This window comes from Nonomuraea fuscirosea (assembly GCF_035917475.1).
In the GTDB taxonomy this organism is placed as follows: Bacteria; Actinomycetota; Actinomycetes; order Streptosporangiales; family Streptosporangiaceae; genus Nonomuraea; species Nonomuraea fuscirosea.
This window is the reverse complement of the sequence record NZ_CP109074.1, coordinates 9,117,398-9,173,941: the sequence shown is the minus strand read 5'-3', so window position 1 is coordinate 9,173,941 and position 56,544 is coordinate 9,117,398. Positions and strand designations below refer to the sequence as shown.

Genomic DNA, 56,544 nt, shown 5'->3' with positions numbered 1-56,544 from the left:
GGCGCGCCAGCGGGCCCTCGGCGGCGCGGCGGCCGATCACGTGCCGCTGGTAGCGCGGATGCCGGACGTAGCGGAACGGGACGGCGGCCGGTTGCAGGCCGATGACGTGCACCTCGTGCCCGCGCAGCGCCAGGCCCTGGGCCAGGGTGTGGGTGACCTGCTGGGTGCCGCCGAGCGTGTCGGCGTCCAGGCAGGTGAAGACGACCGTCACTGCGTGCTCTCCCTCGTGTCGGCGAAGAAGTCGGCCACGATCCTGGCGGCGGCGTCGCCGCGCTCGTCGGCGCACCAGAGCTCGCGGAAGGCCGCGTACCGCTCGGCGTAGGAGGCGTGCACGGCGGGCAGGTCGCGCAGGGCGGCCACCAGGTCCTCGGTCGTCGAGACGCACGGGCCTGGGGCGATGGCCGGCAGGTCGTGGTAGACGCCGCGCTCGGCGAGCCGGTAGTCGTCCCAGTCGTCGATGTAGAACAGCATCGGCTTGCCGGTCAGCGCGTAGTCGCACATGACGGAGGAGTAGTCGGTCAGCAGCGCGTCCGAGGCCAGCATCAGATCGTTGATGTCCGGATACGATCCGGCCGAGCGGACGAAGTGCTTGAGGTGCTCGGGCGGCCGGTAACGCTCGACCGGATGCGTACGCAGCAGCACCACCCAGTCCTCGGCCAGCTCTTCGGCCATGAGCTCCAGGTCGGCCCGTACGGACCGGCCGCTGCCGATGCCCAGGTCCCGGTAGGTGGGCGCGTAGAGCAGCACCCGGCGCCCCGGCGGCACCTCCAGCCGCCGCAGCACCTCGGCCGCCGGGCCTTCCAGAGCCGGCTCGGCCTGGACGAGGGCGTCACAGCGGGGTGTGCCGCACCGGTACACCTTGCCGGAGTAGCCGTTCGACGGCAGGAAGACCCGCGAGAACTCGGCGCTCGGCGACACCAGCGCGTCCCACCGCGCGACCGCCGCCCGCCACCGCGCCCGCGGTTTGTCGAAGTCGCCGCGCAGGTCGGGCGCGTCGAACCCGATCGACTTGATCCCCTGCCCGTGCCACGTCTGCAGATAGCGGGTGCCCCTGGGCTTCGGGTAGTCGAGCGGGAAGCCGTGGCTGTCCACCCAGACGCCGGCCCTGGCCATGGTGTAGATGTAGCGCCAGCTCCCGCGGCGGACGAGCCGCGCGTCCGCGGGGAAGTTCCGGCGCCCCTTGGCCACCGACCAGACCACCTCGATCGGCAGGCCGCGCCGGCGCAGCTCCTCGTAGATGGCCCTGGGGCTGCCGCTGTAACCCTTGCCGACGTCGGACTCGAACAGGGCGAGGTCGTGCCGGCGCGGCAGCACCCTGATCATCAGCTTGTACGCCCGCAGCTTGTTCGCCGGCGTGTTGAACCGCTTCATCAGCTGCCGCTTGATCCGCCGCCACACCGACCGGGCGATGGAGTCGGGCCGCACGCACAGGTAGGCGGCGTACCCTTCGACCTTGAGCGTGCAGCCGGGCAGCTCGATCGGCTCGGTGTGCGGGTCGGCGATGATCCGGTCGGTCGTGGTGTGCCCGTCGGAGGTCCTGGTGAAGCCGATGCGCGGGTCGCACCGGCCCTTGGGCGTGAACGTGACCCGGCTGACGTACCCGCCGGCGCTCGACGGCTCCGGCGTGATGGGCACCCGTTCCCGGCCGAGCTGCAGGAACGCCGTCCAGGCCGGCGGCAGCACGCCGAACGGGTCGTAGGTCCGCACGGTCATCCGCACCCGGTCCCCGTCGGAGGACAGGTCCGCCACCTCATGCCGCAGCCGGGAGGAGGTGTAGGGCAGCTCGGCCAGCCGCAGCCGGGTGATGTCCATGCCGGGGGAGGGCGTGGTGCCCCAGTACGTCCGCCCGTCGAGCTGCACCGCCGCCCGCGGGGCGGCCCTGGGCCCGGTCAGCGAGCCGGCCGCGATGCGCAGGTCCTCGATCCGGTCGTCCAGGATGAGCCGGCAGCAGACCCGGTCGAGCGGGGCGATCCGCTCGAACACCTCGTCCGCCACCTCCTCCAGGTACGGCCGCACCACCGAGGCGAACTCCTTGACCCAGACCAGGTCGCGCCGTGGCAGCGGGTTGAGGTAGACGCGCAGGTCCTGCCGGACGAACCGGTACTGCCGGTGCGGCACCAGGTCCGCGGCCCCGTGCTCGCGCAGGATGTCGTCGCTCAGCCGGGCCGCGATCACCCGCTGCCGCACGTTGTCCAGGTCGTCGATGCTGAGCGAGATGGAGTCGTTCGCGGGCGCGCGGTGCCAGTGGTAGACCACCCACGGCACGACGGCGAACCTGCGGCTGGTCGCGTACAGCTCGGCGGCGAAGACGTGGTCCTCGTAGTGGATGTCCTCGGGGAAGCGCAGCACGTTGTCGCGCAGGTGGCCGACGTCGTACAGCTTGTTGGTGCTGAAGCTGTCCAGGAACAGCTCGGGCTCCTCGCGGATGCCCTCGACCACCCGCCTTCTGGCGAACAGCGACGGATAGTATGGCTGCAGCCGCCCGCTCGGCTCGTACAGGCGCGAGATCTGCCCGGAGACGAAGTCGGCCCCCGTGCGTTCGATCTCGGCCAGCAGGCTCTTGCACGCGTGCCTGGGCAGCTCGTCGTCGCTGTCGAGGAACATGACGTAGGGGGAGGCGGCGGCGTCGATCCCGTCGTTGCGCGGCGCCCCGCAGCCGCCGCTGTTGACCGGCCTGCGCAGGTAACGCACCCGTGGATCGGCCTGTTCGAGCCGCCGCGCCACCTCCGGCGTGCCGTCCGTGCTGGCGTCGTCGGCGATGATCACCTCAAGGTCGCGCAGCGACTGCCCGAGCACGGAATGTACGGCCCTGGGCAGGCGGGCCGCGTCGTTGTACGTGATGACGACGACCGTGCAGTCCGGCATCCCAAGTCCCCCGTAGCTAGTTCTACCTGCGGGAATGGCACTTCCCTCAGTCGCAGGGAAGTGTCCGGACTTGATGGACTATTTGCCGAAAATCACCGCATAAGGCGACGAATGATCCAGACGAGGGCGAGCAGCGCCACGAGCGCTCCGGCGACCGGCGCCAGCCGCTTCAGCAGCGGCTGCCCGGCGATACTGAGCAGGTCGAGCGCCTCCTCGTCGGGCGTGCGCGAGGTGCGCAGCGGCGCCGCGGGCCGCACTTCCTGCTCGGGAGCCGGCGGCACCGCGCTCAGGTGCCGCTCCTCCTCCTGGCCCTGCTCCTGGGGCACCGGCTCGACCGTGGGCTCGGAGATCAGCGCGGCCAGGTTGTCGGCGAACCGCTCGATGAGCTTGCCGCCGACCTCGGCCATGACGCCCCGCCCGAACTGCGCGGGCCGGCCCGTCACGTTGAACGACGTCTCCACCGTGACCAGCGTGGCCTCGTCACGCTCCTGCAAGCGGGCCTTGACCGTGGCGGAGGCGGTGCCCGAACCCCTGGCCTCCTTGCCCGACGCCTGGATGGTGAGCGTATAAGAGTCTTTGTCCACGTCCTGGAACTTGGCCGTGCCCCGGTAGGTGACCGTGATCGGGCCGACCTTGACCTTCATCCTGCCGGTGAACTCGTCGCCCTCGAAGATGTCGAGAGTCGCCCCCGGCAGGCACGGCGCGACCCGTTCGACGTCGAGCAGCACCGCCCAGGCCTGCTCGATCGGAACGGGAACAGTGAACTCGTGCTCGAACCGCATCGCCATCGATCCGCTCCTTCTCCCAGTGCCTGTGACGATATGCCGCAGCGGGGGCGCCCCGGAAGAGGCGCCCCCGTCACATAGCGCGCCAGATAGCGCGTCAGATCGCGCGTCGGCTCACGGTGAGGCCGTCGCCGTCCGCACCGCGCGATGGGTCAGCACCCTGGCCAGATGCCGCCGGTAGTCGGGCTGGGCGTGCAGATCGGCGGGCGGAGAGGTGTCGGCCGCCGCCTCCTCGCACGCCTGCCGTACCTGGTCGCCCAGTTCCACGCCCTGGAGGGCGGCCTCGGTGGCACGGGCGCGCACCGGGGTCGCCCCCATGTTGGTCAGCCCGATCCTGGCCTCGGCGATGGAACCGTTGGAGCGCCTGACCGCCGCCGCCACGCCGACGATGGCCCACGCCTGCGCGGTCCGGTGGAACTTCTCGTAGTGGAAGCCCCAGCCCGCGCCCAGTTTCGGCACCTTCACCCCGGTGAGGATCTCGCCCTGCCGCAGCGCCGACTCCCAGTAGTCGACGAAGAACGCGGCCGCCGGGATCTCCCGCTCGCCCTGCGCCGAGGCGGCCACAAACACCGCCTCCAGCGCCAGCGCCACCGCCGGCAGGTCGCCGGCCGGATCCGCGTGCGCCAGCGAGCCGCCGAACGTGCCCCGGTGCCTGATCGCCGGATCGGCCACCTGGGCCGCGGCCAGCGCCACCAGCGGGCAGCCGTCCCGCACCACGGGCGAGCGCAGCACCTCGTCGTGGGTGGCCATCGCGCCGATGAAGACGTGGTCGCCGCGGTCGTGCACGCCCTTCAGCTCCGCGATCCGGCCGACGTCCACCAGCTTCGACGGGTAGGCCAGCCGCAGCCGCAGCAGCGGCAGCAGCGACTGGCCACCGGCCAGCACCTTGGCGTCCTCGTCCGAGGCGAGCGCCTGGCACGCCTGCTCCAGCGAGCTCGGACGCTCGTAGTCGAACTGAGCGGGAATCATCGCCGCACTCCTTCCAGGGCCCGCCAGACGCGCTCGGGCGTGCACGGCATCCGCACGTCCTCGATCCCGTACGGGCGCAGCGCGTCCACGACCGCGTTCACCACGGCCGGGGTCGAGGCGATCGTGCCCGCCTCGCCGACGCCCTTGGCGCCCAGCGGGTTGCTGGTCGCCGGGGTCTCGGTCCGGTCGAGGGTGAACATCGGCAGGTCGGCGGCCGACGGCAGCAGGTAGTCGGCCATCGTGGTGGTGAGCAGGTTGCCCTCGGCGTCGTACGTGGCCTCCTCGAAGAGCGCCTGCGCGATGCCCTGGGCGATCCCGCCGTGTACCTGGCCCTCCACGATCAGTGGGTTGACGACCTTGCCGATGTCGTCCACCGCCACGTACGAGCGCAGCTTCACCATGCCCGTCTCCGTGTCGACCTCCACCGCGCACAGGTGGGTGCCGTGCGGGAAGGAGTAGTTGTCCGGGTCGAACGTGGCGTCGGAGTCGAGGTTCGGCTCGACCCCTTCCGGCAGGTCGTGCGCGGTGAAGGTGGCGTAGGCCAGCTCCTGGATCGTCTTGCTCGAATCCGTGCCGCGCACCTTGAACGCCCCGGCCTCGAACTCCAGGTCGTCCGGCGAGCACTCCAGCACGTACGCGGCCAGCTTGCGCGCCTTCTCCTTCACCTTCTCGCACGCCTTGAGCACCGCGACCCCGCCGATGACCAGCGAGCGCGAGCCGTAGGTGTCCATGCCCTTGTGCGCGATCGCCGTGTCGCCGTGCAGCACCGTGACGTCCTCGAACGGCACGCCGAGCGCGTCGGCCACGATCTGGCTCCACGACGTCACGTGGCCCTGCCCGTGCGGCGAGGTGCCGGTGATGACCTCGACCTTGCCCGTGGGCAGCATCCGCACCGAGCCGTGCTCCCAGCCGCCCGCGCCGAAGTTCGCGTCCGCGAGCCACCGCGACGGGGCCAGCCCGCACATCTCCGTGTACGTGCTGACGCCGATCCCGAGCTGCACCGGGTCGCCCCGGTCCCGCCGGTCGGCCTGTTCGGCGCGCAGCTTGTCGTAGCCGAACAGCGACAGCGCCCGGTCGGTGGCCGCCTCGTAGTTGCCCGAGTCGTAGGTCAGGCCCGAGATCGTGGCGTACGGGAACTCCTCGTGCCTGATCCAGTTGCGCCTGCGCACCTCGATCGGGTCCACGTTCACCGCGGCCGCGAGCTCGTCCATCATCCGCTCGATGAGGAACGTGGCCTCCGGCCGGCCCGCCCCGCGGTAGGCGTCCGTGGGCATCTTCGTGGTGAACACGCCCGTGCAGTTGAACTGGTAGGCGTCCATCTTGTAGATCGCGTTGCACATCGACGCGCCCAGCAGCGGGATGCCCGGCGTGAGCAGCATCAGGTACGCGCCCATGTCGGCCAGCAGGCTGACCTGCAGCCCTCTGATGCGCCCGTCGGCCTCGGCGGCCAGCCGTACATGCTGGATCTGGTCGCGGCCGTGGTGCACGGTCAGGTTGCCCTCGGAGCGCGACTCCGTCCACTTGACCGGCCGGCCCAGCTTGCGGGCCAGCAGCAGGCAGAGCACCTCCTCCGCGGTGACCTGCAGCTTCGAGCCGAACCCGCCGCCCACGTCGGGCGCGATCACCCGCAGCTTGTGCTCGGGGATGCCGGTGACCACGGCCAGCATGACCCGCAGCACGTGCGGGATCTGCGTGGACGACCACAGCGTGAACGACTCGCCGTCGGTGTCGGCCAGGATCGCCCGCGGCTCCATCGCGGTCGGGATGAGCCGCTGCTGGACGAAGGTCCGGTCGACGACGACGGGCGCGTCCCTGAACGCGGCCTCGATGTCGCCGAAGTCGGCCGTCATCTCGTACGCCTTGTTGCCCGTCTCGTGCACCTTCGGGCTGTCCGCCGACAGCGCCTGGGTCATGTCGACCACCGCGGGCAACGGCTCGTAGTCGACCTCGATCGCCTCCAGCGCGTCGGCCGCCCGGTAGCGGTCTACCGCGATCACGCAGGCCACGGCCTCGCCCACGTACCGGACCTCGGAGACCGCCATCGGCGGGTGATCGGGGATCACGATGTCCTCGGTGACCGGCCACGCGCACGGCAGGCTGCCCTGCTCGGCGGCGAGGTCCTGGCCGCTGAAGGCCGCCACGACCCCGGGAAGGCCGCGCGCCCCCGACACGTCCACCCCGGTGATCCTGGCGTGCGCCATCGGGCTGCGCAGGAACGTCACGTGCAGCATCCCAGGACGCGACAGGTTGTCCGTCCACTGCGTGCGCCCGGTCAGCAGCTTGGCGTCCTCTTTGCGCCTACGCGGCTGTCCCACCTCCTGAACGGTCACGGCGTGCTCACCGCCTGACCCATCTCCTGCGCGCCCTTGCGGACGGCGCGCACGATGTTGCAGTAGCCGGTGCAGCGGCAGAGGTTGCCCTCCAGCCCCTGTCTGATCGTCTCTTCAGAAGGCTCAGGGTCCTCCCTGAGCAGGTCTATCGCGGCCATGACCATGCCGGGCGTGCAGTAGCCGCACTGCAGCGCGTGCTCCTCGTGGAAGGCCCGCTGCATCGGGTGCATCTCACCGGCCGCGCCCAGGCCCTCGATCGTGACGACGTCGCCGCCGTCGGCCTGCACGGCCAGCACCGAGCAGCTCTTGACGCTCTTGCCGTCGAGCATCACCGTGCAGGCGCCGCAGTTACTGGTGTCGCATCCGACCGGGGTTCCGGTCTTGCCCAGTCGTTCTCGTAGGAGATGAACGAGCAGGAGTCGCGGCTCGACTTCCTCCTCGTACGCGATCCCGTCGACAGTGACGGTGATTCGGGGCATACGTCCTCCCTCATTGAGCAGGGGGGGAAAGGCGGACACTCCGAACCTACGCCGGTGTTCTTACCGGTCAAGGGTCACTTACCGCGGACCACCCGCGCGACGATCGCGACCAGCCCCGCGAAGGCCAGTCCCAGCACCATCACCCCGACCAGAATCAGCGGATCACGGATCGTGCGTGTCACCGTCAGAATGCCCAGAACGATGAAGAGCACACCGCTGAGCAGGGCCATCCAGTCCGTCCTGTGCACCCGCCTGGGCCGCTCGACCTCACGCCGCACGCCGCACCTCCATGTCGCCGACGCCGCCCTTCAGGTTCAGCACAATGGTGGAGACCTTGCCCTCCGGCTTCGTCTCCGGCTCCAGCACCTTGTCCGAGCGCACCTGCACCCCGCCCTTGAGCGACTGGTCGATGACGATGTCGCCGATCTTGTTGGTGGCGTGCACCTCGACCCTGGCCGTCGGCGGCACGATCACCACCAGCTCGCCCGCCGACACCGCGGCGTTGAACGTCACGTGCGTCCCCGGCGGCAGCCGCAGCTCCGACAGGTCCAGCCGGCCGTCTCCCAGGCCCACGTCGTAGAGCTGGTTCGCCTCGGCGACGCTGGTCGGCGTCCACTCCGCCGGGCCGATGTTGCGCGGCAGGCCGCCGAGCACCAGCCCCATCGCCATGATCAGCGCGATCGCGGTGCCCGCGGCCACCAGACCGGCGCCCCGGCCCCACCAGGCGGCGATGAGCAGACCCGCGCCGACCGTGATGAGCATGGCGCCACCGACGACGGTCGGGCTCACTCCGCCGGCCGAGTTGGCTTGGACCGCCACGACGATCCCTCCAATGATGATTGCCAGCAGGATGGTGATGGCGCCGATGTACGAGGTGGGCCTGCGCTCCCGCTGTTTGGGCGGGATCGGGCGGCCGTACAGGGCGGGGTCGTAGGGGGAGTAGCCGCCGGCCCGCTTGGCCGGGTCGAGCGGCTGGTAGGGGCCGTTCGGCGCGAACGGCTCGCCGTAGCTGGAGTAGTCGCGCGCGGTCGGAGGGCCGGGGCGGTAGGCGGGGCGGTGCCGCTCCGGTGCGGCGTCGGGGCGCGGCGGCCCAGGCACGGCATGCTCGGCGGTCACCGCCTCCGGCGACACGTCCCGGTCCTCGCGGGCGGCCTGGCGGGCCTGGTAGGCCGCCTCCCTGGCGCTGTCGGCCGCCGCCCGCAACTCCTGGACGGCCTCCCGCTCCTGCCCGGCCGGTGCCGTGCTCCTGGTCGGTACGTCGCTCGCCGCCGCGCTCTCGTTCGGCTCGTTCGCCGCCGCCGCGCTCTCGTTGGACGCGTCCGCCGCCGCCGCGCTCTCGTTGGACGCGTCCGCCGCCGCCGCGCTCTCGTTGGACGCGTCCGCCGCCGCCGCGCTCTCGTTCGGCGCGTCCGCCGGTGCCGCGCTCTCGGAGGCGCTCATCGCCGCCGCCGCGGCGGCGGTCTCGGCCGGAGCCGCGGTCGTGGCCGGGGGCCGCTCCTGGCCGGCCGCCGGCTCCCGTCCCGCACGCGCCGGCGTGACGGCCTCGTCCACGCCTTCGCCCGCCGGGTACGGGCGCGGGGCGCGGGGGACCGGCGTGGTCGGCGGGGCCGGGGAGAAGTGCGCGGCGGGCCGCTCGCCCTGCCGCCTGAGCAGCCGTTCCGGCATCGACCTGGCCAGTCCGAGCAGATCCACCCCGCTGGAGTGGGCGGCCAGCAGCGACACGGCCAGGAACACCCCGACGACCAGCGTCCCCGTGTCGAGCCAGACCGTCGCCAGGTTGAGCGCCACCCCGAACGCCAGCACCGCCGTCAGCAACGCCATCACGGCCTCGGCGTCGAAGTCGCGCCGCGTCCACTGCTCGATGAACCCGGGCCGGCCGTTCGGCTCCTTCATCAGCAGGAACGCCGCCAGATAGAGGAACAGCCCGACCCCGGAGCCCAGCAGCAGCACGGCGACGCCCACCCGGAACACCACGGGGTCGATGCCGGTGTAGCGCCCCAGGCCGGCGCAGACTCCCATGAGGAAGCGCCCCTCGCTGCTGCGTCGCAGCTCACGGGGGGGAGCGGCCGGTTGCCTGGGCGGAGCTTCTGTCATGCCTACCATCGTGGACCCACGCGCGGGCCGCTCGCATCCGGGAGACCCCTGACCCGACCCGGGGGTTGTTCCCTGATGCTCGAATGTCCCCGGCATGTGACTATGGCCATGTTATGGCTGACCAGAAGATTCTCGCCGAGCAGAGCGGCGACACGCCCTACCGCCGGATGATGCGCCCCATGGAGGGGCGCCTGCTCGGCGGCGTCGCCCAGGGGCTGGCGTCCCAGCTCAAGCTTGATCCGGTGGTGATCAGGCTGATGTTCGTGCTGCTCACCGTGATCCACGGCGTCGGCGCGGTGGCGTACGCCGTGTTGTGGATGATCACGCCGCGGCAGCCGCACCAGGGGCAGCAGCCGCAGCGGGACTGGAGCCAGCTGGCCGCGTTCAGCGCGATCGGGGTGGCGCTGCTGGCGTTCGGCTGGCTGACGGGGGCCTCGCAGGGCGGCATCGGCATGCTGCCGTTCGCCGCCGGCGGAATCGGCGCGCTGATCCTCTGGCAGCAGGCCGACCCGGAACGCCGCAAGGGCTGGGTCAGCGGCGCCACGCTCAGCATGCGCAAGAACCGGGTGCGCACGCTGCTGGGCGTCGGCCTGGTCGTGGTCGGCGCGACCGGATTCCTGGCCGCGGAGGGCGAGCTGCCGCAGATCAGGGACAGCCTGCTGTTCACCGTGGTCGTGGTCGGCGGTCTGGCGGTCATCGCCGCCCCCTGGCTGGCGGGCCTGTGGAAAGAGCTGCAGCTGGAGCGGCGCGAGCGCATCAGGCAGGAGGAGCGGGCCGAGGTCGCGGCCATGGTGCACGACTCCGTGCTGCACACGCTCACGCTGATCCAGCGGGTCGCGCACGACCCGCGCGAGGTGTCGCGGCTGGCCCGGTCGCAGGAGCGCGAGCTGCGCAACTGGCTCTACCAGCCGGCGCAGGACGCCGACGCCACGGTGGCGGCGGCCGTCCGCAGGATCGCGGCCGAGGAGGAGGACTCGCACGGGGTGCCGATCGAGGTCGTCTGCGTGGGGGACATCGCCCTCGACGCGGCGGGCAAGCTGGCGGCCACGCTCAAGGCGGCCCGGCAGGCGATGGTGAACGCGGCCAAATACTCTGGGAGCCCCTCTATTTCCGTTTATGCGGAAGTAGAGGGTGAAGAGGTCACGATTTTCGTGAAGGATCGGGGCAAGGGGTTCGACCTTGAGGCGGTGCCGCTCGACAGGATGGGGATCAGGGAGTCCATCATCGGGAGAATGGAACGTCACGGAGGTGCGGCCCGCGTTCGCACGGAGCCCGGTGAGGGCACGGAAGTGATGTTGACGATGAAGGTGGAGAAGGCATGACGCGCGTACTGATCGTCGACGATCACCGGCTGTTCCGATCGGGCGTGCGCGCCGAGCTCGGCGACTCCATCGAGGTGGTCGGCGAGGCCGAGGACGTCGACAGCGCGGTCAAGGCGATCGCCGAGCACCAGCCCGACGTGGTGCTGCTCGACGTGCACATGCCCGGTGGCGGCGGCCAGGAGGTGCTGCGCCGGGTGCTGGGCGCCGGCTCCCAGGTGCGCTTCCTGGCGCTGTCGGTCTCCGACGCCGCCGAGGACGTCATCGGGGTGATCAGGGGCGGGGCCCGCGGCTACGTGACCAAGAACATCAGCGGCAAGGAGCTGACCGACGCCATCCGCCGGGTGGCCGACGGCGACGCGGTGTTCTCGCCGCGGCTGGCCGGGTTCGTGCTGGACGCGTTCGCCTCGTCGGAGGCGCCGTCCATCGATCCCGAGCTCGACTCGCTGACGCAGCGCGAGCGGGAGGTGCTGCGGCTGATCGCGCGGGGTTACGCGTACAAGGAGATCGCCAAGGAACTGTTCATCTCGGTCAAGACCGTGGAGACCCACGTGTCGTCCGTCCTGCGCAAACTCCAGCTCTCCAACCGCCACGAGCTGTCCCGCTGGGCCACCGCGCGACGCCTCGTCTGATTCATCCCTTACGCCGGTCCCGCCAAGTTTTGGGGGGACTTGGACCGTTACAGGATAGTTATCGGGATTTCGCCCACGAAACTCCCGTCTCCGTTGTCACACAAGGAGGTAGTCGAAGCACTTAAGTCCAGGAGTAACCCCTTTGAAGCGCGTCACCCGGATGCTTCCGGCTCTGCTCGCTCTGGCCGCCGCCACGGCATGTGCGGCGGAGAGCGTCCCCGCTCCACAGCCCGGCCCCCGAGCCGTATCAGTGGCCCAGAGCACCACTGGCCCCACCGGTGGCCCCACCATCGCTGCGACCGGGGCCCCCGCCGCCGGTGCTGTCGCCGCGCCGGCGAAGAAGGCGAAGCTGGAGATCGCCGACATCACCCCCATGGGGGAGAAGACGGAGAAGGTGGGGATCGGGTTCCCGATCATCGTCACCTTCGACCGTGACGTCAAAGACAAGGCCGCGGTCGAGGGCCTGCTCGACGTCGAACCGGACAAGCCGGTCGAGGGCGCCTGGCGCTGGGTGTCCCCGCGCAAGGTCATCTACCGGACGAAGACGTACTGGAAGCCGTACCAGAAGGTGCTCTTCACCGCGCGGCTGTCCGAGTTGCCGGGCAACGAGAAGACCAAGGACGTCTCACGGCGCTTCGCGGTCGGCTCCAAGCACATCTCCGTGGTCAACACGCGGAACCACACGATGAAGGTCTACCGCAACGGCAAGCTGGCCAAGAAGATCGCGATCAGCGCCGGCAAGGGCGGCTTCGTCCGCAACGGCGTCGACGTGTACCTCACCACCAGCGGCACCCATCTCACGATGGGCAAGAAGGAGGTCGAGACCATGACCTCCTCCTGGATGGGCGTGACGGATCCCAAGGATCCGCGCTACTACAAGGAGGAGATCCCGTGGGCGGTGCGCATCTCCGACAGCGGCGAGTACGTGCACCAGAGCGCCGGCTACTACCAGTTCCTCGGGCGCTCGAACCAGAGCCACGGCTGCGTGCGCGCCACTCCGGCCGGCGCCAAGTGGTTCTACACGATCGCCCAGCGCGGTGACGTCGTGAAGATCACCGGCACCAAGCGCAAGCTGCAGTGGAACAACGGCTGGAGCTACTGGCAGCTCAACTGGACCCAGTGGAAGAAGGGCAGTGCCCTCAAGCCCTGACCCTGGCAGCACATGACGAGGGGCCGCTCATCCCGCAAGGGAAAGCGGCCCCTTCGTCATGCTGCACCCTTTCAGGGTCAGAGCTTCTCCAGGGGGGCGTAGGCCAGCAGGAGGGTCTTCTCCCCGCCGCTGCCGAAGTCGATCTTCACCTTGGTCTTCTCCGCGACCCCGTCCACGGACACCACCGTGCCCAGGCCGAACGCGTCGTGCGTGACCCGGTCGCCGGGCGTCAGGGAGGGGATCTTGCGCCCGCCGCTCTTGGCCGGGGTCGGGCGCGCGGCCGGCTCGCGCTTCGTGGCGGCGCTCCAGGCGGACTTCTCCGGGTCGGTACGCCAGTCGATCAGCGTGCCCGGCACCTCGCTGACGAACCGCGAGGCCGGGTTGAACGACGGTGCCCCCCACGAGCTGCGCACGGCCGCCCGGGTCAGGTAGAGCCGCTTCTGCGCCCTGGTGATGCCGACGTAGGCCAGCCGCCGCTCCTCCTCCAGCTCCTTGGGCTCGCCCAGGGACCGGATGTGCGGGAACACGCCGTCCTCCATGGCCGTCAGGAACACGACGGGGAACTCCAGCCCCTTGGCGGTGTGCAGGGTCATCAGGGTGACCACCCCCTGCCCGCCGTCGGCTTCGGGGATCTGGTCGGCGTCGGCCACCAGCGACACCTGCTCCAGGAACTCCACCAGCGTCCCCTCCGGATTGGCCTGCTCGAACTCGGAGGCCACGGAGACGAGCTCGTTGAGGTTTTCCAGGCGCGACTCGTCCTGCGGGTCCTCCGACGCCTCAAGCTCGGCGCGGTAGCCGGTGGCCACCAGGATCTCCTCGGCCAGCGCGGACGGCGGCATGCCCTCGGCCTTGACGATCAGCTCCTCGAGCATCGAGACGAACTCGCGGATGGCGTTGAGCGAGCGGGTGGCCATCCCGTACGCCTCGTCGGCCCGGCGCAGCGCGTCCCAGAACGGGATCTGCTCGCGTGAGGACAGCGCCTCGACCATCGCCTCGGCCCGGTCGCCGATGCCGCGCTTGGGCACGTTGAGGATGCGCCGCAGCGACACCACGTCGGCCGGGTTGGCCAGCACCCGCAGGTAGGCCAGCAGGTCCTTGACCTCCTTGCGCTCGTAGAAGCGCACCCCGCCGACGACCTTGTAGGGCAGGCCGGTGCGGATGAAGATCTCCTCGAACACGCGGGAGGCGGCGTTGGTGCGGTAGAAGACCGCGACCTCGCCCGGCTTGACGTCCTCCTCGTCGCTGAGCCGGTCGACCTCCTGAGCCACGAACATGGCCTCGTCGTGCTCGTTGTCGGCCACGTAACCCACGATCTTGGGCCCGTCGCCCTGGTCGGACCAGAGGTTCTTGGGCTTGCGCGACTCGTTGCGCGAGATCACCGCGTTGGCCGCGGCCAGGATGTTCTGGGTGGAGCGGTAGTTCTGCTCCAGCAGGATGGTGCGGGCGTCGGGATAGTCGCGCTCGAACTCCAGGATGTTGCGGATCGTCGCGCCGCGGAAGGCGTAGATCGACTGGTCGGCGTCGCCCACCACGCACAGCTGCGACATGTCGGCGCCGGAGCGCACCAGCTCTCCGTCGCCGGTGTGCAGCTCGGGATGGCCGACCAGCTCCCTGATCAGGATGTATTGGGCGTGGTTGGTGTCCTGGTACTCGTCGACCAGCACGTGCCTGAACCGCATCCGGTAGTGCTCGGCCACCTCGGGGAAGAGCTGGAACAACGTCACCGTGTTCATGATGATGTCGTCGAAGTCCATCGCGCCGGCCTCGGTCAGCTTGAGCTGATAGGCCTTGTACGCCTGCGCGAGCGTCTTCTCCAGGTGCGAGCCGGCCCGGTCGATCGCGGTCTCGTAGTCGACCAGCTCGTTCTTGAAGTTGCTGACCTGGGCCGAGAACGAGCGCGGCGGATAACGCTTGGGGTCGAGCTCCATCTCCCTGCAGACCATGGCCATGAGCCGCTGGGAGTCGGCCTGGTCGTAGATCGAGAAGCTGGACGGGAAGCCCAGCCGCTTGGCCTCCCTGCGCAGGATGCGCATGCAGGCGCTGTGGAACGTCATCACCCACATCGCCTTGGACCGCGGCCCGACGAGCTTGTCGATGCGCTCCTTCATCTCCCTGGCGGCCTTGTTGGTGAAGGTGATCGCCAGGATCTCGCCCGGATGCACCTCGCGTTCGGCCAGGAGATAGGCGATGCGGTGCGTGAGCACCCGCGTCTTTCCCGAGCCCGCCCCGGCCACGATGAGCAGTGGACTGCCGTGATGGATCACGGCCTCGCGCTGTTGCGGGTTGAGGCCGTCGAGCAAGGGGTGGTCAACAGAGACTTGGGTCGGCACCTACCTAGGTTAAGACGCTCCACCGACATTCGGCGCCCGGAATGCCTCCGGCAGGGTGCCGGTTGTCTCCCATGGAAGGTCCAGAGAGGGGAATCATGCTGCCGGAGAGCGAGATCAATCGGGTGCTCGTCGTGACCGCCCACCCGGACGACGCCGATTTCGGCTCGGCGGGCAGCGTGGCGCTGTTCGTGGACCGGGGCGTCGAGGTCACCTACCTGCTGGTCACGGACGGTGACGCGGGCGGCAACGAACGCGAGCTGGACAACTCCGGCATGGCGGAGCTGCGCAGGACCGAGCAACTGGCCGCGGCCAAGGCGGTCGGGGTCACCGACGTGCGCTTCCTCGGCCGCTCCGACGGCCAGGTGGTGCCCTCGCTGGACCTGCGGCGCTCGATCGCCAGGGTCATCCGCCAGGTCAGGCCCGACCTGGTCATCACCCATCATCCCGACCGCAACTATCAGTTCATCGCCCCCAGCCATCCGGACCACCGCGCCGTGGGCGGCGCCACCCTGGACGCGGTCTATCCGGACGCGCGCAACCCGTACGCGTTCCCTGAGCTGATCAAGGAGGAGGGGCTGGAGGCGTGGACCGTCCGTGAGGTGTGGCTGACCGGGGGCTCCACCCCCAACCACTTCGTGGACATCACCGAGGCCGTGGACCGCAAGCTCGCGGCCTTGCAGTCACACGTCAGCCAGGTCGCCCACGTCGACGGCTTCGCCGACTTCGTCAAGAGCCGCTTCGCCGCGTGGGCGAAGCAGGCCGGCTTCGGCGACGACCGCTACGCGGAGGGTTTCCAGGTCGTCCCCACGGCCTGACCCCCGCGACCCCCGTCACCTGGGGACGGTCAGGGGACGGAGCCGGGCGGCACCACCCAGAGCGACGGCTGCCCCGTCACCTCCGAGATGATGTCGAAGGCGTGCCCGTAGTGCAGGATCGTCGCCCCGTGCACCTCGGCGCAGGCGGCGATCAGCAGCTCGTCGGGGCCGATGCCGCGGTGCTGGGAGATCTCGACGAGCTGCCGCTGCACGACCATGGCCCGGGTCTGCACCTCCTGGTCGACCGGTAGCAGGATGCACTGCCGCTGGGCGTGCACCATGCGCTGGTAGTGGCCGTAGTCGCGGGCGCTGTAGAACACCTCGAGATCCACGACGCTGCAGGTCGCCACGGCCCTGGCCGCGTAGAGCGGCTGGAGGGCCTTGGCGATCACCTCGCTGGCCCTGATGCGCGCCAGCGCGCTCTTGTCGAGCAGGTACATCAGTCCCGTCGTCGCCACACCTGCTTCGTGATCTCCGGATCCAGCAGGTCCGGGCTCCCCTCCGTGCGCCAGAACTCGAACGCTCTGATCGCACACTCCTTGTCCGCGTCCTTGTCGACCACTCCGCGCAGCGCGGCGTGGACCGTTTCTCTCATGGTCGGCGTACCAAGCTTCTGCTGAGCCGCTTCCAGCAGTTCCTGGTCGATGTCGATGACCGTACGCATGCAACAGCACCTCCGTACCTCCGGCGTATCCGAGTTTCCGTGTTCATCCGTGCATTTCGGGCATGCGGCCAGCCCGAACCGGGGCGGGTTCGAACTAGGCGCCTCGGAGACCGTAAAGCCTGGACAAGCGCAGGTCACAGCGGCACCGGGTGAGCGGTGGAGAAAATCCTGCCGTTAGGTGAAAGCCCTTATCCCGCACGAGACAGATGATCCACCGTGACCCGTTTTGTCGATCATCTTCCGCGATCACCATTTACTGCGAAAAGGTGTCAACCCGTCTTCTCGGATATGTCGCCCTCGCGCTTGGCGGCGATCCTGGCGAAAAGGTAGCCGAGCGAGTTGGTGGCGAGATGCAGCATGGCCGGGGTGAGCAGGCCGCGGCGGCGGCGCAACTCGCAGAACAGCACCCCGGCCGCCGCCGTGGACACGACGCTGCCCGCGACCACCCTCGCGGTGTCGAGACGCCCGGGGGCCTCCCCGGCCGTCAGGGCGCCGAGCGCGGGGTTGGCGCGCGCCATGTCGATCGCGGGCAGGATGTGCCAGAGCCCGAACAGCGTGGAGGAGACCGCCGTCGCGGCGGCCGTGCCCCGGCGGCGCCGCACCATGCCGTACAGGGCGCCGCGGAACCCGACCTCCTCCAGCAGAACCGTGCCCAGCGGCACCTGGACCAGCGCCTCCTCCAGAACACGGGCACTCGACAGCGACAGGGCGCGCTCGTCGCGGAAGAACGGCCTGGTGCGAGGCGTGAGGATGCCGACGGTGTAGACGGCGGCCACGCCCGCCGCCAGCGCACCGCCGGCCACGGCGCCCCGGCGTCCGTGCTCGAACCCGATCTCCTGCCAGGACAGGCCGGAACGGCGGGCCATCGCGACGAGCGCGGCCGTGGCCACGGTGGAGGTCAGCGGGCCCAGGCGCGGGGCGATCTTGTTGTTCATCACGTTGGCGGCGGTGAGCACGACGATCGAACGAAGCAGCACCCTTGCAGGCTACGCAATCCCCCGAAACCGTCGGTGCCACCACCCGATCCACCCCAAGCCACCAAGCAACCGCCCTCAACCCGCCCAGACATCCCACGCGACGCTCCCAGGACCGTCCGTCCAGGCCACGCGACGCTCCCAGGACCGTCCGTCCAGGCCACGCGACGGCCCCAGGACCGTCCGTCCAGGCCACGCGACGATCCCGAGACCGTCCAGGCTGGGCATGTGATGGTCCTGAGGCCGCCCGGACGGTCTGTGCGATGGGGTCGGGGCCGCTCGGGCAGGCTGCGCGATCGTCCCCGACCATCCGGAGAGCCGCTTGGGCGGGGTCAGGAGGCTGCGGGGCGGCGGTAGGTTTCGGGGGAGCGGGCGCGGCGGCGTTCTTCCGGGGTGAGGCCGCCCCAGATGCCGTCCGACTCTCCGGCTCGTAAGGCGTAGGAACGGCACTCCTGGATGACCTGGCAGCCGGCGCAGACCGCCTTCGCTCTGGTCACCTGCAACGGCGTGGGGGCGAGGGGGAAGAAGAGGTCAGGGTCGCTGGATCTGCACGCCCCCCTGCGCAGCCAGCCGATCTCCTCCAGTTGCATGGGTCAAAGGTAGAGCGTGATCATGATCCACCACATCATTCTCCGGGTTGACTCTCATGTACGTCCTACGGTTTGATCCCGCGCCCGCCACGTAGACCCTGCGCAGGCGTCAGTACATATCCGGGCATGTCACCGCATGCATTTCGGCGGACCAGTCGCCCACCTCGGCACCAGTGCACTTGCGGCGGTAATCCACCTAAGCAGGCGTTCATCCTCTAGAGGCGTGCGCATTTCGGCGGGCGTGCACCCCTCAGCGGGCGTCCACCCTCAGTGGGCGTGCACTTCCAACAGTCGTCCGCGGTCAGCAGGCGTCCACGCCGTCCCGGTAGCCCGTCGCGAAGGACGACTGGCGTTGCTCGGCCGTCCCGTGGGCCGCCGGGTCGAGCCAGTTGTCGGTCGGGTCGCCCGCCGCCTCCAGGCTCAGCAGCAGCTCGTCCTCGTCGCCCGCCTCAGCCGTCAGCGCCCCCGAGCCGACCAGGGCGGACAGCGTGCCGCCCGCGTAGCAGTCGGCCTGCAGCTCCATCTGCACGTTGAGCCGGAAGCTCGTCTGCAGCTGGGCCTGGACGGCGTGCCCGAACTCGTGCGGGATGATCACGTAGACCGAGCCGTCGCCCATCTCGCTCCACAGCGACTCCATCCAGTCCTGGTCATAGGCGATGAAGTGGCCGATCGGGCAGTAGAAGGCATTGTTCGGTACGGACTGCTCCTGTCCGCAGGACGGCCCGGACGTCCCCGAATAGGGGATGAAGTCGGCGATGGGGCGGTAGGTCTCGCCGAGCTGCTGGAAGTGCTGCGTCCAGAACTGCTCCGTGAGCGTACGCGCCGTGCGGATGTCGTCCTCGAACGAGTCGGCCCCCTGGCGGTCCATCGACCGCGGGGCGACGATGCCGCAGCCGGCGACCAGCAGCACCAGTACGGCCGCGAGCCGGGCGAGGGCGGCGCGGGAGGTCGGAGCGGGGGAGGTCCGGTCACGCGTCACGGGTTTCACGCATTCCAGGTGTACGGGGTGGTCGGTCGGCATCCGGCTTCATGTCCCAGCCGTGCGGGGTCGGGGTGGGCACAGCTTCACGCATCCCAGGTGCCGGGTTGGTGCTGTGCATCCCGTTTCACGTATCCCATGGGTGAAGGGGTGGTTCGTGGGCACTGGCCTCATCTGTCCAGCCGGGCGGGGGATGGTCGGTGTGCGTGGTTCTCACATGTCCCAAGTGTGCACGGGGTCGTTGGTGTGCATGCGTTCGATGTACTCCAGTGTCATGCCGCGCAGCGCCTCGTGTCGATCACCCCTCCGCGCCCGTACCTGCTCCACCTGCCACGTGGCCCCCGTGCGCCCGGTCAGGCACCGTCCCTCGATGACCGACAGCAGCCGGTCCGCCACGTGGCCGTGCACGCCCCACCTGACCAGGCCCTCGTGGGCCAGGGGCAGCAGCCGCCGCAGGATCAGCTCGGCGGCCGGCACCTCGCCCAGCCCGGGCCAGTACAGCCGCGCGTCCAGCCCGTGCCGGGCCGCCGCGGCCAGATTGTCCTCGGCCGCGCGGAACGACATCTGGCTCCAGATCGGACGCTCGTCGTACGGCAGCATGCGCATCAACCCGTAGTAGAAGGCCGCGTTGGCCGAGATGTCGGCCACGGACGGCCCGGCGGGCAGCACCCGGTTCTCCACCCGCAGGTGCGGTACCCCGTCGACCACCGCGTACACCGGCCGGTTCCACCGGTAGATGGTGCCGTTGTGCAGGGTGAGCTCGTGGAGTTGGGGGATGCGGCCCAGGCCGAGTTCGGCGCGCGGGTCCTCCTCCTCGCACAGAGGCAGCAGCGCCGGGTAGTAGTTGACGTTCTCCTCGAACAGGTCGAAGACGCTGGTGATCCACCGCTCCCCGAACCACACCCTCGGCCGCACGCCCTGCGCCTTCAGCTCGGCCGGACGCGTGTCCGTGGCCTGCTCGAACAGCGCGATCCTGGTCTCCCTGCGCAGTTCCTTGCCGAACAGGAACGGCGAGTTCGCCGCCACCGCGACCTGGGGCCCGGCGATGGCCTGGGCGGCGTTCCAGTGCGCGGCGAACATCTCGGGGCTGACCTGCAGATGGAGCTGCACACTCGTGCAGGCGGCCTCGGGCGCGAGGCTGTCGGCGCGCGTGTCGAGGCGTTCGACGCCCTCGATGGAGATGTGCAGGTCCTCGCCCCTGGCCGCGAAGATCTGCTCGTTCAGCAGGCGGTAGCGCGGGTTCGCCGACAGGATGCCCTCGCTGACGTCCTGCTCGCGCAGCGTGGGCAGGATGCCGATCAGGACCAGGTGGGCGTCCTCGGAACGGGCGCGCTCGTTGGCGTGGTTGAGCCGGGCCCTGACGTCGTTCTCCAGGCGCAGGGCTCCGTCACCGGCCAGGTCCTGGGGCTGGACGTTGATCTCGACGTTGAACTGGCCCAGCTCCGTGGCCCAGTCGGGCTCCGCGATGGCGGTGAGCACCTGGGCGTTGCGCATGGCGGCCTTACCGAGGGCGTCCACGATGTTGAGCTCGATCTCCAGGCCGGCCAGCGGGTGGTCGAACTCGAAACGTGATTCCCGCAGCATCTGGGCGAAGACGTCGAGACACTGATGGACCTTTTCGCGATATTTCCGGCGGTCGTCCCTGCTGAACACGACGACTGGTACATCTCTGCCCATAACTCGAAATGTCGCACGTCAAAGCCGACAAGACCAGTGCCCGAATGTGAAAGACCGGGTCCAGCCCGCATGACGGAGCCGGCGCCGTCCCTTCACGTGCGGAGGTTGTCCACAGGCCGTCCGCGAGCCGGGTCCGGGATGGTTAGGGTTCAGGCATGCGCGTTTTGATAACTGGCGGGGCGGGATATATCGGCAGCACGATCGCATCGGCGTGCCTCGACGCCGGGATCGAGCCGGTCATCCTCGACAGTCTCGTGACGGGGCGGCGGGAGTTCACCGAGGGCCGGGTGTTCTATGAGGGGGAGATCAGCGACGGGCCACTGATTGACCGGATATTTACCGAAAATCCGGATATCGAGGCTGTCATCCATTGCGCGGCGCTCATCGTGGTCCCCGACTCCGTGGCCGACCCCATCGGCTACTACCGCGCCAACGTCGCCGAGAGCCTGGAGCTCGTCGACCACCTGATCCGCAACGGGTGCACCCGCATGATCTTCAGCTCCTCCGCGTCGATCTACCGCGCCGGCGACGACCACACGGTCACCGAGGAGTCCGCGCTCGACCCGCAGAGCCCGTACGCGCGGACGAAGGCCGTCTGCGAGGGCATGTTCGCCGACATCGCGGCCGGCGCGCCGATCCGGATCCTGTCCCTGCGCTACTTCAACCCGATCGGCGCCGACCCCAAGATGCGCACGGGTCTGCAGTTGCGCCGCCCGAGCCACGCCCTGGGCAAGATGATCGAGGCGTACGAGGACGGCGTCCCGTTCCGGATCACCGGCACCGGCTGGCCGACCGCCGACGGCACCGGCATCCGCGACTACATCCACGTCTGGGACCTGGCCACCGCCCACGTCGCCGCGCTGGAACGCTTCGACGGGCTGGAAGCCGACGTGATCAACCTGGGCACCGGCGCGGGCACCACCGTCCGCGAGCTGGTCGACGCCTTCAACCGGGTCGTGGACCGTCCGGTCGAGGTCGTCGAGGCCCCGGCCAGGCCCGGCGACGTCGTCGGCGCCTACACCCGCAGCGACCTGGCCCACCGCCTGCTCGGCTGGCGGGCCCGCCACTCGATCGAGGAGGGGATCCGGCATTCGCTCGAATGGGCCACTCTGCGCGACTCCCGCCTGACCTGACCCGCCCCGGCACCCCACTGGCCTCCGGGGCGCCGGGAGTGGTGCTCTTATGTGGCTGGGGCCGGAGTCAGCCGGTGATGGCGCCGATGGAGCTCTCCGCGAGCTGGTCCGGCACCTCGCTGTCCTCGCCGAGGTCCTTGGCGTCGATCCACAGGTCCTCGGCCGGCGCCTTGATGGTGACCTTGGAGCCCCAGCCGATGTACTGGGTGGAGGTGCTGGAGCGGTACTTGCCGAGGACGCCGAAGTCCATGGTCCAGTTCGAGCGCAGCTCCCTGACCAGCCCCTTGGAGTTGACCGACAGCGCGTACTCAATCTTGATCTTGCCCAGCTTGCCGCCGAGCTTCTGGCCGTGCGAGGCCGCGGCGAGCTGGTCCTGGGTCAGCGCGCCCTTGTACGTGCCGCCCTTGACGCTCTTGGCCTTCGCCACCAGCACCTTGAGCACGCCCGGCTGGAACACGTCGATCATCTGGCTGTACGTGGCCCCCGCGGCCACGCCCGGGTAGCGCACCCACTTCTTGCCCTCGGGCAGGTCCTGGCTGAAGGCGCCGCCCTGGACGTAACTGTGGCCGCCGATCGTGATGACGCGCGGCGGCGCAACCTGGGCGGCGGCCTTGGGCGCCTGGTTCTTCAGGTCGGAGGCCACGACTCCGGACTTGCCGAAGAGGAAGGTCCCGCTGCTCTTGCTGGTCGAGGACTTCTTGCCGTCCACGGCCAGCCGCGCCGTCTCGACGATGCGCACGCCCTTGCCCGCGACGAACTGCTTCTTCAGCGCCTTCACGGGGTCCGCGGGAGCGGCGTGGGCCGGCGCCGCGGTCACGAGCGCGGCGGCCGTCGTCAACGCGAGGCCCGCGAGAATTCGCTTCATGGGTTTTCCTTCGCTTCAAAGAAGAGGGAAGCAGCAGCCTGCCAATGGAAGATCACGACCCTATATCGAGAAACTGGCCATATGCCCCCGAATCGGTGCACTTCCGGTGCACGTCCCCCCTGAAGAAGTGAGATCACCGTCACATAGTGGAAGAACCACGACCCGATGACCTGGTCAGGTCAAGCTTCGGGCTAGGCTTCACTGGCGGAAACGCCCGGCACGCATCCCCGAGCGTAGGAGCTCGCCGTGAAAGGGCAGGCACGATGCCAGCGAACGGCGAAGCGGACGCGACCGTCAGTGCCGTTGCCCGGGCCGCCGAACATCAGTCGCAATGGAAGAGGACGGACCCTCGTGGACCTGTTCGAACATCAAGCGAAGGAGCTCTTCGCTGACTACGGCATCCCGGTGCCACGTGGCATCGTCGCCCACACCGTGGAGGAGGTGCGGTCGGCGGCCACGGAGCTGACCGGCCGCGTCGTCGTCAAGGCCCAGGTCAAGACCGGCGGCCGCGGCAAGGCCGGCGGCGTGAAGGTGGCCGACGACGCCGCCGACGCCGTCACCAAGGCCGAGGCCATCCTCGGCATGGACATCAAGGGCCACACGGTCCACAAGGTCCTCGTGGAGGAGGCCAGCGCGATCGCGGAGGAGTACTACTTCTCCTTCCTGCTCGACCGCGCGAACCGTACCTTCCTCGCCATCTGCTCCGCCGCGGGTGGCATGGACATCGAAGAGGTCGCCCACACCTCGCCCGAGCAGGTCGCCAAGGTGCCGGTCTCGGCGCTGACCGGCGTCGACCGCGCGAAGGCCCGCGAGATCGCGGCGGCCGGCGGCCTGCCGGAGAAGTCGCTCGACGGCGCCGCCGAGCTCATCGAGAAGCTCTGGTGCTGCTTCGTCGACGAGGACGCCACGCTGGTCGAGGTCAACCCGATGATCCTGTCGGCCGACGGCCAGGTGAAGGCCCTCGACGGCAAGGTCACGCTGGACGAGAACGCCGCGTTCCGCCAGACCGACCACGAGGCGCTGGCCGACAAGGCCGCCGAGGACCCGCTCGAGGCCAAGGCCAAGGAGAAGGACCTCAACTACGTCAAGCTCGACGGCGACGTCGGCATCATCGGCAACGGCGCGGGCCTGGTCATGTCCACCCTCGACGTGGTGGCCTACGCCGGTGAGGCGTTCCCCGGCAAGCCGTCCCCCGCCAACTTCCTCGACATCGGCGGCGGCGCCTCGGCCGAGGTCATGGCCGCGGGCCTGGAGATCATCCTCTCCGACCCGAGCGTCAAGTCGATCTTCGTGAACGTCTTCGGCGGCATCACCGCCTGCGACGCCGTCGCCAACGGCATCGTCTCGGCGTTCAAGCTGCTGGAAAGCCGCGGCGAGGCCGTCACCCACCCGTTGGTGGTCCGCCTCGACGGCAACAACGCCCAGCTCGGGCGGCAGATCCTGGCCGACGCCGCGCTCCCGCGCGTCGAGCTGGTTGACACGATGGACGAGGCGGCCAAGCGTGCCGCCGAGCTCGCTGCGGTAGGTGCGTGACCCATGGCCATCTGGTTGACTGAGAACAGCAAGATCATCGTTCAGGGCATGACCGGCGGCGAGGGCACCAAGCACACCCGCCGCATGCTCGCCTCCGGTGCCCGCGTCGTCGGCGGCGTCAACGCGCGCAAGGCCGGCACCACGCACGAGGGCCTGCCCGTGTTCGGCACGGTCAAGGAGGCCATCGCGCAGACCGGCGCCGACGTGTCGGTCGTCTTCGTGCCGCCGGCGTTCACCAAGGACGCGGTCATCGAGGCCATCGACGCCGAGATCCCGCTCGTCGTGGTGATCACCGAGGGCGTGCCGGTGCACGACTCGACGGCTTTCTGGGCGTACGCGGTCGAAAAGGGCAACAAGACCCGCATCATCGGCCCCAACTGCCCGGGCATCGCCTCTCCCGGCGCCTCCAACGCCGGCATCATCCCCGCCGACATCACCACCGCCGGCCGCATCGGCCTGGTCTCGAAGTCCGGCACGCTCACGTACCAGCTCATGTACGAGCTGCGTGACTTCGGCTTCTCGACCGCCGTCGGCATCGGTGGCGACCCCGTCATCGGCACCACTCACATCGACGCCCTCCAGGCCTTCCAGGAGGACCCGGGCACCGACGCCATCGTCATGATCGGCGAGATCGGCGGCGACGCCGAGGAACGGGCCGCCGCCTACATCGAGCAGCACGTCACCAAGCCGGTCGTCGCCTACGTCGCGGGCTTCACCGCCCCCGAGGGCAAGACGATGGGCCACGCGGGCGCCATCGTGTCCGGCTCGGCCGGCACCGCGCAGGCCAAGAAGGAAGCGCTGGAGAAGGTCGGGGTCCGCGTCGGCAAGACTCCGTCCGAGACGGCTCGTCTCATGCGCGAGATCATGCAGGCTCGCTGACGGGCTCCGCTCCGTCCGCACCACGTCTCACCGTTTTTCGCCAGGGCCTCGCTCGATGCGGGGCCCTTCGCGTTTCCCGCACCCTCCGGCGAAGCGCCCCTGACGGGTTTCACCGTCCGGTGGAACGCGCGGGACGGCTTAAACCGGTCAGACGGAACGCGCGGGACGGCCTCAGCCCGTCCGGTGGAACGCGCGAGAGGGCGCCGCTGCCCGTGCGGAGGCGCACAAAGTGGGTGACGGGCGGCGCGTCAACCAAGCTTCGGTCGGGAAAGCTTGAGAAAATCGCCTACTGTGACGGCGATTCTCGACCAGCTGCGTACCGCCCCCCGGTCGGTGCTCGGCAAGCTCCCCGGGGTCTCGAGCGACGACGACGAGACACGGCGGCCGCTGCCGGTGTCGGGAATGCTGGCCGCCGCCTGCACCCTCGGCGTCGGCCTGGCCGCACTCACCACACTCACCCTGGTCGGCTGGATCGCCGCGCCACGCGGCGCGCTGGGCGCGGGCCTGCCCGGAGTGTTCAGAACGGCGGCCCAGCTCTGGCTGGCCGCCCACCACGCCGGGTTCGCGATCCCCGGCGGACGCGTCGGGCTGCTGCCGCTCGGGCTGATGATCCTGCCCGCCATGCTGCTCTACCGCGCGGGCCGCTGGATGGCCCGCGACGCCGACCTGCGGTTGCGGCTGCCCGCCCGGCTGCCCAAGAACAGCCCGAAGGAGCAGGCGGGTGCCCGCCGCCGGGCCCAGCTCGTCGTGGTGATGCAGGCCGGGGTGTCGCTGGCGGCCCCGTACGCGCTGCTCGCCGGACTGATCGCGCTCGTCGCGAGCAACGAGATCACCCAGCCCTTCATCGGCGAGGCGCTGCTCAGCCACTTCGTGCTGGCGTTCCTGTGCGGCGCGCTGGCCACCGCGCGCATGATCGGGCCGTGGCGGGTGATGCTGCGGCTGCTGCCCGAACGGGTGCGCGCGCTGACGGTCGGCAGCGCGGTCGCCACGGCGGTGCTGCTCGTGGCCGGGCTGGCGCTGGTGCTGGTCGCCGTCGTACTGAACTTCGGGCAGGTCAAGCAGCTGTCCGACGTGCTCGCGCCCGGGTTCGTCGGCGGGGTGCTGCTGGCGCTGGTCCAGCTCCTCTACCTGCTCAACGCCGTCATCTGGGCCTTCTCCTACATCGCCGGGCCCGGCTTCGCCATCGGCGCCGAGACCCTGGTCGCGCCGACGGGCGTGCAACTCGGCACCGTGCCGAGCCTGCCACTGCTGGGGGCGCTGCCGGAGAGCGGGCCTGTGCCGGCGTGGATGATGGCGGTGATCGCGCTGCCGTTCGCGGCCGGGGCCGTGGCGGGCGTGATGGTGGCCAGGATCGCGCCTTCGCCGTCGTACGAGGCCGCGCCGCTGTGGGGGTTCATCAGCGGGGTGTCGACCGGGCTGGTGGCCGGGTTGCTGGCGGCGCTGTCCGGCGGGCCCATCGGCGGCGGGCGGCTGGCCACGGTCGGGCCCTCGCCCTGGGAGGTGGCGCTGTCGGTCGCGATCGAGGTCGGGGTGGCGGCCGGCATCTCGGCGGGCGTGACCAACCTGCTGTTGATCAACAAACGGGCCAGGACCCCGCTCGACAAGGCGGCCGCTCCCGTACGCAAGGCCGGCGCCGCCATCGCCAAGGCGGCCAGCAAGGTCGGGCTGGCCGAGTCCGACCCGCGCCCGCTGCCCGGCCACTGGATGGACGCCACCGAGGCCGACACCCAGGAGATCCCGGTCATCAGGGACGACTGGCAGGACGAGCACGCCTCCGCCGAGGCCGAAACCCTGGCCCAGGCCCGGCCTCGCCCGCCGGAACCCGAACCCGCCGCCCGCCCGCCCCGCAAGGACATCGTGGACGAGTCGGACGACCGAGGCGGACACGTCATCTACGTCGACCCGTACGCCTGGGACCGCGACTGACACGGCCGATTCCGCCACGTCGCCTCCTACGCCCTTTGCGACCGCGCCTGACACGACGAGGTGCTTCAGGACGTTCCGCTACGTCGGCCCCTGCACCCCTGGGATCGTGAGTGACATGGCGAGGCGTCTAAGCTTGTTCTTTATCCTCCGGATCGTTGTAGGGCTGCGAGGGTCCGGCCGCGTTTGACGGTCTTGCCCACGTCGTAGCGGGGTGCGGATCGGCGAGCACGATCCGTCCGTCCGGCCAGCGCGGCAACGGCAGCGAGGCCAGCACCTGGCGCAGCCGTTCCACGACGATCCGGCCGTGGTTGAGCCCGCCGTATAGGCGCTGTGCCCGCGCCGGTACTCCGGCGACAAGGTCAGATCCACCGGTGAGCGCACCGGCCCCGGCTCACACAACAACGCATCAGCCCGCGCCTTGAAGCAGGTGTAGACGTCGTTGGACGATCAAGAACAAGCTTAGACACCCAATGCCCGGCGGCGCGGACCAGCTCATTTCGATTACGCCATCGGCGCGCCGAAGTGCCGGGCGCGTGGCGAAGAGCCTGGGACAAGCATGAACTCGGCCATGTCCGCCTCGCAGAAGGCGCTCGAGACGGCTGCTTACCTCAAGTTCAACACCTCGCCTCGGTGATGCCGCACGAGACCGTGCGCGGTGCATGACCGTGACGTGGCGGACGTGCTCTTCCCGCACTTGACAGCGGCGGGAATCGAGCGGGCAGAGCGCCCGAAGCCGTCAGGCGCACCGGGTCCGGGCGGTCGGTCCGCGTCCCTGCGGCGTTTCGACGAATGCTTCGACGTACACGCAGCCGTGCGTGGTCATGAGCATGTTGCCGTAACTCGACGAGTACTTGCCGCGGTACACACTCGGTGCGGAGACGGCGTCGGACGGGCGGTAGGCGACAATATGGACGGCCCGTTGCGGGCTGTGCGGGCCGAGGACGAGTGCCCAGCTCGCGGTACAAGCCGGCTGGTGGCGGAGCCGTAGTCGTCCGAATTCCGCCCCGTCCGAAAGCCTGACCGCCACGTCGTCCAGTGTGATGACCCGGTCGACGACGTCGGGCGAGCCGCAGCCCGACCGGATCGGATCCATGGCATCGGCCGGCACCCCGGGCACGGGATGCGTCTCGCTCAGCGCACGCCACTTCGTCGGAGTCGCGACCGGCTGGGACGCAGTGGACGCCGCGACCGACTGGGGCTTGTTCGTCTGGGGCCTGTTCGCTGAGGGGGGCACGCCGCGTGTGGTGGAGACGGACCACGCGACGGTCCCGGCGACGGAGAGCAGCATCACCGCGGTTAGCAGGGCGAGCGCCCACCTGGCCCGGGGCGTGAGCCGCGCCAGGAGGGCCCGGCGGGCGGGCGGATCGTCCGGGGCCGGCTCCGGCTGCTCGTCCGGCGGGACGCTCGCCGCGGCCCACGCCGAGCGCCACGCGGCCGGATCGTCGTCACAGGCCTGCACGAAGGACTCCACAACCTCCCAGGACGGCAGCTCCCGCCCCGCTTCGGCCTTTGACAAGGTGCTGTGGGCGTAGCCGGCGCGACCGGCCAATTGCCTAATGGTCATGCCCCGCTGCGCGCGTAAACCACGCAGACGCATGGCGAAACGCTCGATTTCGGTGGCGCCGGTCAACGGCTGCTGTTTGCGTCCCATGGTCCCGCTCTCGCTCGGGGTGTGCGCTTGGACGATTGTCCTCCGGCGGTTCCGCGCCCACAAGTCGTCCGGCCGTGGTTCGCCCAGGTCGCGACGTCCGCCGCGATTGGTCGATTGTTCATCGTTGTTCACGCCGCATGTTCCGCACTTTCACCGGGACGGGACCATGCGCAGAATCGTGGTTGCGAGAACGGCGACCACAAAAGTGGCCCGCCCATCAGGAAAGGACGTGAAGAATTGCGGCGCATCACCTCGGTATTACTCGCCGCCGGTTTGACATCGGGTTTTCTCGCCGTCACGCCGACACCGGGTGAACGCTAAAGGCCCGGGAATGGCGTGCATGTTCTACTACCCGTTCCAGTGGCTGAAGATTCAGTGGGGTCACACCGGATGGGCCTTCAAGGTTCCCGGTGACGACCGGTGGGTCATGGGATCGGCCGACAACACCGACAACGGCGGCCCGGAGTACACGTTCAACTCCCGGCCCAAGGAGCGGAACGTCTGGGTGATCAGGGTGGCGAACTTCGACGTGGTCAAGCACCGGTTCCGCGAGCTGACCTACACCTCGTACCGGTGCGCCAAGACGAAGAACAGCAGCGTCGGCGCGGCACAGCAGCACGCGTTCAAGGAACGCGGGTACGACTTCGTCTCCAACAACTGCGCGCACCACACCTACAACACGCTCAGGGTTTACGGCGTGCCCACCGGCGGCCCGCCGCCCAGCATGATGACCCCGCCCAAGACGATGACCCAGCCGGGATACAACGTCCTGGCCTGGTACAACAGCATGCCGACAAGCCTGTTCCACCCGGCGATCAAGCTCTAGGCCATGGAAGCGAAGGGATCAGCCATGTCGATCATCACCCTCGCACGGACGCGCGGCGTCGTAGCCCTGGCCGTCCTGGCGGCCGCCGGTGTGGGCGTGAACCCGGCGCAGGCGGCGACCCACCGCGCGACCTACCGCGTGACCGGCGCGGACTCGCGCGGGCTGGCGGTGCAGAGCGAGCCGCGCGCCGGCCACGTCATCCGATACGTCGCCAACGGAACCGCGCTCAACGTGGTCTGCCAGATCAACGATGGCGGCCAGGTCGACGGCAAGGCGCACCGCGGAAGGCCCTTCACCACCTGGGACCGGCTGTCGGACGGCACCTGGGTCTACGACTGGTACATGACCACGCCCACCGTCGGCGCGGACGGCTACTCTCCCGGGATCAAGCGCTGCGGCACCAAGTCGGCGCTGCCCTCGCCGGCGTCCGGTTGCGTCGATTGGCCTGCCTCCAAGTTCCTGCAGACCCCTCTGACGCGAGCGGCCAACAGCGGCGCCGGCTACGCCTGGCAGAACGGAAGTTACTACGACGAGGGCTTCCACAAAGGTTGCGGATCAGCGACCACGATGAACCAGCACTACGCGTTGGACCTAGGCATGAAGCTGGGCGACCCGGTACTGGCACCAGGCGGCGCCGGCACCGTCAAATACGCGGGCTGGGCTCCCAAGGGCTGGCAGACCTGCGGTCAGTACGTGGTGGTCGACCACGGCGGCGGCTGGTGGAGCGTGGTATGCCACCTCGAAAGAATCGCCGTCAGAACCGGACAGAAAGTTACCGAGAACACCATTGTGGGAACCGTCGGCGGCACCGGCGGATTCGCACCGCACCTGCACTTCTCCTTGATGCGCAACGCCAAAATAACCTCGGACGGCGGAGTATACGGCGGGCAGAGCGCCCGTCCGCGCCATGTTCGCCACCTGGGGTGTATCGCGGGCCATTACGACCACATCGCCAAGGGCCAGAAGATCTGCTACTGAGCAACGGCTTCATCCGATAAGCGCGACCTGGTGGTGAGCAACGGGAGAATCCATTCCCCTTTCATCACCAGGTCGCTTTTTCGGCGCCATACAGCCGCTACATCGGCCTGATCCAAGACTCATCCCGGGCACCTCGTCACCGCCACCGCCCTCAAACTTCGTCCGCTCGATGCCTGGGGGCCGGCTTGATCCGGCTGAAGGTCGAATACCTGCCCGGCGACCGGGACGTCCCGCCGGTCCGGCTCTGGTCCTTCAAAACCGGCGCCACCGGAGCGGACGTGGACCGCTGCCGGCAGGCATTCCTACGCAGATTCGACGTGGAACGCACCTACCGCTTCTGGAAACAGACCCTCAGATGGACCCGGCTCAAACTCGCACCCAAACCAGCCAGGCCCGGCCCTGGACGCCCGCCAGGCATCCCCAACCGTCGGCCCGCACCCCGCTACGACGTCGGCAAGACCGTCAAACGCGGCCGCACCCTCGCAGCACTACAACAATCCGGAGGATGAAGAACAAGCTAAGGACGGGTTCCGTTACGTCGGCCCCTGCGCGCCTGGGACCGCGAGTGACATGGCGAGGCGTCCAAGGACGGGTTCCGTTACGTCGGCCCCTACGCGCCTGGGACCGCGAGTGACGCGGCGAGGCGTCTAAGGGCGGTTCCGCCAAGTCCTGCGGTGGCGAAAGCTGTCAGTCCTCCGGGACCGCCTGACGGTAGCGGTCGGCCAGCGCGCGGATCTCGGCGACGAGCTCGGGCGGCTCGGTGACCTCGAACGGGGCGCCGAGCATGCCGAGGTAGCAGGCCAGCAGTCGCGGTGTGTCCGAGCCGAGCTCGGCCACGCAGGCGTCGTCGCCCAGGGGCTCCACCCGGACGCCGGACGGCAGCCGGTCGCGTACGTGCTGGGCCGGCGCGCGGACCGTCACCCGCGCCCGGCACTGCCAGGTCGCGGTGGCCAGGCCGGTGCTGACATGGCCGACGAGGTCACCGCCGGGATCCTCGCGCGGGGTGAACCGGGGGCCGTTCGGCGTCCGCAGTCGCATCCGATCCACCCGGAACGTACGCCAGTCGGTCCTCGCGACGTCCCACCCGACCAGGTACCACCGGCCCCGGCCGTGCGCGAGCCGGTGCGGCTCGACCTCGCGGCGGACGGTCGACCCGTCATGGGCGGTGTAGTCGAACCGGAGCCGCTCGTGGTCGCGCACGGCCGCCGCGATCGCGGTGAGCGTCTCGGCGTCCACACGGGAGCTCGCGTTCGGCAGCGGAAGGAGCGAGGCCCGGAGGCCGTTGACCCGGTGGCGGAGCCGTGACGGCAGCAGCTGCTCCAGCTTGGTCAGAGCGCGCAGCGCCGCCTCCTCGATGCCGTTGACCGCGCCCTGTGTGGCGCCCACCCGCAGCCCGACCGCGACGGCGACCGCCTCGTCGTCATCGAGCAGCAGCGGCGGCAGTTGCGCGCCGGGCCCGAGCCGGTAACCGCCGGTGACGCCCCTGATCCCGTGCACCGGATAGCCGAGCCCGCGCAGCCGTTCGACGTCATTGCGCACGGTACGTACGGTGACGTCGAGCCGTTCGGCCAGCTCAGGCCCGCTCCAGTCCCGCGGCGTCTGCAACAGGGAGAGCAGCCGCAGCAATCGTTGTGCTGTGTCCGACATATGTGAAAGTCTGCCTTGATACAGGAACGGACGGTTCCGGTATCGATCCTAGATTTCCGGTATGACCAACAACACGGACATTCGCCCGTTCCGCGTCGGCATCCCGCAGACCGACCTGGACCACCTGCGCGACCGCCTCACCCACGCCCGCTGGCCCCGGCAGTTCGGCGGCACCGGCTGGGAGCGCGGCGTCCCCGTGGACTACCTCAAGGGCCTGGCGGACTACTGGGCGAACGGCTTCGACTGGCGCGCGCAGGAGAAGACGCTGAACGCGTACCCGCAGTTCGTGACCACGATCGACGGTCAGGACATCCACTTCCTGCATGTCCGCTCACCCGAGCCGGACGCGCTGCCGCTGATCCTCTCCCACGGCTGGCCGGGCTCGTTCGTCGACTTCCTGGACGTGATCGGGCCGCTGACCGACCCCCGCGCGCACGGCGGTGACCCGGCGGACGCGTTCCACGTCGTGATCCCGTCGCTGCCCGGCTTCGGCTTCTCGAACCCGGTGCGGGAGCCGGGCTGGGGCAACCTGTTCCGGGTTGCCGCCGCGTTCGGGGAGCTGATGACCCGGCTCGGGTACGAAAGGTTCGCCGCGCAGGGCGGTGACGTCGGGGGCGGCGTGACCATGCTGCTGCCCATGGCCGCGCCAGGCCGGGTGCTCGCCACCCACGTCAACGGCCCGTCCCCGTACCCGTTCGGCCCGCCCATCGAGCTGGACGGTCTGTCCGGCGCGGACCGGGCCCGCGCCGAGCGCTTCAACGCCTCCCGCGAGGACGGCCTCGGCTACCTGCACCTGCAGTCCACCCGCCCGCGAACGCTGGCCTACGGGCTGAACGACTCGCCGATCGGGCAGCTGGCGTGGATCGCGGAGAAGTTCAAGGAATGGACGGATCCGGCCGCCGAACTCCCGGAGGACGCCGTGGACCGCGACCGACTGCTCACCGAGGTGAGCCTGTACTGGCTCACCGGCTCCGGCGCCTCCTCGGCCGACTTCCTCTACGAAGGCATGCAGGCCTACCGCGAAATGACCGCCTCCTCCAACAACGACGCCCAGTCCGGGGATGGCTGGTCCGGGGATGGCGGGTCCGAAGGCGCCGAGTCCGAGGGCGGCCAGTCCGGGGACGGTGGGTCGGGGTATGGCGGTTCCGGGGATGGCCAGTCCGGGGACGGTGGGTCCGGTGTCGAGCAGGGCGGGTGGCCGGACGTGCCGATGCCGCCGCAGGGGGTTGCGGTGTTCGCGGCGGACATGACGATCCGCGCTCTCGCCGACCCGGCGAACACCGTCGGCCACTGGTCGGAGTTCGATCGGGGTGGCCACTTCCCGGCGCTGGAGACGCCGGACCTGCTGGTCGGGGATCTGCGCGAGTTCTTCCGCGTCGCACGGTGACCCTGGCGGTCGGCTGGCGACGCTCACTGGGCCGAGCAGTCGTAAGCCGCCGGTCGCCGGAGCCGCCGGCCGCCGGGCGCAGGCGTGAGCCGCTCGCCAGAGTCGCCGGTCGCCGGAGTCGTCAGTCGCCGCAGCCGACGGTCGCCGCTGGAACGGGCGGCGACTGTTAGGGGACGGTCGGCTACGGCTGCATGGCGCCGAGCATCTCCAGTACGTCGGGTGGAAGCTTGCGCTGGGCCGCGTCCCTGAACTGGGCGAAGCACTCGCCCTGCGACGACACCGTGCCCGCGCCCTTCAGGCACTCCTGATAGGCGGAGTATTCGTCCATGAGGTAGAGCTGCATGCCCGTGGCCATGGCCGACAGCGCCAGCGCGATGGAGGAGACCGTGATGCCGCCCACCGCCACGCCCGTCGGCTTGCTCTCGGCCCTCAGCAGCGGCAGCGCACGGACCCCGGCCATCAGCGCGAACAGCGCCATGACCAGACCCGCGAGCGGCAACATGAACGTCATGGCCAGCGCTGCGATGGACAACCAAATCGCTCGGCGGCCCGCTGCGTCAGCGGGCTGCTGGCCTGCCGGTGCCTTCACCGGTGTCGACACCTGACCTCCTCTGCGTCGCCGGGCGAGGAACAGATACCCTGTGACCCCCACCCTGTTTCCTCTTTGGAGTATGTGTGTCTAAGGCTGGGCGGCTCGTCGTCCTCGTCTCCGGCTCTGGAACCAACCTACAGGCCCTGCTGGACGCTTCTGCCGACCCGTCGTACGGCGCTCGCGTGGTAGCGGTCGGCGCCGACAGGGAGGGCATCGAAGGGCTGGCCAGAGCATCGAGGTCAGGCGTCCCGACATTTGTCGAAAAAGTGGGCGATTATGCGACGCGGGCGGAATGGGATTCCGCCATCGCGGCCCGGATCGCGGCGTACGAGCCGGACCTCGTCGTATCGGCGGGATTCATGAAGATCCTGGGCTCGCCTTCGCTCGACGCCTTCCCCGTGCTGAACACCCACCCGGCGCTGCTGCCGTCGTTCCCCGGCGCCCATGGCGTCCGCGACGCGCTCGCCCACGGGGTCAAGGTGACCGGATGCACGGTGATGCTGGCCGACGCGGGCGTCGACACGGGGCCGATCGTGGCGCAGGAGGCGGTGCCCGTGCTCCCCGACGACGATGAGAAGGTCCTGCACGAGCGCATCAAGACGGTCGAGCGCCGGCTGCTCGTCGAGATCGTCGGCCGGATGGCTCGCGAGGGCTGGACGGTCAGCGGACGTAGCGTCCGAATCGGCAACCACACAGGAGGGGAATCCACGTGACTCGCATCGCCATCCGGCGCGCGCTGATCGCTGTTTACGACAAGTCCGGGCTTGAGGAGCTGGCCAGAGCCCTCGACGGCGCCGGGGTGGAGATCGTCTCGACCGGCGGCACGGCCGCCGCCATCTCGTCGTACGGGATCCCGGTGACGAAGGTGGAGCAGCTCACCGGCTTCCCGGAATGCCTGGACGGGCGGGTCAAGACGCTGCACCCGCGCGTGCACGCCGGGCTGCTGGCCGACGTCACCAAGCCGCACCACGTGGCCCAGCTGGATGAGCTGGAGATCGACCCGTTCCAGCTGGTCGTGGTGAACCTCTACCCCTTCCAGGAGACCGTCGCCTCCGGCGCCTCCGCCGAGGAGTGCGTCGAGCAGATCGACATCGGCGGTCCCGCCATGATCAGGGGCGCGGCGAAGAACCACAGCACCTGCGCCGTCGTGGTCGACCCCGCCTTCTACGGCGACGTGCTCGACGCGCTGGGCGAGGACGGCTTCACGCTGACCGAGCGCAGGCGGCTGGCGGGCATCGCGTACGCGCACACGGCCTCCTACGACGTGGCCGTGGCGAACTGGTTCGCGGGGACGTACGCGAGCGAGGACGAGTTCCCCGCCTTCACCGGGTCGGCGTACCAGCGCAAGGCCACCCTTCGCTACGGCGAGAACCCGCACCAGCGCGCGGCCCTCTACACCGGCGGCACCGCGGGCGAGGGCGGGCTGGCGGGCGCCGAGCAGCTGCACGGCAAGGAGATGTCCTACAACAACTACCTCGACGCCGACGCCGCCTGGCGCGCGGCGTGGGACTTCGCCGAGCCGTGCGTGGCCATCATCAAGCACCAGAACCCGTGCGGCATCGCGATCGGCGCCGACGTGGCCGAGGCCCACCGCAAGGCGCACGCGTGCGACCCGGTGTCGGCGTACGGCGGCGTCATCGCCGTCAACCGCACGGTCACCGAGGAGCTGGCCAGGCAGATCTTCGACGTTTTCACCGAGGTCGTGGTGGCCCCGGCGTACGACCCGCAGGCCCTTGAGGTGCTGCGCGGCAAGAAGAGCCTGCGCCTGCTGCTGTGCCCGGACGGGCCGGCGGAGCCGACCGAGTTCCGCAAGATCAGCGGCGGCCTGCTCGTGCAGACGGTCGACCGGGTCGACGCGCCCGGCGACGTGGCGGCCCAGTGGGAGCTCAAGTCGGGCGAGCCCGCCTCGCCCGACCTGCTCGCGGACCTGGAGTTCGCCTGGCGGGCCGCCCGCTCGGTGAAGTCCAACGCCATCCTGCTGGCCAGCGGCGGGGCGACCGTCGGCGTCGGCATGGGCCAGGTCAACCGGGTCGACTCGTGCCGCCTGGCGGTCACTCGGGCGGGGGAGCGGGTGGCGGGGTCGGTGGCGGCCTCGGACGCGTTCTTCCCGTTCCCGGACGGGCTGGAGGTGCTGACCGAGGCGGGCGTACGCGCCGTCGTGGAGCCTGGTGGCTCGATCCGGGACGAACAGGTCATCGAGGCGGCCCAGAAGGGCGGCATCACCCTCTACTTCACCGGAGCCCGCCACTTCTTCCACTGATCACCCTCGACCGACACCGACCGTTCCCAGAGGGGACTGGTCGTCGTCTCGTGGGGGCCTGACCGCCTCGATGGAGGATCGACCGCCTATGTGGGGACTGATCGTTCAGCCAACCGATCACCCGGCAGAAGCCTGGTCGTCCCCGCAAGGGATTGACCGGCCTCGCAGGGGGCTGATCACCGCCATAGAAGGCTGAACGTCCCTGTAGGGGCTGATCATTACGATAAGGGCGACATGTGCCGATCATGTCGCCCTTATCCGATTTTGCCGCGAGCACTCATCGGATCCGGTTACGCTGAACCTCTCCCCGTTGCCGTCACTCGGAGTACCCCTATGGCGCTCGACGCGATCCTGCAGGCATTCGTCACCCTGAACGGCCTGTCCACCAGCCCCTTCGTGCTCGTGGCACTCGCCTTCATCGGTGCCTACCTCGGCAGTCGCGCCGTGGAGCTCATCCCTTACACCCGCCGCATCATCGAGCGCCGCGAGGCCCAGGCCGCCGCCGCCGACCGCGACGCCTGACCCGTTTGTTGCATCCGGGCGCACGCCCGTAGGTCTCCGCGCACGCTGGCAGGTCTTGGTGCACGCCCGCAGGTCAGGTCTCGACGCGCGCCGGCAAGTTCCCGCGTCGGCCCGTAGGTCTCTGCGCATGCCCGTAGGTCTCCGCGCACGCTGGCACGTCTTGGTGCACGCCCGCAGGTACTGCGCACGCTGGCGGGTTCCGGCGGAAGCCAGTAGGTTCCGGCGTGCGCTCGCGGATTCCTGTGCACGTTGGCAGGGCACGGCGGATGGTCGCGGGGTTCGGTGGGTGTCGGCAGGTGGGGTTGGTTTCTGCGGGCGGTTTGGCGGGTGGGTGGGCGTCTCCTGGGAAGCGCGGGGTCAGCTGGTGGGTGGTGGGTGCCAGGCCAGGTGGGCTGCGCCGGCCAGGCTGGCGCGTACGCCAAGAGTGCTCTGTCTGACCTGGACCGCCTTGACGAAGGGCAGGCCGGAGACGTCGTCGAGAGCCTGCTCCAGCGGTTCGAACAGCACCTTGCCCGCGGCCGAGACGCCGCCGCCGATGACCACCGCGTTGATCTCGACGGCTGCCGCGGTGGAGGCGATCATGCCGGCCAGGGCCCGGGCACCGCGTTCGAAGGCGGCCACCGCGATGGGGTCGCCTGCTGCGGCGTCCTGCGCGAGCGCCCGTGCGTCCGCCTTCTCGGGGGTGCCGTGGGGAGCCAAGGAGGTGCCGCCGGAGTCGGTGCCAGAGCCGGTGCCGATGCCCGTGCCCGTGGCGGTGCCTGTGCCGGTGGGGCTGGAGCCGGTGCTGGTGGTGCTGGAGGCGGTGCCGGTGGTGCTGGAGGCGGTGCCGGTGGTGCTGGAGGCGGTGCCGGGGGTCCAGCCGTTTTCCAAGGCCCAGCGGGTCATGTTGGGGCCGCTGGAGTAGCGTTCGACGCAGCCGCGGCCGCCGCATTCGCAGCGTTCGCCGTACGGGTCGATGCTCATGTGGCCGACATGTCCGGCGTTTCCGGTGGGGCCCAGCAGCGGAACGCCGTCGATCACCAGGCCGCCGCCGATGCCGGTCGACACGACGACGCCGAGCAGCGAGGCGCAGTCGCGGCCGGCGCCCAGCCAGTGCTCGCCGAGCGCGAAGCACTGCGCGTCGCCCGCCAGTACGGTGGGCAGGCCGGTCAGCTCGCGTACCTCCCGGCGCAGCGGGAATCCGCGCCAGCTCGGCATGTTGACCGGGCTGACGGTGCCGGCGGCGAGGTCGACCGGGCCCGCGCAGCCGATGCCGACCGCCTGAGGCGGGGGACCGTCGTCCATCACCTCTTTGACGAGGGCGGTCAGGGCGGACATGACGTCAGAACGCGGCGTCGGCCGGGTGGCGGAACGCAGGATGGAGCCGGCCTCGTCCACCAGTGCGGCGGCGAGCTTGGTTCCTCCGATGTCGATGGCGAGTACGCAGGTCATCAGTTTCCGCGGTGGTGGTGGTCGTCGGACCGGTGGGGATCGCCAGGGCGTTCCAGGCAGGGCACGGGTCTTGATCTCCCGGCCCCCAGGTCATTGATCCAATGAGCCGAAATGGCCGGACTGGCCGGAGTCGACCCTTGCGGGGTTCGTCGGAAGTCCAACCCTCCGGAGGTGTGCGAGGAGTCCGTCAATCGCGAGGCTTCCAGGGTGTCCGTCCGTCGCGTGGGGCGCGGGGAGGTCGTTCCCTGCGGGGCTTGCGGGAAGTTCGTCCAGCGCGTGGGGCGCGAGAAGGTGATGTGCGAGAAGTCCGTCCCGCGCGGTGCTTGCGAGGCGGATGTTCGGCGTATGGCTGGTCGGAGGTTCGTCCCTGGTGCGCCTGGTGGGATGGACGTCCTTCGCGCGGCTCGGAAGAAGGCTGCCGGCTGCGTGGCGCTCGGCCGGAGAGGGCTTGGTCTGCGGGGGTGGGTGGTGGGCTCCGTGGTGAGGTGTGGGATGGCGCTCTCCCGGGTGGTGAGGGTGGGGGCAGGATGCTGGGGCATGCGTAACTTTAAGGCCTTCCAAGATCAATGACAACGATGTCAGCACCGGGCTGTGGATAACTCGGGGTGGACTGCCTGGCCTCTGTGGATAACCGGGCGGTGACCGCTGCCTGGCGGCTTCCGTGCGGCGCGGCGCCCCGCCGGTGCGGAGGAACGGGAGCGGCATGGAAGGATTGCGGCATGAGCGCAGTGAAACTCGATGGCAAGGCCACCGCCGCCAAGATCAAGGAAGACCTCAAGAGGCGGGTCGCCGCGCTCAAGGAACGCGGCGTCACGCCGGGCCTGGGCACCGTGCTCGTGGGCGACGACCCCGGCAGCCAGATCTACGTGGCCGGCAAGCACCGTGACTGCGCCGAGGTGGGCATCGCCTCCATTCGCGTCGACCTGCCCGCCACCGCCGCCCAGGCCGACGTCGAGGCGGCCATCGACGAGCTCAACGCCTCGCCCGCGTGCACCGGCTACATCGTGCAGCTGCCGCTGCCCAAGCACCTCGACACGATGGCCCTGCTGGAGCGCATCGACCCGGCCAAGGACGCCGACGGCCTGCACCCGGTCAACCTGGGGCGGCTCGTCCACATGGTCGAGGCCCCGCTGCCCTGCACCCCGCACGGCATCGTGCTGCTTCTCCAGGAGTACGGCGTGCCGATCAAGGGCGCGGAGGTGGTCGTGGTGGGCCGGGGCATCACCGTGGGGCGCTCGCTGGGGCTGCTGCTGACCCGCCGCAGCGAGAACGCCACCGTGACCCTCTGCCACACCGGCACCCAGGACCTGGCCGCTCACGTGCGCCGCGCCGACATCGTGGTCGCGGCGGCCGGTGTGCCCGAGCTCATCAAGCGCGACATGGTCAAGCCGGGGGCGGCGGTGCTCGACGTCGGGGTCTCCCGCGTGGACGGCAAGATCGCCGGTGACGTGGCGCTCGACGTCGAGGAGGTCGCCGGCCACCTCACGCCCAACCCGGGCGGCGTCGGGCCGATGACCCGTGCGCTGCTCCTGTCCAACGTGGTCGAAGCCGCCGAACACCGCCTCTGACGCCACACTCTCCGAGACAGGAAGCCGCTCCGGGGGTTCTCGCCGCTGACCCATGATCTCCTGTACGCCCTGCGATCCCTTATGTGTACCTGCGGCTTCCTTAGGACACGCCGGGCCTGGCTCTCTGCCGGCTCCGCCCGGTTCCGGCCAGGCCGTCGGGCCGGGAACGGGCGGCCGCGGCGTTCCGGCGGCGAGCGGGCGCGGCTCAGGTGAAGACGTCATGGGCGGGCGGCGGGGGCGAGGGCCGACAGGTCGGTTTCGATCTTGGAGGCCGTGGCCAGCAGAGGCGGGAGCAGGTCCCGCCGGGCGGCCTGCAAGCTCGTACGCGTGGCGTGCGTAGAGACGTTCACCGCGGCCACCGTCCGCCCCGCACGGTCGCGGATGGGCGCCGCGATCGAGCGCAGCCCCTCCTCCAGCTCCTGGTCCACCATCGCCCACCCGCGCCCCCGCACCTCGTCCAGCTCGGCCCGCAGCGCCGCGGGCAGGACGATGGTGTGCGAGGTGAGGCGGCGCAGCTCGGCCCGCCCGAGGTAGGTCTCCAGTGCCTCCGGCGGCAGCGCGGCCAGCAGCACCCGGCCCATCGAGGTGCAGTACGCCGGGAACCGGGTGCCGATGTTGATCGTGACCCGCATGATCCGCGCCGTGGCCACCCGTGCCACGTACACCACGTCCGCGCCGTCCAGCACCGCGACCGAGGCGGATTCGCCCACCTCGGCGGCCAGCCGTTCGAGGTGCGGATCGGCCACCTCGGGCAGCGACAGGCTGGACAGGTAGGCGTAGCCCAGCTCCAGCACCCGCGGCGTGAGCGCGAACAGCCGCCCGTCGCTGCGCACGTACCCCAGATCGCTGAGCGTGAGCAGGAACCTTCTGGCCGCCGCTCTGCTGAGCCCGGTCGCGCGGGCGACCTGGCTGAGCGTCAGCTCAGGCTCCGTGGCGCTGAACGCCCGGATCACCGCGAGGCCGCGCGCCAGCGACTGCACATGATCGACCATGCTGGGTCCCCCTTGAACAGGAGCCGGCAAGAGCGTAGCTTCCGCGATACGGGGTTGTTCGGTCAGAGAATACATGTGCGCATCGCGAACAAGTAGGAGCTCATCATGACGTTCCTGGACCCCAAGGTCTGGACGGGCTCGATCTTCGACGGCAGCTGGACGGTCTCGCGCGCCGGTGACGCGCCCGTGGTCGAGCCCGCGACCGGTGAGGAACTCGGCCGCGCGGGTACGGCCGGCGCCGAGGACGTGGCCGCCGCCGCCCTGCGCGCCCGGCAGGAGCAGCGGGCGTGGGCCGCGACGCCGTACGAGGAGCGGGCCGCGCTGCTGCGGCGCGCCGGGCGGCTGTTCGAGGAGCACGCGCAGGAGATCCAGGACTGGATCGTGCGCGAGTCCGGCGGCGTGCCGGGCAAGGCGGGCTTCGAGACGCACGTGGCGGCGCAGGAGTGCTACGAGGCGGCGGCGCTGGCCTCGCAGCCGCTCGGCGAGGTGCTGCCCACGTCCAAGAAGCGGCTCAGCTTCGCGCGCCGGGTGCCGGTCGGCGTCGTGGGCGTGATCGCCCCGTTCAACTTCCCGCTGATCCTCGGCATTAGGTCCGTCGCCCCGGCCCTGGCGCTCGGGAACGCGGTCGTCTTCAAGCCGGACCAGCGCACCGCCGTCTGCGGCGGGTACGCCATCGCCCGCGTCTTCGAGGAGGCCGGCCTGCCCCCTGGCCTGCTGCACGTGCTGCCCGGCGGCGCCGAGGCCGGTCAGGCATTGGTGGCCGACCCGAACATCCCGGTGATCTCGTTCACCGGCTCCACGGCGGCGGGGCGCAAGGTCGGCGAGGCGGGGGCGCGCCTGCTCAAGCGGGTGCACCTGGAGCTGGGCGGCAACTCCGCGCTGGTGGTGTTCGACGACGCCGATCTCGGCCTGGCGGCGTCGGCGGGCGCGTGGGCGACGTTCTTCCACCAGGGCCAGATCTGCATGACCTCAGGACGGCACCTGGTGCACGAGGCCGTGGCGGAGGAGTACGTGGAGCGCCTGGCCGCCAAGGCCGACGGCCTGCCCGTCGGCGACCCGGCCACGGGACAGGTCGCGCTCGGCCCGCTCATCGACGCCCACCAGCGCGACCGGGTGCACCGGCTGGTCACCGAGAGCGTGACGGCCGGGGCGCGGCTGGCCACGGGAGGGACGTATGAGGGGCTGTTCTACCGGCCCACGGTGCTGGCCGAGGTGCCGGTGGCGGCGCCCGCGTACGCCGAGGAGGTGTTCGGGCCGGTGGCGCCGGTGACCACGTTCTCCACCCTGGAGGAGGCGGCGGCCCTGGCGGCCGACTCGGAGTACGGCCTGTCGCTCGGCATCCTGACCAGGGACGTGATGAAGGGCCTGGCCCTGGCCGACCTGGTGCCGACGGGCATCGTGCACATCAACGACCAGACGGTGGACGACGAGGCGGTGGCTCCCTTCGGCGGGGTGGGGGCTTCGGGGACGGGGAGCAGGTTCGGCGGGACGGGGGCCAACGTGGACGCCTTCACGGAGACGCAGTGGGTCACGATGCAGGGCGACATCGCGGCCTATCCGTTCTGATCAGCGCCTTTCGGAAGGAGGTCACCGGTTGCGGTAGCGGTCGGTGGCCTCCCTGGTCGCGCGGATGGCGGCGTCGGCCGTCTCGTAGCGCCGCTGCGCCAGCCCCACGAAGATGCAGTCCACGATCAGCAGCTGGCTGATCCGGCTGGCCAGCGCCCCGGGCCGGAACGCGGTCTCCCGCCCCGCGGACACCAGCGTGTGATCGGCCAGCTCGGCCAGTGTGGAGCGCGGATTGTTGGTGATCCCCACGATCAGCGCTCCCGCCTCGGCCGCGGTCCTGGCCGGCACCAGCACGTCGGGCGTCTCGCCGCTGCAGCTGATCGCCACCGCCACGTCGCCGTCGTGCAGCAGCGCCGCGCTGGTCAGCGCCAGGTGGGCGTCGCTGAACGGATGGCTGGACAGGCCGATCCGCAGCAGCTTCTGCGACATGTCGGTGGCCACCAGCCCCGAGGCGGCCACGCCGTACACGTCCACCCGCCGCGCCTCGGAGATCGCCTTGACGACCTCCCCGAGCTGGTCGGGGTCGAGCTGGGCGGCCGTGTCGGCGAGCGCCTCCGACTCCGCCCGCGCGACCTTGGCGATCACGTCCGTGAGCGGGTCGTCGGGCGCGAGGTCGCCGGGCACCAGCCGTTCCGGCTCCTTGGCCACGGCGGCGGCCAGCGCGAAGCGCATCTGCGAGTATCCGGCGAAGCCGAGCGCCCGCGCCGTGCGCACGATGGTCGCCTCGCTCGTTCCCGACACCGCGCTGAACTCGGTGATCGTGCTGCGCACGACCAGCCCTGGATCGTCGAGGATGATGCGGGCGATCGACTGCGCCGCGGGGGTCAGCGAGGGCAGCACGGCGCGTACGGCCGCGACGGGGTTCGCGGGCTCGGCGGTCACCGCAGCAGCCATTCCGCCGCCGCCAGCGCGGAGACGCGGGAGATGCCGTGCGTGGCCACGTGCGTCGCGCCCTCGGGGGCTGCGGCGATGCCGGTGTCCACCACGATCGCGTCCGGCCGCAGCGCGAGGGCCTGGGCCACGGTGTCGCGCACCCACGCGTGCCGCGCCGCGTCGTGCGCCACCAGCACCACCGGCCGCTCGTCGAACGCGGGCAGCTCGCCGCCTTCAGGTTCCAGCTGCACCCGTTCGGTGTCGGGCAGCAGGGACGTGAGTGCTGCGGTGATGCCGGTCGGCGTGGCGGGGTCGACGGCCTTGCTGAAGCGGGTGTTGATCTCGACGACCAGGGGACCGCGGTCGAGCGTGGCGCTGCCCTGGGTGGTCAGCGCGGCGCGGGCGGCCCGCAGGCCGACGCCCTCGTCGACGTCGTCGTGCACCTCCTGGCGCAGCGCGGCCTGGGCGGCGTACCAGCTGGACAGAGCGCGTACCCGTTCGGCCGCCTGCGCCAGCCGCTCCTCGGGGAGCGTGCCGTTCCTGACCGCCGCGACGATCGCGTCGCGGATCGCGTGCAGGCTCTCCTCGGTCGACAGTCCCACGCAGATGGCGTCCACCCCGGCGCCGAGCGCCCGCACCGCGATCTCGCCGGGGTCGAACATGGCGGCCACCGCCCGCATCTCGATCGCGTCGGTGACGAGCATCCCGTCGAAACCGAGCTCGCCCCTCAGGAGCTCGGTCATGGCGGTACGGCTCAGCGTCGCCGGCATCGACGGATCGAGCGCGGGGATGAGCAGGTGGCCGGACATGATCGAACGCACCCCGGCGTCGATCGCGGCCCGGAACGGCGGCAGGTCGCGCTCGGCCAGCACCTCGCGCGAGGCGTGCACGGTCGGCAGTGCCAGATGGGAGTCGGTGATCGTGTCGCCGTGGCCGGGGAAGTGCTTGGCGCACGCGGCCACGCCCGCGCCCTGGACGCCGTTGACGTAGGCGACCGTGTGACGGGAGACCAGCTCCGGCGTCGGCCCGAACGAGCGCACGCCGATCACGGGGTTGGCCGGGTCGGAGTTCACGTCGGCGGAGGGCGCGTAGTTGAGGGTGATGTCCAGATCTGCGAGCATCCTGCCGATCTGGCGACCCACCTGCTCGGTGAGCTTCACGTCGTCCACCACGCCGAGGGCCCGGTTGCCCGGGAAGGAGCTGCCGGCCATGACCTCCAGCCGGGTGACCGCACCGCCCTCTTCGTCGACGGAGACGACGGTGTCGGGGTTCTCGGCGCGGAAATCCCTGATCAGCCGGTCGTCGATGGCGTTGCGGGCGAACAGCACCACGCCGCCCAGACCCTCGCCCAGCGCCCGGCGTAGCCAGTCGGGGGCGGAGGTTCCCTCGTACCCCGGATGCAGCACCGTCATCGCCAGTCTGTACAGGTCACCGCTCATCGGCATTTTCCTTCACAGTTGTTGATCTGAAGGTAATTTTCTGTCATCGTCGCCTTCGATACAACCACTTCCGAGAGGCCACCCCCCATGCCCAGCAGAAGAACTCTCCTGAAGGGTCTCGCCCTCGCCGCCGCCGCCTCGGCCGTTCCGCTGCCCGCCTTCGCGGAAGCGGGCTACGTTCCGCCGTTACGGCAGATGCGCGGCATGTGGATCGCGTCCGTGGTCAACATCAACTGGCCGTCGAAGCCCGGTCTCAGCGCCGACGAGCAGAAGGCCGAATATCTCGCCTGGCTGGACGTGGCCGTACAGCGCAAGCTCAACTCGGTGTTCGTGCAGATCAGGCCGACCGCCGACGCGTTCTGGCCGTCGCCGTACGAGCCGTGGTCGCAGTATCTGACCGGCACCCAGGGCCAGGACCCCGGCTACGACCCGCTCGCCTTCGCCGTGGCCGAGACGCACAAGCGCGGCCTGGCCTTCCACGCCTGGTTCAACCCGTACCGCGTGTCGATGCAGGCCGACCCGGCCAAGCTGCACCCCGACCACCCCGGCCGCAAGCATCCCGACTGGATCCTGCCGTTCGGCGGCAAGCTCTACTACAACCCGGGCATGCCCGAGGTCCGCACGTTCTGCCAGGACGCGATGATGGACGCGGTCACCCGCTACGACATCGACGGCCTGCACTTCGACGACTATTTCTACCCGACCAACACCACCGACTTCGACGACGCCGAGGAGTTCGCCGAGTACGGGGCCGGCTTCCCCGACCTGGCCGCCTGGCGGCGCCACAACGTCGACCTGATGGTCCAGGAGATGCAGCAGCGCGTGCGCGCGGCCAAGCCCGAGATCGCCTGGGGCATCAGCCCGTCGGGCATCTGGCGGAACAAGGCCAGCGACCCGCTCGGCTCCGAGACCAACGGCGGGCAGTCCTACGACAACCTGCACGCCGACACCCGCGGCTGGGTCAAGAAGGGCTGGCTGGACTACATCGCGCCGCAGCTCTACTGGTACATCGGGCAGCCGCCGGCCGACTACTCCAAGCTCGTGCCGTGGTGGTCGGACGTGTCGAGCGGCACGAAGACGCTGCTGTGGATCGGGCAGGCGGCGTACAAGGCGGGCGATCCCGCCCAGGCGGCCGAGTGGCAGGCGCCGGACGAGCTGTCCAGGCACCTGACGCTCAACCGCGAGCACCGCGAGATCGGCGGCGACATCTGGTACAACGCCAACGACGTCAAGGTCGACCGGCTCGCCTCCATCTCCACCGCGGTGAACGACCACTACCAACGGCCCGCGCTCGCGCCCGTGCTGCCCAGGCTGGCCAGGGGAGAGGCGCCCAGGCGGCCGGTGCTGGCCTACGCGCTGCGCCACCGCGGCGGGGTCGAGGTGCGCGCGGTGGCGACGGGCAGGGACGAGCCGTTCGTGTACGCCGTCTTCCGCTTCGACCGGCCCGCGGGCGCCAAGGCGTTCGACGACGCCCGCGACCTGGTCGCCGTCGTGCCCGGTGACCGGCAACTGCGCTGGACCGACCCCGAGGGCAGGCGCGGTCACCACTACTACGTGGTCGCGGTGGACCGGGCCAACCGGACCAGCAAGCCGAGCAACGGCTTCAGGGTCATCTGACCAGCCGATGCGCGCGGACCCCGGCGGGTCCGCGCGATCCGCTCCGCGCGACCCCGATCCGCTCCGTGCGAACCCGGCCCAGCGAACTGGTCTGAGGGAACGCTACGCCTACGCGCGTCGCCGGCCATGTCCTGACCCGGCGACGAGCCCGGCGGGCGCCCTCATGGACGCTCGCCGCTGCTCGTGGCCGTGCCCGCGGTTCGCGGGCACGGTGGACGCTCAGGTTCCGCTGCTGCCGGAACCCCTCGCCGAAGCCCCGGTCGCGATCCGGTCCCTAAGAAGCCCTGCGCCCGGCCGCCGACGGCTGCTCGGTCGAGGCTCCCGACGACCTCTGTGGCGGAACCACGGGGGTCGGACGCACCAGACCGAGCGCGACGACCTCGTTGGCCAGTCGGGTGCGCCGGTTGGTGCCTTCGGGAATCCTGAACTTCTGGTAGAGCCGCAGCAGATGCTGTTTCACCGCGGCTTCGGTCACGACCAGGTCGTCGGCGATCTCACGTGCCGTCGCCGGAGCGACGAACGCCTCGTCCGACAGCGCCGGCCTGCAGAGCGAGGTCAGTACGTCGACCTCGCGCCTGGTCAGCTCGGGCGCGGCCGCTCTGCGCAGCTCGACCTCAGGGGTGAAGTCCTCTCGGGGGACTCCACCGATGCGACCCCGTGCCGCGCCGAAGGAGACGACGTCGCCGTCGTCAAGGACCCTCCGGGCGATCGGCCTGCCATTCACCCGTGTGCCGTTCCTGGACAGCCCCAGGTCGACGACATACAGGTAGGGTCCTCGTCTGACGAACTCGGCATGGAGTCGAGACACGCTGGGGTCGGTGAGCCGGATGTCGACACCGCGGCCCCTCCCCACAGTCGTGATCTCGGGGCGCAACGGGACCACCTCGCCAGTGTCCTCGATGCGTATGAACGGCCCCTCCACGGCAGTTCCTCCCCAGGTAGCCCGCCGTAACTATTACTACAGCTCCGGCTTACCCAAACGAGGGGATGCGGAATCTCCTTTGCCGAAAGGAGAATCCCACGTGAAATTGGTCTGGACCTCTGCAGTCGGTTTTGCCTGCTCACGGGTAGACTTCGGGCGGAGATAAGCGGAGGAAACACTCATGGCGGACAAGCCCACGAAAGGTCTGGCCGATGTCGTAGCGGCGTCCACCGCGCTGAGCGACATCGACGGGAAGGCCGGCCGGCTCTTCTACCGTGGATACGACATCCACGACCTGGCCGGCCGCGCGACGTTCGAGGAGACCGCACACCTGCTCCAGCGGGGCAAGCTACCCACCCGCGCCGAGCTCGACGCGTACGGCGCGGAGCTGGCGAGCGGCCGGGAGCTGGGCGCCCTGGTGTCCGCGAACATCGCCGAAATCGCCGAGAAACAGAAACCCATGGAGGCGTTGCGCACGCTGGTCTCCCTGTCGGCCGCCGACGACGCGGACAAGGACGGCATCTCCCCTGAGGCCAACCTGCGCAAGGCCGCGCGCCTGGTCGCGCAGCAGCCCCTGCTCGTCGCCCGCTACCACGCCGCCCGTACGGGGACGCGGATCCCCGAGGCGGACCCGTCGCTGAGCATCGCCGCGAACTTCCTGCTCCAGGTCACCGGCCGCACCCCCGGCCCGCGCGAGGTCGAGATCTTCGACGAGTGCCTGGTCCTGCACGCCGACCACACGATGAACGCCTCCACGTTCGCCGCCCGCGTCTGCGCCGCGACCCTGTCGGACATGCACTCGGCCATCGTCGCCGCCATCGGCACCCTCAAGGGCCCGCTGCACGGCGGGGCGAACGAGCAGGTCATGAAGACGCTGGAGTCGCTGTCTCCCGGCGGCGTGGCCCAGGCCGTACGGGACAAGCTCGCCGCCGGCGAGAAGATCATGGGCTTCGGGCACCGCGTCTACAAGACCGAGGACCCCCGCGCCACGCACCTGCGCCGGATGTCGGCCGAACTGGCCGAATCGACCGGGGACGACACCTACTACCGGATGTCGAAGGAGATGGAGGAGGTCGTCCTGGAGACGAAGGGCCTCTATCCCAACGTCGACTTCTTCGCCGCCTCGGTCTATCACTACCTCGGCATACCGACCGACCTGTTCACTCCGGTATTCTCCATCAGCCGCATGTCGGGGTGGACCGCTCATGTCATCGAGCAGCACGCCGACAACCGGTTGATCCGCCCTGACAGCGAGTACATCGGTGAGACGGACCAGAAGTGGAAGCCGATAGAAGAGCGATGAGCACCGGGCAGGACAGAGCGGGAACGCCGCCGACGCCGCCCCGCCGCGCGCATGACCCTGAGCAGGTGTGTTGAGCCAGAACGGGACCGAACGCGAGAGCTGGGGGCCGTACCCGCTGATCCTGGCGGGTGCGGCTGTCGGCGTGCTGGTGATCTTCGTGGCGAATCCGCGCTGGGGCGGGTTCGCGCTGGGCGCCGTCATCATGGTCGCCGCCGCGCTGCGCTTCGCCGGCTACGGCGGGCAGCTCGCGCTGCGGAGCAGGAAGGTCGACGTCATCACGCTGTCCGTCTTCGGATTCGTGCTGGTGCTGACCTCGCTCCTGCTCTACAACAACGAGCTCAAGGCGCTCATCCTGTCCCTTTTCGCCCCGTGACCGGACGGTCCGATAGCCTCAACGCATCAATTCATTGAAGGGGAACCATTCGCATGCCCAAGATCAAGGTGGAGAATCCCGTCGTCGAGCTTGACGGCGACGAGATGACCCGGATCATCTGGCAGTTCATCAAGGACCAGCTGATCCTTCCCTACCTCGACGTCGACCTGAAGTACTACGACCTCGGTATCGAATACCGGGACTCGACGGACGACCAGGTCACCATCGACGCCGCGAACGCCATCAAGAGGTACGGCGTCGGTGTGAAGTGCGCCACCATCACCCCGGACGAGGCGCGCGTCGAGGAGTTCGGTCTCAAGAAGATGTGGAGGTCTCCCAACGGGACCATCCGCAACATCCTCGGTGGCGTCATCTTCCGCGAGCCGATCATCATGTCGAACGTGCCGCGGCTCGTCCCCGGGTGGACCAAGCCGATCGTCGTCGGCCGTCACGCCTTCGGCGACCAGTACCGCGCCACCGACCTGAAGATCCCCGGTGAGGGCACGCTGACCCTGACGTACACGCCGAAGGACGGCTCCGAGCCGATCGAGCTCGACGTGTACGACTTCCCCGGCAGCGGCGTCGCGATGGCGATGTACAACCTGGACGACTCGATCCGCGACTTCGCCCGCGCCTCCATGCGTTACGGCCTCAACCGCGGCTACCCGGTCTACCTCTCCACGAAGAACACGATCCTGAAGGCGTACGACGGCCGCTTCAAGGACATCTTCGCCGAGGTCTTCGAGACCGAGTTCAAGGACGAGTTCGACAAGGCCGGCCTCACCTACGAGCACCGCCTCATCGACGACATGGTCGCCGCGGCGATGAAGTGGGAGGGCGGTTACGTCTGGGCCGCCAAGAACTACGACGGCGACGTGCAGTCCGACACGGTCGCGCAGGGCTTCGGCTCGCTCGGCCTGATGACCTCGGTCCTGATGACCCCCGACGGCCAGACCGTCGAGGCCGAGGCCGCCCACGGCACCGTGACCCGTCACTACCGCCAGCACCAGCAGGGCAAGCCCACCTCCACCAACCCCATCGCCTCGATCTTCGCCTGGACGCGCGGCCTGGCCCACCGCGGCAAGCTCGACAACACCCCTGCGGTGACCGAGTTCGCCGACAGGCTGGAGCAGGTCTGCGTCGAGACCGTCGAGGGCGGTCAGATGACCAAGGACCTGGCGCTCCTCGTCGGCGGCGACGCCGAGTGGCTCACCACCCAGGACTTCCTGGCGGCCCTGGACGAGAACCTCAAGAAGAAGATGGCTGTCTAATCAAAAATGACCCCTACCTGCGGAAAGTCCACAAGGTAGGGGCCATTTTTCCGCTCTGGCCGTCTGCGGGCCGTCACGCCTTTCTTCGGTGCCTCAAAGAGGGCCGCCACTGCCTTCCTCGGGCCCTCCTGGCTGCTCGCCATGAGGTGGTTCCGGCGGGTGAACCCGGCACAGCCAGCCCCATGCACCCGCGAAGCCAGGCTTCCACCACGTCGGCGGTCGAGCGGAGGTGTTCGGGTCGATGGAGATCGCCGAGCCGGCGATCGCCGACCGCGACGCCGGGGTGGTCGGCTTCGACATCGCCGGCGCCGAGGCGGGCTACCCGCCCACCCGGAACCTGGACGCCTTCGAGTACCTGCGATCGCCTGATGAGCGGTACCTCGATGACCCAGCTGAAAGCCTGAGCGGTCAGCGGCCCGGGTGTACGTACTGGTTGTATCGGGACGTGCTGAGCTTGTAAACCCTCTGGCTGATCCCGCCTGGGTCGAGGACGGACACCTCCAGGTAGACCCTCGATATTGACTTGGAGCCGGTGCGGGTGATGGTTCCGAAGTTGGTGCCGTCGTCGCCGCAGCCGTTGGTGTCCGACTTCCAGGCGCTGCGCCCGTTCGTTCCATCGGTGTGTTTCCAATGAACCCGGGCCCGCACCGGAAGGTTGTCGCCGGGGCAGATGTCGCGCACCGTAAAGTTCCGAAATCTGACCTTCGTCCGGCTGACGAAGTCGACGGTCGCCCGGACGGACCCGCCACCGTGGCCGCGGAAGGGGTCCACGCGGGCGGAGGACACTCCGTCTTTCGCCTGCGCCGGGCTTGCCACCAGCAGCCCGCTCAATACTGCGGTGCCCAGCGCGGCGCCCAGAATGCGTGTCTTCAACAGTCCTCCAGCAAGAGATGTCTCGGTTGGTGCGGTTGGCCGTGGGGCGTGCGCTTCAGCGCTTCCGCGTGGTCGGCGGGGGGAGATGTGGGAGGTGTCGCCTCGTGGCGGATCGCGACGAAGTACGGCGATCGATGGTGCGGGGCCTTGCGGGAGGTCGGGGCTGACCGGTAGCAGGTTGGTGTTGTGGGCGCGCTTGAGCTTGCCCTCGCGCGGGTTGGACGCGGCCCAACCGACTCTTCGCGGACCCTGCCCGACTTCCGCTAGTTCGCCATCAACGCGATGAAGTCCGCCTTCATCCCCTTCGACGAACGCCTGGCCATCATCGGCAACGTCATCAAGTCCTGGTACGCCGACCAGCTGAAAGCCTGAGCGTCAGCGGCCCGGGTGTACGTACTGGTTGTATCGGGTCAGGCTGATGTTGCGACGCTTAGTGCCTGATCCGGTGTAGAGCCACACCTCCAGGTAGACGCTCGATATGCCCTTGGTGCTGGGAGGGGTGATGTTTCCGAAGTTGGTGCCGTCGTCGCCGCAGCCGTTGCTGTCCTTCCTCACGGCGCTTTTCCCGGTGGTTCCGTCGGTGTAGTGCCACCAAGCCCGGGCCTGCACCGGCCTGTTGTCGCCGGGACAGAGGTCGCGCACCGTGAAGTTCCGAAAGATGACCTTCCTCCGGTTGACGAAGTCGACGGTCGTCGTGACGAGCGCGCCACCGCCGGGGATCCCGGTGTCCACGCGGACGCGGGCGGAGGACACTCCGTCTCTCGCCTGCGCCGGGCTTGCCACCAGCAGCCCGCTCAATGCTGCGATTGCCAGCGCGGCGCCCAGCATGCGTGTCCTCAACAGTCCTCCAGTAAGAGATGTTTTGGTTGGCTCGGTTGGCCTTGGGGCGTGCGCTTCAGCGCTTCCGCGTGGCCGGCGGGGGGAGATGTGCGAGGTGTCGCCTCGTGGCGGATCGCGATGAGAGCGGCGATCGATCGTGCGGGGCCCTGCGTGAGCGTCAGGTCTCGAAGGTGAAAGTCCCGCGCAGGACGGTGCCTCGCCCGCTCCAGTAGCTCTCGTAAGCGGCCCGGTAGGTGACGTTGTCGAAGGCGGTGAGCGCCGCGCAGGTGGCGCCGGGGTGGCGGATGTTGTCGTCTCTGATGACGATGGGCTTTCCGATCACACCCGGGCGGGTCAGGGTCACCTCCACCCAGGCTGTCCCTGTGGTGTCATCCGCCCGGACGCACAGCTCGTTCGTGGGGTCGGCGTAGCGGACGATCCCATCTCCGACATCCCGTTGAAAACTCGCCGCCAAGGCCGGTTGCGCGAGTATGACGCTCGCCACCGCGACAGCGACGCCGACGGTGACCGTTTTGAGCGGGTTCATCGTTCTTCCTTCTTTCGGACGAAGATCAGCCCGCCGGAGCGCCTGGTGTCAGGGGTGGAATACGGCTTCCACAAGGCTTCTGACATGAGCAATCCCGGCGGCCCGAGGTTCACCGGAGTGATCGTTGCACGCATCGGCAGCATCGTGGAATATGACGGGAATACGTCGGGAATACGCCTGGTCACCCGGCATCGAGAGATGACTTCGGGCGGAACCCCTGTGCCGGGGGCGCCTGTCTTTGCAGTGATGCTGAAGGAGTTCAGGGGGTGACGACGATCAGCGGCCAGATGCGCCGGCTTCGTCGCCGGTAGTCCCGCAGCGGGCCTCGCGGTCGCTGTAGCGCTCCACCTGATGATGAATCGGGGCCGTTTCGCATGCGCGGCCCCGTGACCCCTCGCCGGTCGGCCGGCCCTTTCCCATGTCTTGACGGAACGGCAGGCGTGCCGTAGTTGATCAGCTGGGTATGAGCCACCTCACAACAGTCGTGCGCGTCTCGGGGGGTTCGGATGCGACTGCGTATTTTGAGTGGGCTAGGGGTGCTCGCGGCCGCCGCAATCCTGACGGGGTGCGACTCGGAGCCGGAGACCGCCAAGCTGCCCGACACCAAGGCACAGGCCGCGGCCAAGCTCAAGGCCGGTAAGGCCGCCAAGGTGAAGGCCGCCGCGGCGGTCAGGGCGAACGAGCTGGGGCAGATCCCGGTGCTGATGTGGCACCGCATCGTGCCGAAGCCGCAGACGACGGACGATCGGTCGCCGGCGCAGTTCAGGGCGGATCTGGAGCGGCTGGTCAGAGAGGACTACGTGCCGATCACCGCCGCCGAGCTGGTGGCCGGGAAGATCGACATTCCGGCGGGCAAGCACCCCGTGGTGCTGACGTTCGACGACTCCTCTCCCTCTCAGCTCACCCTGAACGAGATGGGCGAGGTGCAGAAGGACACCGCGGTCGCGATCCTGCGGGAGGTGGCCGCCAAGCATCCGGGCTGGAAGCCGAAGGCGACGTTCTACGTGACGCGCGACATGTTCGGCAAGACCGTGCGCGAGGAGCAGGCCCAGGCGCTGCTCTGGCTCAAGGACAACGGCTTCGAGATCGGCAACCACACGCGCGACCACCTCAACCTGCGCGGACGCTCGAAGCAGGAGGTCGAGGAGCAGATCGGCACGATCGGCAAGACGATCAGCTCGCTGGCCTACCTGAACCCGACGACGATCGCGCTGCCGTACGGGAACCAGCCGACCAAGAAGGAATGGGCGCTGAAGGGCAAGCAGTACCACCACCAGGGCGCGTTCCTGGCCGGGTACACGCCGGCGCCGGCGCCGTTCAGCAAGTCGTACGACGCGGCGGGCATCCCGCGGATCAAGGCCATGGAGAAGAAGGGCGACTGCGCCCAGTTCTGTTCGGAGGCCTGGCTCGACTGGCTGAAGAAGAACCCGGACATGCGCTACACCTCCGACGGTGACGTGAGCACGGTGGCCTATCCGAAGTACAAGGCGCCGTATCTGCGCAAGTCGTTCACCACCTGGAGCCTGCCCTACTGACCGTGATCAGGTTCTGCCGGTGAACGTGACGCCCGCGCGGTGCAGGCGCTCGATGAGGGGCCGGCCCATGGCGGCGGCCGTCGTGAGCTGGCCCGCCCGCTCGGGCACGTCGTCGAAGGCCAGGCACAGGGCGGACTCGGCGAACATCTTGGCCGTCTCGTCGTAGCCGGGGTCGCCGCCGGCCACCTCCGTGATCACGCGCTCGCCGCCGCCCTCGCCCAGGAACGTGACCTTGAACCAGCTCCTGGCCCGCCGCTCGGCCGACGGGCCCTCGCCCGGCTTCAGCCGGGCCTGGACGCGGTCGCGTACCGGCGGGACCTGGGCGAGCGCGGCGAACGCGCCCGCGCCCGCCACGGTGGCCACGGCGGCGGGCAGGGTTCTGACCGCGTAGTGCTGCCGGTAGGTGAAGTCGGGGCCGTAGCGGTCCAGCAGCCGGGCGGAGTAGCCGACGATGAGCGGATCGAGGGTCGGCATCGGCAGTGCCCAGCCGCCGACGTAGCGCAGCCCGCCCGGCAGGGAGCTCACCCTGCGGCCCGGCGGCCGCGGCTCGGCGGCGCGGCGCAGGGCGCCCGCCCGCGCGGCCTGCCCGGCGCGGCCGAGCACGGACAGGGCGCTGGCCAGCGTGCCGCCCGACGGCCGCCCGTTCCCGCGCAGGAAGCCGCTGACCTTGAGCGGGACGCCCTCGGGGAGCAGGCCCACGGTGTACAGGACGCCGAGGTCGTACGGGATCGAGTCGAAGCCGCAGGCGTGCACGAGCTTCGCGCCGCTCATGACCGCCCGCTCGTGGTGGCGCAGGTACATCCGGTCCACGAACTCCGACTCGCCGGTGAGGTCGAGGTAGTGGGTGCCGGCCTCGGCGCAGGCGGCGACGAGCGGCTCGCCGTGCACGACGTACGGGCCGACCGTGCTCGCGACGACGCGCGTCCGCCGGGCGAGCTTCGCCAGCGATGCCGGGTCCGTGGCGTCGGCCCGCAGGATGGGCGCGTCGATCCCGAGCCGCTCCAGCTTGGCCGGATTCCGCCCGGCCAGCGCCCACCGGGCGCCGGGCGCGGCGGCGCGCGCGAGGTAGCGGGCCGTCAGCTCGCCGGTGAATCCGCTCGCGCCGAAGAGCACGATGTCGTAGGGGCGCTCGTCCATGATCCTGAGGCTGGCCGAGAGGAGGGCCCGGCGCAAGGGCTCGCTTACGGACGTTTGGCGAATCGCCGGGAAAGACCGCTTCGCTCCTGCGAAAATGACGAAGCCGTGCGCGAAAGAGTCGAAGCCGTGACGTCACGAAGCATTAACGGATCCCTGTGAAGTTGCTGAGCGTCGTAAAGTTTGCGTCGATGGGGTTCAGTACACGTGGGGATGACGAATGCCGCAGATCTCGCCGCTGGTCGCCGGCGATCCCACCGAGCTGGGGTCCTTCCGGCTGTCCGGGCGGGTCGGGGAGGGCGGCCAGGGCATCGTCTACCTGGGCGTCGACGACAAGGGCGAGCGGGCCGCGATCAAGCTGCTGCACGTCAAGTTCAGCGGTGACACCATCGCCAGGTCGAGGTTCGCCAGGGAGCTGAAGGCGGCGCAGCGGGTGGCGTCGTTCTGCACGGCCCGGGTGATGGAGGCCGATCTCGACGGCGACACGCCGTACATCGCCAGCGAGTACATCGACGGCCGGCCCCTGCGCGAGATCATCGAGGAGGACGGCCCGCTCACCGGCACCGTGCTCGACCGGCTGGCCATCGGCACCGCCACCGCGCTCACGGCGATCCACCACGCCTCGATCGTGCACCGCGACTTCAAGCCCGACAACGTGCTGATCGCCGCCGACGGGCCGCGCGTGGTCGACTTCGGCATCGCCCGGATCATCGACTCCACCGGCACGATCACCAGCCGCGCGATCGGCACCCCCGCCTACATGGCGCCCGAGCAGATCGCCGGCGACGACATCGGGCCCTATACCGACGTGTTCTCCTGGGGCGCCACCATCGCCTTCGCGGCGAGCGGGGAGGTGGCCTTCGAGGGCAAGTCCATCGCGATGGTGCTCAACCGGATCCTCAACCACGAGGTCGACGTCGGCATGATGCACGAGCCGCTGCAGAGCGTGGTGCGTTCGGCGCTGTCGAAGTCGCCCGCCGAGCGGCCCTCGGCCGACCAGATCCTGCTGCGGCTGCTCGGCCAGGCGTCCACCGTCGGGGCCTCCACGGCGGTGCTGACCCGGGGCGTGCAGGTGGCCAGTGACGACACCACGCCGTTCACCAGGGTGTCGGCCGGCTCGATCACGGAGCAGCCGGGCCGCACGGGCGCCGCGCCGTCCCAGACGGGTGGCACGGGGCAGCCGTCCCAGACCGGTGGCGGTGCGGCGCCGTCCGCCCAGACCGGTGGCGGTGCGGCGCCGTCCGCCCAGACCGGTGGCGGTGCGGCGCCGTCGTCCATGAGCGGCGGGCCCGTGCCGCACGCCCAGGCCCGTGGCGGGCTGTCCCAGCTGACGACGCACGGCTCGATGGCACAGCAGGAGCACCACACGACCGGGCAGCAGACGGGGTCGTCGATACCGCACACAGGCCCCTCAGCGCAGGCCGGGCCAC

Annotated in this window: 52 protein-coding genes and 1 pseudogene (2 of these 53 only partly in view); 25 read left to right on the top strand and 28 right to left on the bottom strand. The window is 69.8% G+C overall.

Translation table 11 applies throughout. The annotated features are described in order from the left end of the window. From OIE67_RS41685 to OIE67_RS41650, 8 genes are all read right to left on the bottom strand, one after another. Window positions 1-211, bottom strand: partial view of a glycosyltransferase gene (locus OIE67_RS41685; RefSeq protein WP_326630878.1) — the 5' end (the start) only. Its footprint begins 848 nt before the window's first position; only the first 211 of its 1,059 coding nucleotides appear in the window; its start codon is at window positions 209-211; the stop codon falls past the left edge of the window. Continuing rightward, on the bottom strand, window positions 208-2,865 hold the full coding sequence (locus OIE67_RS41680; protein WP_326630876.1) for a CDP-glycerol:glycerophosphate glycerophosphotransferase: 2,658 nt from the start codon (window positions 2,863-2,865) through the stop codon (window positions 208-210). The genes OIE67_RS41685 and OIE67_RS41680 overlap by 4 nt, the downstream gene beginning before the upstream one ends. Window positions 2,866-2,957: 92 nt before the next feature. After that, window positions 2,958-3,653, bottom strand: a complete 696-nt coding sequence (locus tag OIE67_RS41675) for an SRPBCC family protein (protein ID WP_326630874.1) — start codon at window positions 3,651-3,653, stop codon at window positions 2,958-2,960. A gap of 111 nt (window positions 3,654-3,764) precedes the next feature. Continuing rightward, a complete protein-coding gene (locus OIE67_RS41670) occupies window positions 3,765-4,619 on the bottom strand; it encodes an FAD binding domain-containing protein (RefSeq protein ID WP_326630871.1) in 855 nt (284 codons plus the stop codon). Continuing rightward, window positions 4,616-6,949, bottom strand: coding sequence for a xanthine dehydrogenase family protein molybdopterin-binding subunit (locus OIE67_RS41665; protein ID WP_106236241.1), 2,334 nt, complete (start codon window positions 6,947-6,949; stop codon window positions 4,616-4,618). The genes OIE67_RS41670 and OIE67_RS41665 overlap by 4 nt, the downstream gene beginning before the upstream one ends. Continuing rightward, entirely contained in the window at window positions 6,946-7,428 is a 483-nt protein-coding gene (locus OIE67_RS41660) for a (2Fe-2S)-binding protein (protein WP_326630868.1), read from the bottom strand. The genes OIE67_RS41665 and OIE67_RS41660 overlap by 4 nt, the downstream gene beginning before the upstream one ends. 74 nt (window positions 7,429-7,502) lie before the next feature. After that, the gene (locus OIE67_RS41655; protein WP_326630866.1) at window positions 7,503-7,706 is read right to left on the bottom strand and encodes a hypothetical protein; all 204 of its coding nucleotides are present in this window, start codon (window positions 7,704-7,706) and stop codon (window positions 7,503-7,505) included. Further along, window positions 7,696-9,522: a PspC domain-containing protein gene (locus tag OIE67_RS41650; RefSeq protein ID WP_326630864.1), complete on the bottom strand. Its 1,827-nt coding sequence runs from the start codon at window positions 9,520-9,522 to the stop codon at window positions 7,696-7,698. The genes OIE67_RS41655 and OIE67_RS41650 overlap by 11 nt, the downstream gene beginning before the upstream one ends. Window positions 9,523-9,635: 113 nt before the next feature. Here OIE67_RS41650 and OIE67_RS41645 point away from each other — a divergent pair, with 113 nt between their 5' ends. From OIE67_RS41645 to OIE67_RS41635, 3 genes are all read left to right on the top strand, one after another. Further along, a complete protein-coding gene (locus OIE67_RS41645) occupies window positions 9,636-10,844 on the top strand; it encodes an ATP-binding protein (RefSeq protein ID WP_326630862.1) in 1,209 nt (402 codons plus the stop codon). Continuing rightward, window positions 10,841-11,473, top strand: a complete 633-nt coding sequence (locus tag OIE67_RS41640) for a response regulator (RefSeq protein WP_106236251.1) — start codon at window positions 10,841-10,843, stop codon at window positions 11,471-11,473. Before OIE67_RS41645 ends, OIE67_RS41640 begins: the two co-directional genes overlap by 4 nt. Window positions 11,474-11,615: 142 nt before the next feature. Next, the gene (locus OIE67_RS41635; RefSeq protein ID WP_326630860.1) at window positions 11,616-12,623 is read left to right on the top strand and encodes a L,D-transpeptidase; all 1,008 of its coding nucleotides are present in this window, start codon (window positions 11,616-11,618) and stop codon (window positions 12,621-12,623) included. Window positions 12,624-12,700: 77 nt separating this feature from the next. Here the strand turns inward: OIE67_RS41635 and pcrA are convergent, their stop codons facing one another. After that, on the bottom strand, window positions 12,701-14,923 hold the full coding sequence (gene pcrA, locus OIE67_RS41630; RefSeq protein ID WP_326645641.1) for a DNA helicase PcrA: 2,223 nt from the start codon (window positions 14,921-14,923) through the stop codon (window positions 12,701-12,703). A 125-nt stretch (window positions 14,924-15,048) separates the two neighbouring features. On the opposite strand from pcrA, the gene OIE67_RS41625 reads away from it, so the two are divergent. After that, window positions 15,049-15,768 (top strand): PIG-L deacetylase family protein, encoded by a 720-nt coding sequence (locus tag OIE67_RS41625; protein WP_326630858.1) that lies wholly within the window; start codon window positions 15,049-15,051, stop codon window positions 15,766-15,768. A gap of 29 nt (window positions 15,769-15,797) precedes the next feature. On the opposite strand, the gene OIE67_RS41620 is transcribed toward OIE67_RS41625, so the two are convergent. The 6 genes from OIE67_RS41620 to OIE67_RS41595 form a co-directional block, all read right to left on the bottom strand. Then, window positions 15,798-16,226: a PIN domain-containing protein gene (locus tag OIE67_RS41620; protein WP_326630856.1), complete on the bottom strand. Its 429-nt coding sequence runs from the start codon at window positions 16,224-16,226 to the stop codon at window positions 15,798-15,800. Next, entirely contained in the window at window positions 16,208-16,432 is a 225-nt protein-coding gene (locus tag OIE67_RS41615) for a type II toxin-antitoxin system VapB family antitoxin (protein WP_326630854.1), read from the bottom strand. Before OIE67_RS41615 ends, OIE67_RS41620 begins: the two co-directional genes overlap by 19 nt. 269 nt (window positions 16,433-16,701) lie before the next feature. Next, window positions 16,702-17,409: a CPBP family intramembrane glutamic endopeptidase gene (locus tag OIE67_RS41610; RefSeq protein WP_326630852.1), complete on the bottom strand. Its 708-nt coding sequence runs from the start codon at window positions 17,407-17,409 to the stop codon at window positions 16,702-16,704. Between the two features lie 329 nt (window positions 17,410-17,738). Continuing rightward, complete coding sequence (locus OIE67_RS41605; protein WP_326630849.1) at window positions 17,739-17,996, bottom strand: WhiB family transcriptional regulator; 258 nt, start codon at window positions 17,994-17,996, stop codon at window positions 17,739-17,741. 301 nt (window positions 17,997-18,297) lie between these two features. Further along, on the bottom strand, window positions 18,298-18,975 hold the full coding sequence (locus tag OIE67_RS41600; RefSeq protein ID WP_326630848.1) for a neutral zinc metallopeptidase: 678 nt from the start codon (window positions 18,973-18,975) through the stop codon (window positions 18,298-18,300). A gap of 213 nt (window positions 18,976-19,188) precedes the next feature. Beyond that, window positions 19,189-20,652 (bottom strand): glutamate--cysteine ligase, encoded by a 1,464-nt coding sequence (locus OIE67_RS41595; protein ID WP_326630846.1) that lies wholly within the window; start codon window positions 20,650-20,652, stop codon window positions 19,189-19,191. Between the two features lie 155 nt (window positions 20,653-20,807). Here OIE67_RS41595 and galE point away from each other — a divergent pair, with 155 nt between their 5' ends. Beyond that, a complete protein-coding gene (gene galE / locus OIE67_RS41590) occupies window positions 20,808-21,785 on the top strand; it encodes a UDP-glucose 4-epimerase GalE (RefSeq protein ID WP_326630844.1) in 978 nt (325 codons plus the stop codon). 67 nt (window positions 21,786-21,852) lie between these two features. On the opposite strand, the gene OIE67_RS41585 is transcribed toward galE, so the two are convergent. Then, the gene (locus tag OIE67_RS41585; RefSeq protein WP_326630842.1) at window positions 21,853-22,650 is read right to left on the bottom strand and encodes a hypothetical protein; all 798 of its coding nucleotides are present in this window, start codon (window positions 22,648-22,650) and stop codon (window positions 21,853-21,855) included. Between the two features lie 351 nt (window positions 22,651-23,001). Here OIE67_RS41585 and sucC point away from each other — a divergent pair, with 351 nt between their 5' ends. The 3 genes from sucC (at window position 23,002) to OIE67_RS41570 (ending at window position 26,988) form a co-directional block, all read left to right on the top strand. Continuing rightward, window positions 23,002-24,183 carry an ADP-forming succinate--CoA ligase subunit beta gene (sucC, locus tag OIE67_RS41580; RefSeq protein ID WP_106236273.1) on the top strand — a complete coding sequence of 394 codons (1,182 nt, stop codon included), beginning with the start codon at window positions 23,002-23,004 and terminating at the stop codon, window positions 24,181-24,183. A 3-nt stretch (window positions 24,184-24,186) separates the two neighbouring features. Further along, window positions 24,187-25,062, top strand: coding sequence for a succinate--CoA ligase subunit alpha (gene sucD, locus OIE67_RS41575; RefSeq protein WP_106236274.1), 876 nt, complete (start codon window positions 24,187-24,189; stop codon window positions 25,060-25,062). Between the two features lie 291 nt (window positions 25,063-25,353). Then, window positions 25,354-26,988 carry a cell division protein PerM gene (locus OIE67_RS41570; RefSeq protein ID WP_326630839.1) on the top strand — a complete coding sequence of 545 codons (1,635 nt, stop codon included), beginning with the start codon at window positions 25,354-25,356 and terminating at the stop codon, window positions 26,986-26,988. Between the two features lie 736 nt (window positions 26,989-27,724). Here the strand turns inward: OIE67_RS41570 and OIE67_RS41565 are convergent. Next, entirely contained in the window at window positions 27,725-28,771 is a 1,047-nt protein-coding gene (locus OIE67_RS41565) for a helix-turn-helix domain-containing protein (protein WP_326630837.1), read from the bottom strand. Between the two features lie 208 nt (window positions 28,772-28,979). On the opposite strand from OIE67_RS41565, the gene OIE67_RS41560 reads away from it, so the two are divergent. From OIE67_RS41560 to OIE67_RS41550, 3 genes are all read left to right on the top strand, one after another. Continuing rightward, window positions 28,980-29,465 (top strand): hypothetical protein, encoded by a 486-nt coding sequence (locus tag OIE67_RS41560; RefSeq protein ID WP_326630835.1) that lies wholly within the window; start codon window positions 28,980-28,982, stop codon window positions 29,463-29,465. 24 nt (window positions 29,466-29,489) lie between these two features. Further along, the gene (locus OIE67_RS41555; RefSeq protein WP_326630834.1) at window positions 29,490-30,443 is read left to right on the top strand and encodes a peptidoglycan DD-metalloendopeptidase family protein; all 954 of its coding nucleotides are present in this window, start codon (window positions 29,490-29,492) and stop codon (window positions 30,441-30,443) included. A 185-nt stretch (window positions 30,444-30,628) separates the two neighbouring features. Further along, window positions 30,629-30,952, top strand: coding sequence for a hypothetical protein (locus OIE67_RS41550; protein ID WP_326630832.1), 324 nt, complete (start codon window positions 30,629-30,631; stop codon window positions 30,950-30,952). Window positions 30,953-31,130: 178 nt separating this feature from the next. Here the strand turns inward: OIE67_RS41550 and OIE67_RS41545 are convergent, their stop codons facing one another. Next, a complete protein-coding gene (locus tag OIE67_RS41545; protein ID WP_326630830.1) occupies window positions 31,131-32,090 on the bottom strand; it encodes a helix-turn-helix transcriptional regulator in 960 nt (319 codons plus the stop codon). A 61-nt stretch (window positions 32,091-32,151) separates the two neighbouring features. Here OIE67_RS41545 and OIE67_RS41540 point away from each other — a divergent pair, with 61 nt between their 5' ends. Beyond that, the gene (locus tag OIE67_RS41540; RefSeq protein ID WP_326630828.1) at window positions 32,152-33,477 is read left to right on the top strand and encodes an epoxide hydrolase family protein; all 1,326 of its coding nucleotides are present in this window, start codon (window positions 32,152-32,154) and stop codon (window positions 33,475-33,477) included. A gap of 181 nt (window positions 33,478-33,658) precedes the next feature. Here OIE67_RS41540 and OIE67_RS41535 read toward each other — a convergent pair whose 3' ends face one another. Continuing rightward, window positions 33,659-34,009, bottom strand: a complete 351-nt coding sequence (locus OIE67_RS41535; RefSeq protein WP_245955666.1) for a hypothetical protein — start codon at window positions 34,007-34,009, stop codon at window positions 33,659-33,661. Between the two features lie 143 nt (window positions 34,010-34,152). Between OIE67_RS41535 and purN the strand changes: the two genes are divergently transcribed. From purN to OIE67_RS41520, 3 genes are all read left to right on the top strand, one after another. Next, on the top strand, window positions 34,153-34,782 hold the full coding sequence (purN, locus tag OIE67_RS41530) for a phosphoribosylglycinamide formyltransferase (protein ID WP_326630826.1): 630 nt from the start codon (window positions 34,153-34,155) through the stop codon (window positions 34,780-34,782). Then, entirely contained in the window at window positions 34,779-36,329 is a 1,551-nt protein-coding gene (purH, locus tag OIE67_RS41525; RefSeq protein WP_326630824.1) for a bifunctional phosphoribosylaminoimidazolecarboxamide formyltransferase/IMP cyclohydrolase, read from the top strand. Before purN ends, purH begins: the two co-directional genes overlap by 4 nt. Window positions 36,330-36,662: 333 nt before the next feature. Further along, a complete protein-coding gene (locus OIE67_RS41520; protein ID WP_326630822.1) occupies window positions 36,663-36,851 on the top strand; it encodes a hypothetical protein in 189 nt (62 codons plus the stop codon). A gap of 357 nt (window positions 36,852-37,208) precedes the next feature. On the opposite strand, the gene OIE67_RS41515 is transcribed toward OIE67_RS41520, so the two are convergent. After that, window positions 37,209-38,282 carry an ROK family protein gene (locus OIE67_RS41515; RefSeq protein ID WP_326630821.1) on the bottom strand — a complete coding sequence of 358 codons (1,074 nt, stop codon included), beginning with the start codon at window positions 38,280-38,282 and terminating at the stop codon, window positions 37,209-37,211. A 719-nt stretch (window positions 38,283-39,001) separates the two neighbouring features. On the opposite strand from OIE67_RS41515, the gene OIE67_RS41510 reads away from it, so the two are divergent. After that, window positions 39,002-39,850, top strand: a complete 849-nt coding sequence (locus OIE67_RS41510; protein WP_326630819.1) for a bifunctional methylenetetrahydrofolate dehydrogenase/methenyltetrahydrofolate cyclohydrolase — start codon at window positions 39,002-39,004, stop codon at window positions 39,848-39,850. Window positions 39,851-40,068: 218 nt separating this feature from the next. Here OIE67_RS41510 and OIE67_RS41505 read toward each other — a convergent pair whose 3' ends face one another. Then, window positions 40,069-40,842: an IclR family transcriptional regulator domain-containing protein gene (locus tag OIE67_RS41505; protein ID WP_326630817.1), complete on the bottom strand. Its 774-nt coding sequence runs from the start codon at window positions 40,840-40,842 to the stop codon at window positions 40,069-40,071. 105 nt (window positions 40,843-40,947) lie between these two features. On the opposite strand from OIE67_RS41505, the gene OIE67_RS41500 reads away from it, so the two are divergent. Beyond that, on the top strand, window positions 40,948-42,408 hold the full coding sequence (locus OIE67_RS41500) for a benzaldehyde dehydrogenase (RefSeq protein WP_326630815.1): 1,461 nt from the start codon (window positions 40,948-40,950) through the stop codon (window positions 42,406-42,408). 21 nt (window positions 42,409-42,429) lie between these two features. Here OIE67_RS41500 and OIE67_RS41495 read toward each other — a convergent pair whose 3' ends face one another. Next, entirely contained in the window at window positions 42,430-43,302 is an 873-nt protein-coding gene (locus OIE67_RS41495) for a MurR/RpiR family transcriptional regulator (RefSeq protein WP_106236296.1), read from the bottom strand. Next, window positions 43,287-44,720, bottom strand: coding sequence for a glycoside hydrolase family 3 protein (locus tag OIE67_RS41490; protein ID WP_326630813.1), 1,434 nt, complete (start codon window positions 44,718-44,720; stop codon window positions 43,287-43,289). The genes OIE67_RS41495 and OIE67_RS41490 overlap by 16 nt, the downstream gene beginning before the upstream one ends. 87 nt (window positions 44,721-44,807) lie before the next feature. Here OIE67_RS41490 and OIE67_RS41485 point away from each other — a divergent pair, with 87 nt between their 5' ends. Continuing rightward, on the top strand, window positions 44,808-46,337 hold the full coding sequence (locus tag OIE67_RS41485; protein WP_326630811.1) for a glycoside hydrolase family 10 protein: 1,530 nt from the start codon (window positions 44,808-44,810) through the stop codon (window positions 46,335-46,337). A gap of 274 nt (window positions 46,338-46,611) precedes the next feature. Here OIE67_RS41485 and OIE67_RS41480 read toward each other — a convergent pair whose 3' ends face one another. Further along, the gene (locus OIE67_RS41480) at window positions 46,612-47,259 is read right to left on the bottom strand and encodes an FHA domain-containing protein (RefSeq protein ID WP_106236302.1); all 648 of its coding nucleotides are present in this window, start codon (window positions 47,257-47,259) and stop codon (window positions 46,612-46,614) included. 181 nt (window positions 47,260-47,440) lie between these two features. Between OIE67_RS41480 and OIE67_RS41475 the strand changes: the two genes are divergently transcribed. From OIE67_RS41475 to OIE67_RS41460, 4 genes and pseudogenes are all read left to right on the top strand, one after another. After that, the gene (locus OIE67_RS41475) at window positions 47,441-48,562 is read left to right on the top strand and encodes a citrate/2-methylcitrate synthase (RefSeq protein WP_106236303.1); all 1,122 of its coding nucleotides are present in this window, start codon (window positions 47,441-47,443) and stop codon (window positions 48,560-48,562) included. Window positions 48,563-48,632: 70 nt separating this feature from the next. After that, entirely contained in the window at window positions 48,633-48,935 is a 303-nt protein-coding gene (locus OIE67_RS41470; RefSeq protein WP_181307142.1) for a DUF3017 domain-containing protein, read from the top strand. 53 nt (window positions 48,936-48,988) lie between these two features. Continuing rightward, the gene (locus tag OIE67_RS41465; protein ID WP_326630806.1) at window positions 48,989-50,206 is read left to right on the top strand and encodes an NADP-dependent isocitrate dehydrogenase; all 1,218 of its coding nucleotides are present in this window, start codon (window positions 48,989-48,991) and stop codon (window positions 50,204-50,206) included. A gap of 238 nt (window positions 50,207-50,444) precedes the next feature. Next, window positions 50,445-50,567 (top strand): annotated as a pseudogene (locus tag OIE67_RS41460) (adenosine deaminase); the annotation flags it as partial. Window positions 50,568-50,614: 47 nt separating this feature from the next. On the opposite strand, the gene OIE67_RS41455 reads toward OIE67_RS41460, so the two are convergent. The 3 genes from OIE67_RS41455 to OIE67_RS41440 all read right to left on the bottom strand — a co-directional run bounded on the left by OIE67_RS41455 (window position 50,615) and on the right by OIE67_RS41440 (window position 52,268). After that, window positions 50,615-51,079, bottom strand: a complete 465-nt coding sequence (locus OIE67_RS41455; RefSeq protein ID WP_326630804.1) for a hypothetical protein — start codon at window positions 51,077-51,079, stop codon at window positions 50,615-50,617. A 375-nt stretch (window positions 51,080-51,454) separates the two neighbouring features. Beyond that, window positions 51,455-51,907 carry a hypothetical protein gene (locus OIE67_RS41445; RefSeq protein ID WP_326630802.1) on the bottom strand — a complete coding sequence of 151 codons (453 nt, stop codon included), beginning with the start codon at window positions 51,905-51,907 and terminating at the stop codon, window positions 51,455-51,457. 169 nt (window positions 51,908-52,076) lie between these two features. Continuing rightward, window positions 52,077-52,268, bottom strand: coding sequence for a hypothetical protein (locus OIE67_RS41440; protein ID WP_326630800.1), 192 nt, complete (start codon window positions 52,266-52,268; stop codon window positions 52,077-52,079). A 111-nt stretch (window positions 52,269-52,379) separates the two neighbouring features. Between OIE67_RS41440 and OIE67_RS41435 the strand changes: the two genes are divergently transcribed. After that, entirely contained in the window at window positions 52,380-52,715 is a 336-nt protein-coding gene (locus OIE67_RS41435) for a hypothetical protein (protein ID WP_326630798.1), read from the top strand. A gap of 236 nt (window positions 52,716-52,951) precedes the next feature. Beyond that, window positions 52,952-53,980, top strand: a complete 1,029-nt coding sequence (locus OIE67_RS41430; protein ID WP_326630796.1) for a polysaccharide deacetylase family protein — start codon at window positions 52,952-52,954, stop codon at window positions 53,978-53,980. 6 nt (window positions 53,981-53,986) lie between these two features. Here OIE67_RS41430 and OIE67_RS41425 read toward each other — a convergent pair whose 3' ends face one another. Then, a complete protein-coding gene (locus tag OIE67_RS41425; RefSeq protein ID WP_326630794.1) occupies window positions 53,987-55,117 on the bottom strand; it encodes a saccharopine dehydrogenase family protein in 1,131 nt (376 codons plus the stop codon). A 217-nt stretch (window positions 55,118-55,334) separates the two neighbouring features. Here OIE67_RS41425 and OIE67_RS41420 point away from each other — a divergent pair, with 217 nt between their 5' ends. Further along, window positions 55,335-56,544, top strand: the 5' portion of a protein-coding gene (locus tag OIE67_RS41420) for a serine/threonine-protein kinase (protein WP_326630792.1). 971 nt of this gene lie beyond the right edge of the window; the window shows 1,210 of its 2,181 coding nt (coding positions 1-1,210); the start codon lies at window positions 55,335-55,337; its stop codon lies off the right edge, out of view.

Bases quoted from the DNA above. Each gene is read 5' to 3' on its own strand.
- sucD (WP_106236274.1), top strand. From the start codon at position 24,187: ATGGCCATCTGGTTGACTGAGAACAGCAAGATCATCGTTCAGGGCATG.
- OIE67_RS41675 (WP_326630874.1), bottom strand. From the start codon at position 3,653: ATGGCGATGCGGTTCGAGCACGAGTTCACTGTTCCCGTTCCGATCGAG.
- OIE67_RS41555 (WP_326630834.1), top strand. From the start codon at position 29,490: ATGTCGATCATCACCCTCGCACGGACGCGCGGCGTCGTAGCCCTGGCC.
- OIE67_RS41560 (WP_326630835.1), top strand. From the start codon at position 28,980: ATGTTCTACTACCCGTTCCAGTGGCTGAAGATTCAGTGGGGTCACACC.
- OIE67_RS41540 (WP_326630828.1), top strand. From the start codon at position 32,152: ATGACCAACAACACGGACATTCGCCCGTTCCGCGTCGGCATCCCGCAG.
- OIE67_RS41585 (WP_326630842.1), bottom strand. From the start codon at position 22,650: ATGAAGCGAATTCTCGCGGGCCTCGCGTTGACGACGGCCGCCGCGCTC.
- OIE67_RS41425 (WP_326630794.1), bottom strand. From the start codon at position 55,117: ATGGACGAGCGCCCCTACGACATCGTGCTCTTCGGCGCGAGCGGATTC.
- OIE67_RS41520 (WP_326630822.1), top strand. From the start codon at position 36,663: ATGGCGCTCGACGCGATCCTGCAGGCATTCGTCACCCTGAACGGCCTG.
- OIE67_RS41475 (WP_106236303.1), top strand. From the start codon at position 47,441: ATGGCGGACAAGCCCACGAAAGGTCTGGCCGATGTCGTAGCGGCGTCC.
- OIE67_RS41605 (WP_326630849.1), bottom strand. From the start codon at position 17,996: ATGCAACTGGAGGAGATCGGCTGGCTGCGCAGGGGGGCGTGCAGATCC.
- OIE67_RS41670 (WP_326630871.1), bottom strand. From the start codon at position 4,619: ATGATTCCCGCTCAGTTCGACTACGAGCGTCCGAGCTCGCTGGAGCAG.
- OIE67_RS41430 (WP_326630796.1), top strand. From the start codon at position 52,952: ATGCGACTGCGTATTTTGAGTGGGCTAGGGGTGCTCGCGGCCGCCGCA.
- OIE67_RS41595 (WP_326630846.1), bottom strand. From the start codon at position 20,652: ATGGGCAGAGATGTACCAGTCGTCGTGTTCAGCAGGGACGACCGCCGG.
- OIE67_RS41485 (WP_326630811.1), top strand. From the start codon at position 44,808: ATGCCCAGCAGAAGAACTCTCCTGAAGGGTCTCGCCCTCGCCGCCGCC.
- OIE67_RS41445 (WP_326630802.1), bottom strand. From the start codon at position 51,907: ATGCTGGGCGCCGCGCTGGCAATCGCAGCATTGAGCGGGCTGCTGGTG.
- OIE67_RS41500 (WP_326630815.1), top strand. From the start codon at position 40,948: ATGACGTTCCTGGACCCCAAGGTCTGGACGGGCTCGATCTTCGACGGC.
- galE (WP_326630844.1), top strand. From the start codon at position 20,808: ATGCGCGTTTTGATAACTGGCGGGGCGGGATATATCGGCAGCACGATC.
- OIE67_RS41515 (WP_326630821.1), bottom strand. From the start codon at position 38,282: ATGACCTGCGTACTCGCCATCGACATCGGAGGAACCAAGCTCGCCGCC.
- OIE67_RS41510 (WP_326630819.1), top strand. From the start codon at position 39,002: ATGAGCGCAGTGAAACTCGATGGCAAGGCCACCGCCGCCAAGATCAAG.
- OIE67_RS41680 (WP_326630876.1), bottom strand. From the start codon at position 2,865: ATGCCGGACTGCACGGTCGTCGTCATCACGTACAACGACGCGGCCCGC.
- OIE67_RS41615 (WP_326630854.1), bottom strand. From the start codon at position 16,432: ATGCGTACGGTCATCGACATCGACCAGGAACTGCTGGAAGCGGCTCAG.
- OIE67_RS41545 (WP_326630830.1), bottom strand. From the start codon at position 32,090: ATGTCGGACACAGCACAACGATTGCTGCGGCTGCTCTCCCTGTTGCAG.
- OIE67_RS41505 (WP_326630817.1), bottom strand. From the start codon at position 40,842: ATGGTCGATCATGTGCAGTCGCTGGCGCGCGGCCTCGCGGTGATCCGG.
- OIE67_RS41625 (WP_326630858.1), top strand. From the start codon at position 15,049: ATGCTGCCGGAGAGCGAGATCAATCGGGTGCTCGTCGTGACCGCCCAC.
- OIE67_RS41645 (WP_326630862.1), top strand. From the start codon at position 9,636: ATGGCTGACCAGAAGATTCTCGCCGAGCAGAGCGGCGACACGCCCTAC.
- OIE67_RS41660 (WP_326630868.1), bottom strand. From the start codon at position 7,428: ATGCCCCGAATCACCGTCACTGTCGACGGGATCGCGTACGAGGAGGAA.
- OIE67_RS41650 (WP_326630864.1), bottom strand. From the start codon at position 9,522: ATGACAGAAGCTCCGCCCAGGCAACCGGCCGCTCCCCCCCGTGAGCTG.
- OIE67_RS41640 (WP_106236251.1), top strand. From the start codon at position 10,841: ATGACGCGCGTACTGATCGTCGACGATCACCGGCTGTTCCGATCGGGC.
- OIE67_RS41495 (WP_106236296.1), bottom strand. From the start codon at position 43,302: ATGGCTGCTGCGGTGACCGCCGAGCCCGCGAACCCCGTCGCGGCCGTA.
- OIE67_RS41465 (WP_326630806.1), top strand. From the start codon at position 48,989: ATGCCCAAGATCAAGGTGGAGAATCCCGTCGTCGAGCTTGACGGCGAC.
- OIE67_RS41490 (WP_326630813.1), bottom strand. From the start codon at position 44,720: ATGAGCGGTGACCTGTACAGACTGGCGATGACGGTGCTGCATCCGGGG.